The sequence below is a fragment of the Lactobacillus sp. ESL0237 genome, assembly GCF_003692985.1.
In the GTDB taxonomy this organism is placed as follows: Bacteria; Bacillota; Bacilli; order Lactobacillales; family Lactobacillaceae; genus Lactobacillus; species Lactobacillus bombicola.
In genome coordinates this window covers 230,686-288,356 of record NZ_REHE01000010.1, presented here as the reverse complement: position 1 = coordinate 288,356, position 57,671 = coordinate 230,686, and the positions used below count along the sequence as shown (strand labels likewise).

The window sequence follows — 57,671 nt, the reverse complement described above, 5'->3', positions numbered from 1 at the left end:
TGCTGCAGAGATACTGGCAAAGTCAACAGTACACAGCTCATCGCCTTGTTTAACTTTTGTATCTTTTACAATTCCATTTGTGAAATACTTACCATTTAAATCTACAGTATTAATACCAATATGGATTAAATATTGGCGACCATCTGAACAAGTTATACCATACGCATGCATAGATGGATAAGTAGCTGTTACTACACCAGCAATGGGGGCAATAACTTTTTGAGTGGTTAATATAGGCAAAAAGGCAGCACCTTTGCCGAGTGATTCAGAGGAAAAGACTTCATCATCGACATCTGCTAATGGAATTGTTTTGCCATCAACCGGGGCTACTAATTCCTGTTTAGCCCATGATTCTTGTTGTTGATTAGAATTACTGCTATAAGCAGCAGGCTGACTGTCTAATGTATCAGCGATTACTTGTTTATTATTATCAATGCTAGAATCATAGCCAAAGAAGTAAGTCAAAATTGCAGCAATAGCGAATGCCATAAAATATCCGATAACAAACTGGGCAAAGCCATGACCAAAATAAACAGGAAAACTAGGGACACTAGCAACAGCAACTGCGGTTGCTCTAGAACCTGCTGCACCAGCAATTGCACCGCCAATACCACCGCCAATCATTGCCATTAAAAAGGCACGCTTATATTTTACAGTAACGCCATAAATTGCAGGCTCAGAAATACCAAAGAAACCCATTAAAGTGGCTGATGAAGCAATTTTTTTCATATTAGAATCTTTAGTTCTCAAGAAAATCCCCAATGCCGCTCCAGATTGAGAAATAATACTTGGCCCAAAGACTGCTAAGATAGTATCAAAACCATATTTTTGAATATTTGAAAAAATAATTGGGAAAAGCCCCCAGTGAATACCAAAAACTACCATTGCTTGGGCAAAGAAACCAATGAACCCGCCTGCAACTACTTTGCTTAAACCATATAAATACATATAAAAACTAGCAATCCCATCGGCTAAAGCAGAGCCAATTGGTCCAAAAACAATAATTGTTAGAGGCACTAAAATAAGTAAAGATATTAATGGCTCAAAAATACTTTCGACTGATGTTGGAATAACCTTTTTTAACACTTTTTCTAAATAAGATAAGGTGAAAATGGCAAAAATAATTGGGAAAACACTACTTTTAAATGTTGCAATTTCAATTGGAAGATGCATAAATTGAATAGTTTTACCGTATAAGGCAGCAATATTAGGATAAACTAACGCTCCTCCAATTGTAATTGATACAAAAAGATTAGTTTTAAATTTTTGTGCACAGGTAATAGCTAATATCATTGGTAAAAAGTAATACAAACTATCACCAGCAGCGTTGAATATTTCGTAGGTGCCAGAGGTTGCACTCATCCACTTTAATGAAGTAAAAATGGACAGTAATCCCTTGATAATTCCAGAGCCAATTAAAACATACAAAATAGGAGTAAAGATACTTGAAACTAAATCAATTAGAGCATCAAAAATATTTTTGTGCTGTGGTTTAGTTTCCTCTGACTGCTTATTCATATGCAAAATGTCGCTCATTGCATTATAAATGTCAATTACTTTAGGTCCGAAGACAATTTGGTATTGTCCAGCTGCTTTAACAACTGAAATTACACTAGGTAATTTCTCAATTGTTGCGGTCTGAGCTTTCTGTATGTCTTTTAAGGTAAAACGTAGTCTAGTTGCACAGTGTGTACAAGTGATGACATTGTTTTCACCACCCAAATTTTTTAAAACTTGTTGAGCAATTTCTTGATTATTCATTTTTTCCTCTTTTCTGTTACTTATGATTTAAAATAATTCGTTGAATATGAATAGTTAAATATGATTGTTCACCAATTGAGAGATCAAAATTTTGCGTTTTTAAGATGTATTCTTTGATTTTTTGCATACATTTAAAAGCTTCTGGCATTTTTTGCGGTAATTCAGAGTAGAAAAAAACTGCTTCTGAGGTTTGTTTTTCTTTGCCTAAGATACGTTTAGTTAAAAATTTCAAATGAATAATGAAACGTGTATATTCTAAAGAATTTTTGTCATATTCAATATTGAAATAATATTTAACAATATTAAGCATATCGGTGACCATTTTAATCGAATCCCCAACATCAAAATTTTGTTCATTAGTTTTTAAATTGTCTGCAATATGAAAGGTCAGCAGTCTTGCTTCATCTACTGTTAAATCAACGTTAAATTCTTTGTTTATTTCCTGTAAAATTTTTAAAGACTGTTGATATATTTTTGGATAAATGTCCTTTACTTCCCATAAAAGGGATGTGTTGACACTCTCGTGGTTCCGATATCTGGAAACGGTAAAATAGATATGATCAGTCAAAGCAATATAAATATTGTCGTCAAATGTTTCATTTAATTTAATTGATAACTTTTTTACAATACGATCAGTAAAGTCTAAGTACTGTAGAGGAATTGTGCCAACAATACTAATTAATTTATTTTGCCGCTCAGCAGTACTTAATTTATACCTTTTTTCTAATCTTTCCTGATCAACTTTATCTCCTCTATTTTTCATAAAGCCAATACCCTTACCAGTCAAAATTTGATCAATACCGTCTTGACCAAAGGCAATAACAGCATTGTTATTCAATTTTTTCTTGATAATCATTTCAAACTCCTTTTGTCACAGTTATTTCCTCCGTAGATAAACAAAAAGGCCCACTAAACCGATTGATTTAGTAGGCCACGCCAGCTTTACCTGTAACTATCCCTATTCTTTTACATTAATCATTATAACCGCTTACAAAATATTAAGCAAATAAAATTTAATCACTTACAATGTTTGTACAAAGAGATAAGTGTATTTTTAAAAAAACTAATTAATTATAATTAAGTATGTATTATTTTTAAACATTTATACTTGCTATAGATTAATCTTGTATTTACTATTAAATAATACTGTTTTTATTATTTCTAAAATAAATTAGCTAATTACTAGTAGGGTATATAACGCTGACATTTAGGGCTATCAGAGACGCTATCAAAATATTTTCTTATCAGAACTTTTTGATGTAATTAATTTTAAAAGTAATATTCATACTTATTTGTTTGTGATAAAGGATGGGTCTTATTAAGTAGGTTATCATATCAAAAGGAATTAAATATCTTTCATTGATGGAAAATAAAAAAGGTTTGACAGAGATACTACTAGTTTGAACTGATTCTACCTTTGAATTAATCTATTTAAAATTTTATTATGAAAGCTAAATTTTTGAATTTGAAAAAGCAAGCGCCAAAAAAATTGTGTGACTTTGTTTAAAAATTAATTTAAGCAGTGATTTGGAACTTAAGCATATTAATTTGTTTTAGGAAAGAGTAAATAATAAAAAGCCAGCATTTAAAATGCTGGCTTTTTTAATTACTGAGAGAATGGACAGTAATACTTTAGGTCTTAATTTGGTTTTGCCCAGTTTGTCTACGGGGCTACTTAATAAAGTGGCTTTTCTGAATAGCAAAAATCAATCTGCATGGCGCCACTTGGCATCAGTCAAAATTCGAGCAATTAATAGACCAATTGGTAGGGCAATGATAATCATTAAAGCATTCATAATCCAATAAGCCCCGATATTAATATTAGTTATCCCAAAATTAAAGACTGCTTGATACATGTATAGGCCTGGAACCATAATTACAATTGCAGGTACAGTAATTGCAATTCTAGGAAAACCAACCTTGTCACGTACAAAACTGGCAAGTAAGCCGGCTAAAAGGGAACCAATAAAAGCAGCCATTGCGGCTGGTATATGGTTAAATTCAACTAAGCTTAACCTTAATGTGTTAGCGATTGCCCCGATTAAAGCGGCAACTAGCGCCATCGAAGGTTTAGAATTAAACATTACTGAGAAGCCAAATACGCCACAAAAACTGGCAAGTAGACGGAAAATAGTTAATAAAAATGGTGTTAAATTAAGTTTAGGCATTGTACCTGGTGCTAAATTGAGTAGCGTGGCCATTCCCCAACCAGCCATTGTAGCAATCATAATGACCAAGATAGCATAAGCCATCCTTTCTAATCCTGAGCGCATATCAAGTTTAGAGAGGTCTAATCCAGAAGTAATAAAGGGAAAGCCCGGAATAACATACAACATGGATCCAATATAGCCATAGGAGTGACTGGCATCCCAAAGCCAAATTTTCTGTCCTAACTTAAAGCAAATAAAATAAACTGCACAAGAAATGGCTACCCCGGTAGCAATTTTGGCTACTAAGGTGATATGATGTTCACCCATTAAGCCTCGAATATAGTTACCAATTAGTGCCCCTAGAAAAGTACAGCTCATTTCTGGTAGTCCACCACCAAGTAAGAAAATGAAGCTAGCACAGGCTATGCCAGCACTTAAAGCTGCAATATACAGGGGGTAGCTACGTGTATGCTGCTCAATTTTTTTAAGATTATAATCAACTTCACCAATAGTTAAGTAATCATTGTCCCGCTCGAACCGTCTAACAAAATCTTCAAGTGCGTTTAGTTTGTTCATATTGACATTGGTTGAAGCTAGTGCCAATGTTTGTGAATAAGATAGGTTATCAGTATCAAAACAAGTATATTCAATTGTCACTAATCCAATATCAGCCGAGCAGGTAATGTCTAATGCGCGTGCAATTGAATTCATTGAGTCACGAACGCGCCAGGCTCCTGTACCACATTCTAAAAGCATCCCCCCAATTCTGCCAACTAACGAACTTTTTTCAACTAGAGTAATATCTTTGATTAGTGTATCATCAGCGCTTTTATAAAAATCTTTCCAATGGATTTTCATATGATGCTTTGCTGATAAATGATGTTGCATATCATTGACTGCCATAATAACTGGGACTTACCTTTCTTAAAAAGTTATATTTATTCTACCACAACTACCAAAAGAGGATTTTAGACTCATTTTGCATAAAAATGAATTATTTTGAGCGAAAATGATTGCTTTTAATGGTTGAACCGCCTAAAATAACCAGAGAGGTGAAGCGGATGCTAACGCAGGAGCGACAAAAATTAATTGAAAACTACGTTAATCAATATGAACTGTGTCATGTCAGTGATTTGTGTAAAATGACTGCAACATCAGAATCTACAATTCGCCGTGATCTAATTCAAATGGAGCATGAAGGGCGAATTAAGCGCGTTCATGGTGGGGCGCAATCCATTAATAATTTTGCTCATGACGTTTCGCAACATATTCGCTTCACAATGAATCACGAACAAAAGATTAGCATTGCTCATTACGCAGTTACCCATTATGTGCATGAAGGAGACTATATTTTTCTAGATGCGGGGACAACTGCCTATGAAATGGTTCCTTTCTTGGCTGAAGTTGGTCAAATTACGCTGATTACTAATGGTTTAGAAACGGCTTTGAGTGCTCTTACTCATAATATTAAGACCATACTTTTGGGAGGCAGAATTAAAGATGATACCCATGCTGTGGTTGGACAAGCGGCACTTGAACAGCTAGAAAATATGAATTTTGCAGCAAGTTTTATCGGTACCAACGGTATAGACCATGCTGGTGGTTTAACTACACCAGATCCTGATGAAGCGAATATCAAAAAAAGAGCGCAATTACGTTCAGATTGTACTTATGTTCTAGCTGATTCGTCTAAAATTGGTGAGCGTAGTTTTGCAATTTTTGGTAATGTAAAGGATGTTACTGTGATTACAAATGTGCTTCAAGCACAACAAAAAGGTTTATTACCTACTAAGATTAATTTAAGGGAGGCCAATTAATGATTTATACAGTCACTGTTAATCCAGCACTTGATTATGTGATTCAATTAGAAAAGGTAAACGGTGGTGAGGTCAATCGAAGCAATAACTGTTCATTTTTAGCGGGAGGTAAAGGGATTAATGTTTCCCAAATCCTAAATCAACTGAAAATTGATAATACAGCTTGGGGTTTTGTCGGTGGCTTTACTGGTAAAGAACTAGTGCAACAATTAAATCAACGCCGTATTGTTAATGACTTTGTGACAATTTCTGATGTTACTCGCGTTAATGTAAAAATTCATGCTGAACAAGAAACTGAAATTAATGCTGCTGGTCCTAAGATTACTGCACAAGAAATTACGGCTTTTAAAGATCGCTTAAGCGATTTAAAACAAGGTGATATTGTAGTTTTAAGTGGATCATTAGCACCAGGCTTACCTGTAGATTTTTATAAACAGTTACTGCCAACAATTAAAGCAGCCGGAGCAGAATTTGTTGTTGATACAACTGGAGCAGCTCTTTTAGATACTTTAGAATATAAGCCATTGGTCATTAAACCTAATCATCATGAATTAGCCGATTTGTTTAACACTAGTTTTAATTCTGATGAAGAGATGTTGACTTGCGCTCATAAATTACTTGAGATGGGTGCACAAAATGTAATGGTGTCAATGGCTGGTAAAGGTGGCTATTTGATTACTCATGATCATTTTTATCATGCTAAAGGAGCAGTTGGTACCGCTATTAATTCTGTTGGTGCCGGCGATTCAATGATTGCTGGCTTTGTTGGAACCTATGTACAAACAGGGGATCCAGCAGAAAGCTTTCGAATTGGAATGGCCTGTGGTGCAGCAACAGCATTTACTAAAGATATTGCAGTTAAAAGTCAAATTGATGCTGTTTTACCACAAATTAAAGTAGAACAGATTTCGTAATGAGGAAAGATTGAAATGAAAATAAGAGATATTTTAGCTCCAGAATCAGTGATTATGTCACTGAAGGCGACTAACAAAGAAGATGCTATTCAAGAAATGGCTGATTTGGAAGTTGAAACTGGAATTGTTAATAATGAAGCTGATTTTATTGCGTCAATTTGGGCACGAGAAAATGAATCAACTACTGGAATTGGTGACGGAATTGCAATGCCACATGCTCGTAATGAGTCAATTAATAGGGCACGCGTACTTTTTGCTAAAAGTGAGCAAGGAATTGACTACAATTCGCTTGATGGTCAACCAGTTTACCTCTTCTTTATGATTGCTGCCCCTGCTGGCGCTGACAATACCCATCTTGAAGCTTTAGCCAAATTATCAAGTTTACTAATTAATCCAGATTTAGTAAGTGCTTTGAAGAAGGCCGAGACACCTGAAGAAGTTATTGCTTTATTCGAAGAAGCGGAAGAAAAAACCGATGCGGCTAAGAAAGCTGAAAATGAAAAACCAGCTAGTGATACTGATCAGCCTTTAATCGTTGGTGTTACGGCATGTATCAATGGTATCGCGCACACATACATGGCTCAAGAAGCTTTAATTAAAGCTGGTAAAAAGCGTGGTGTTGAGGTACGGATTGAGACTAATGGTTCTGAAGGAGTTAAAGATAAGTTAACTGCAGCTGAAATCAGTCGTGCCAAGGGTGTAGTGATTGCTTCTGATAAAAAAGTTGATATGCCCCGCTTTGATGGTAAGCCTTTAGTTAATCGTCCTGTTGTTGATGGTATCAATAAACCAGATGAAATGATTGATAATATTTTAAATGATAAAGCCAGCGTTTATCATTCTGATGGTCAAGTATCAGCTGAAGAAGATAACACCAAGCAAAGCTTCTGGGGTTCAGTATATAAGAACTTGATGAACGGCGTTTCTCATATGCTACCATTTGTCATTGGCGGTGGTATATTGATGGCTATTTCATTCATTATCGAAAACTATGCTGGTGGACCAAAATCGCCAGCCTTCATCTTTTTGAATAATGCTGGTAATATGGCCTTTGCCTTTATGGTACCTATTTTATCGGGTTATATTGCTGAATCAATCGGTGACTTACCTGCTTTAATGCCGGGATTTGTTGGTGGATTTATGGCAACAGTTTATAGTGGTGCATATGGTGGAGCATATGTGGCTAATGTGGTAACTAATGCAAAATCACCAGCTGGATTTTTGGGTGGACTTGCCTCCGGATTTATTGCTGGATATTTAGTAGTTGGCTTAAAGAAACTATTTGCCAAGCTACCTAAATCTCTAGAAGGTATGAAGCCAATGCTAATTTACCCAATTTTAGGTTTGTTATTGATTGCGCTTATCATGTACTACATTGTTAATCCAATTTTTAGTTCAATTAACTTTGCAATTACTAATTTCCTAAATCAAATGGGGACAGGTAATTTAGTAGTACTAACAACTATTTTAGCAGCGATGATGTCAATCGATATGGGTGGACCTTTCAATAAAGCAGCTTATGTATTTGCGTCTGGTGCTTTTGCTAATGATCCTCATTCAACAGTTGCAGCAGTGATGATGGCTGCTGTAATGGTTGGTGGAATGGTACCCGCTTTTGCGACAGCTATCGGGACTACTTTCTTTAAGGATAAGTTTACTGAAGATGAACGTCGTGCAGGTATTACTAACTGGATTTTAGGTTTCTCATTTATTACTGAAGGAGCAATTCCGTTTGCTGCAGCTGATGCTAAGCATGTTATTCCTTCATGTATTGTTGGGTCAGCAGTAGGTGGAGCTTTAGTTGGTTTTTGGCGGATTGGTGTGCCAGCACCTCATGGTGGTTTATGGGTATCGCCGCTAGCTAACCATATTTTACTTTACTTTGTAGCGACTATTGTAGGTTCAATTGTAGCTGGTGTGATTTTAGGATTGTGGAAGAAGAATATCAATCATAATAATTAACAACATAATATTTAATAAAAAATCTCAATCATTTGGATTGAGTTTTTTTATTTGCTGTTTATAACCTAAAATGAGCAATTAAAAATGTTTTGTATATTGTAAAATTAGTATTATGGCATAATAGAGTTAAAATTGGAGTCGTCGAACATAAGTTAAAGAAGTGAGCATAATTTGTTTAATCTATTTATTTTATTGTCAGAGCGATTAGGTCTTATTATGGTTCTGGCATTCATGCTTGTAAATATGCGTTTTTTTAGGAATCTAATTGAAAAAAGAACGCTTAAATCGCAAATATGGTTATTTATAATTTTTTCAATCTTTGTAATTATTTCAAATTTGACGGGGGTAGAGATTTCGAATTCGAAAGAAATTGTAACACCACTTATTATTACTAAAATGTCTCAATCTGATTCGATTGCTAATACAAGAATGTTAGTAATTACTACAGCTAGTTTGACCGGTGGACCTTATGTTGGAATGTTGGTTGGATTAGTGGGTGGCTTACATAGGGTAATTTTTGGTGGCTTTTCTGATTATTTTTATATTGTTAGTTCAATCTTAATTGGATTCTTAATTGGTTTCTTGGGAGATCGTGTTAAAAAAAACAATTTGTACCCGTCTACACTCTGGACAGTAGTTTTAGCATTGCTAGCTGAATTAATTCAGATGGTCTTTATTTTCGTATTTCGTGGTTTTGGATTGGTTAAATTGATTTTTGTTCCGATGATATTGCTTAACTCAATTGGCTCTTACTTGTTTATTGAGATTTTGCAGACTTATTTATCTAATGAAAGACAATTACGAGCGGTTCAAACTAAAGATGTTTTGGAATTAACTAACAAGACACTACCTTATTTTCGCAATGGACTCGATCTTGATTCGGCTAAACACGTTTGTCAAATAATTAAAGAATATACTCATTTTGATGCAGTCGGCTTGACCGATCAAAGAAATGTTTTAGCTCATATTGGCATGGGAGAAGATCACCATATTTCGGGAGAGCCAGTGCTTACTGATATGTCTAAATATGTAATTTCAACTGGAAAGGAGAAGGTGGCGTATTCCAAAAAAGACATTGGCTGCCCTCACAACAATTGCCCCCTGACTTCAGCAATTGTTTGTCCATTAAGAGTTAATGATGCAACAATTGGAGCATTAAAGCTCTACTTACGTGAAGGACGGGAAATGACGGTTGTTGAGGAAAATTTGGTTCGGGGATTAGCGATGATTTTTTCTGGACAATTGGCAATTGGAATTGCTGAACAACAGACCAGCCTAGTTAAGGAGGCTGAAATAAGAGCACTTCAGCTCCAAATTAACCCACACTTTTTATTTAATGCGATTAATACCATTGGGGCATTGATGCGGGTAAATGTTGATAAAGCGCATGAAGCATTAATGCAATTAAGTACCTATTTTCGACTCAGTCTTAAAAATGGTCAAAAAAAAGAAATTTCATTAGAACAAGAAAAAAAATATGTTGAAGCATATACAGGAATTGAGACACTCCGCTTCCCTAATAAGTTTTCAATTAATTATCAAATCAAAGTACCGGCTGATACCTTGCTACCACCATTTTGTTTACAAATTTTTATTGAAAATGCCATTAGGCATGCTTTTAAGGGGAGAAAGACCGGAAATAAAATTATGGTTGGTTTGACAAAAAGGGGACAATCTTTGGAAATCAAGGTTAGTGATAATGGAAATGGAATCGATTCAAAAGTTCTTGCTCGTTTAGGACAAGAAGTAATTGATGAATCACGTGGAAGTGGGACCGCACTTTATAATTTAAATCGACGACTGCAAGGGTTATACGGAACGAGTAGCAAACTTAAAATTGTAACTAGTTCTGCTGGTTCAACTTTCAGCATGAAAATACCAATGAAACAAAGTAAAAATATTGAGAAGATAGCAGGAGATTAAGTTGAAAATTTTAGTTGTAGATGATGAACCGTTAGCACGAACGGAATTATTATATTTAATTAAAAAGAGTCCGAGTTTAAAAAATCCCCCAGTAACACTTTATCAAGCAGAAGATATTAAAGAAGCTCAAGGAATTTTGCTAAAGTATCCAATTGATTTATTGTTTTTAGATATTTCATTAAATGATGAAAATGGCTTTGAACTTGCAGAAGAATTGAAGCAGTTAGCTCACGCACCACTAATTATTTTTGCCACTGCATATGATGACTATGCGGTTAAGGCTTTTGATATAGGGGCGTTTGACTACATACTCAAGCCATTTGAGCAAAAGAGAATTGACCGTGCTTTAAAAAAAGCTACTGCAAATTTAACAACTAAATTTCAGAAGACATCAAGTACTGAAAGTGAAGTTCTGATTGTTGAACTTGATGATCGAAATGTGGTAATTAAAAAAGCAAATATAGTTGCTGCTACAGTTAATAACGGAGTATTAACGATTACCACTGTCAAACAAAAGTTTGAAACAAGGAAAACTTTGGCCTGGCTAAAGCAGCATTTAACTGATGTAACATTTGTCCAAGTTCATCGTAACGCTATCGTAAATATCGGAGATATTAAAGAAATTCAGCCGTGGTTTAATCATACCTTATTACTTTTGATGAATAATGGTGTCAAAATTCAAGTAGGTCGATCTTATCGAAAAGAATTAAAAAGAAGGTTAGACATGTAAGGACATAAAATTCACCTTAAGCACCTTGTGAAATCGCTTTTAGGTAATTCGTGGTTTATTTTTTGCAGTTCATCCAATAACCAGATACAATTTTCTCTATTTAGCTTATGGTATTACTTGAAAGCAAGTTGTGAGAGAAAGGGAATAGTTTTTATGGAAGAAAAGAAAGTGAAGTCAGCACCAATTTTGGTTCAGATGTTTATTTATGCCGCAATCTTATTTGTGTCACAAATGATTTCAGATTTGATGCCGAGGTCATTTCCGGTACCAACACCAGTGATTGGATTGATTCTACTTTATGTGTTATTAACTACTAAAGTGATTAAGATAGAATGGGTTGACTCTTTTGGCAGTGTCCTAATTTCTTTAATTGGTTTTATGTTTGTTCCATCAGGAATTTCATTAGCGGCTAACTTAAAAATTATGAAAGCACAAGGAATACAGTTAATAATTGTAATTGTAGCAGCTACAATTATTTTGTTAGTGGTTATTGCATATACAACCAGATTTTTTAGTTGGCTTATTAATAAAATAACCGAGAGCCAGGTAAATATACAGCATAAAAAGAAAATAGGAGATGTTAAGTAATGAAATTTATAACTAATCCGTTATTTGGAGTTTTCCTATCATTGATTGTTTTCTTGATTGGTCAATGGCTATTCAAAAAGTCTAACGGCTTCTTTCTTTTCCAGCCTCTATTTGTGGGGATGATTTTAGGAATTGCTGTTTTAGTAGTTCTAGCAAAATTCTTCAATACAACTACAGCAATAGTTTATACTCAAGCCTATAAACCCGGTGGAGATATCATTTTTTGGTTTATTACCCCAGCAACAATTGCTTTCGCTGTCCCTTTGTACAAACGTAACGATGTTGTTAAGAAAAACTGGCTAGTAATTTTACTTGGCTTAGTTGTTGGTACATTTATTTCGATGATATTAATTACGCTTGTTTCTAAAGCAGTTGGTCTTGATAATGTAGGCATTAAGTCAATGCTTAGCCAATCAGCTACCACTGCAGTAGCAATGCCGTTAACTAAGGCAATTGGTGGTAATACTTCAGTAACTGCAATGGCTTGCATTATCAATGCAGTTGTTATTTATGCCCTTGGTAAGCAACTAGTGAGATGGTTTAATCTCAATGAAGATCCTTTAGGTGCAGGCTTAGGATTAGGAACATCTGGTCACACAGTTGGTTCGGCTTTTGCCTTAGAACTGGGATCTGTTCAAGGAGCGATGGCATCCGTTGCTGTTGTTGCAACTGCTTTAGTTGATAATTTGTTAGTTCCAGTCTTTAGTCATATGATTGGATTATAGTTGTTAAAAATTTGTATTATGTTTACTTACACTGGAAACGTACGGGGTATCAAGTACGTTTTTTATTTTATAAAATTTAATTTAATTTATCATGATAAAGAGACAAATTACTGAAATACAATATTAATTGGCTTGTTAGCAATGTTTAAAATGCGTCACTTAAATAGTGGCGCATTTTTAGTGTATAATAGTTATTAATAGTAAGTGGCTATTAAATTTTGTTAGATTTGCTGGTCGCGTTATTTAAAAATATTATAAAAAGGAACGACAATAATAATGAATTTTAAATTTAAAAAATTATTTACTTTAACCACTTTGCTAGGGCTTATAGTATTAACTTTGACTGCTTGTACGCAAACGCCAAAGAAAAATACCAAAATGACAATTGTGACAACAACTAATGTTTATGCAGATATTGCCAAAAATGTAGTTGGCAAATACGGTACGGCAGAAGCGATTATTAAAAATCCGAATTCCGATCCGCATGACTTTGAACCAACAACAAATGATGCTAAGAAATTGGCAAGTGCAGATATAATAGTCGCAAACGGTTTAGGATATGATAGTTGGATGAATAAGCTAGCTTCTTCAGTTGATAAAAAGCCGGTTCTAGTCGGTGAAGAATTATTAGGATTAAAGAAAGGAGCTAATCCGCATATTTGGTTTGATTTGGCGATGCCCAAAAAATATGTCGATGATTTAGTTCAGCGATTAAGTAAGAAAGATCCTACGCATGCAAGTTATTATCGTAAAAATGGGCAAGCATACTTGGCTAAAATCAAAGATATTCAACAAAATGTTAATCAACTTGAGCAACATCATTCGCAGCCTGTCTATGTCAGTGAACCAGTATTTGATTATGCACTCCAAGCTGGTAATTTTAAAATAGCAAATCAAGATTTTGAAAAAGCAATTCAAAATAATACTGATCCTAGTCCAGCAACTATTCAGCAAATGACTGCCGGTATTAAGAAACACAAAATTGCTTTCTTTGTAGTTAACTCACAAACGTCTAGTACAACAGTAAATAACTTTGTGCGTCTAGCACAAAAGGAAAAAATTCCCGTTTTAAAAGTACGAGAAACCATTCCAGTTAAAACTACCTATCTTGATTGGATGACGGATAATTATCATAGCTTAGCTAAAATTGCTAAACAATAGTTATACGAGGAAAGAGAAAATGAAAAAAATTATTGCAGTTTTAGCGTTAGCAACAGGGTTAATTGTTGGTAGCACAGAAACTATGGCTAAGCCAATTACTGTTAAAGCTGATAAAATCAATGATCTGGCTAAGCAGAATACATATAGTGGTTTGACTTATCTTTATAAAATGTTGCAGCAAGAAGGTATACCGTATAACTGCTTTTATGCTGATAATCCCCTCTATTATCGTAAGGGTAAGCCAGAAGGGGTGGTAATTCATGAAACTGCGACGCCTAATGCAAGTGCTCATGATGAAGCAATTTATTTCAATCGTGAATGGATGAATATGTACTCATATGTTCATGCTTTTGTTGATCATAATGGGGTAATTCAGATGATGACACCTAATTATGGCGTTTGGGGAGCAGGTCCTAATGCTAATAATCGCTTCTTTCAAGTAGAATTATGTCAAGAAAATAATATTAATGATTTTGCGAAAAGCATAAATAATGATGCAATTTATGTGGCACAAATAATGCATAGGTATAATATTACGCCAACTAATGCAGTCCATGATGGCAATGGAACAGTATGGTCACATAGTGCCGTCTCTAAGTTCTTGGGGGGAACAGATCATGGTGATCCTGATGGCTATTTTGCTAAATGGGGCTATTCAATGGATAGTTTCTTTGATTTAATTAAATATTATTATGATCAATTAGACAATACAGGTGCCAATACTGGAACTGGTAGTAGCAATAGTGGAGCTGGCAATACTCCTAGCGACAATGGCAATAATAACACTGGACAGACCCCTAATGATAATAATGGTACAGATAATAATTCAACTGATAAAGTATTACCTAAACCAGTTGGTACCAAGATTTTGTTGCATGATGCCCTAATTTATGATGGTAATGGTCGGGCAACAACTGAGCCCTTGAAAAAAGCTGGTGCTAAGTTGACAATTTATGGTGATAAGATTATTAAAGGGCGGAAATTTTTACAAATTGACCTTAACAAGTATGTTGTTGCTAGCAATGTTGAGGGGAGTTTAAGACATTTAACCCATAATGCTTTTGTTTATGATGGTAATGGTTATCGCGTTAAGGTTGGAAAATTACTTCGTGGAATTGATTTGCGCACGTATGGTGGTGCAGTAAAAATCCAAAGTAGTAAATATTATCCAATTGGTTTAAATCAATTTGTTAAAGTTGGTAATTTTAAATAATTAAGTAAGGAGTGCAAATTGGCTGATATTTTGGAAGTAAGTCATTTATCTATGAAATTTGATAAAAAGACGATTTTTTCGGATTTAAGTTTTAAACTGAAACAGGGTTCTATGACTGCACTCTTAGGTCCAAATGGGACAGGAAAAACAACTTTAATCAATATTTTAATGAATATGTTAGTGCCTACATCTGGTAGTTTTGCGTTTGCGAAGACGGTCAGTTTAGGGTATGTACCGCAATTTCGTAATATTGATGCAGAGTATCCGCTGTCAATTGAAGCCTTTGTTGGTTTAAATTCTGCCATTTTTAAAACCAAGAAAACTAAGTCTGCTATTAAAAAGCAACTAGAAGAGACGAATTTATACAAAATTCGCCATACAAGAATGGGCGAGGCATCTGGAGGGCAAAAGCAACGGGCTTATTTAGCTCAAGCGCTTCTAGATAACCCTAATATGATTATTTTAGATGAAGCAACAGCTAGTCTGGATCCTTTAGCTAAAGATGAATTAATGCAACTAATTAAGCATCTTAATGAAAAGCATAAGATAACTGTTTTATTTGTGACGCATGATGTGCCGTTGGCCCGTAAATATATGCAAGATTACCTTTACTTAAATAATCGCCAAATCGAGCAAGGTAAAATAAGCCAATTTGAGGAGGCGTATGAATAATGTTTGCATTTGACTTTATGCGTAATGCTTTTTTAGCGAGTACTTTTATTGCAATAACTTGTGGTACGGTAGGCGTCTATGTTGTTTCACGTAATTTTAGTTTTCTGGCACATACGCTATCGGAAATTGGCTTTGCTGGAGCAGCTTTTGCAGTTTGGCTGGGAATAAGTCCACTTTGGGGGATGTTATTGTTTACCTTGCTTGGATCAATTAGTGTGGGTGAATTATCACTGCGAAGTGAGCAAAAAGAATCATCAATTAGTGCAATTTCTGCTTTGTTTATTGGCTTAGGTGTTTTATTTTTAGCGATTTCTGGTAGTAACAGCAATTATGCGACTAACATTTTATTTGGTAGTATTATTGGTGTTGATAAGCAAGGAGTTTTACAACTGATTATATTATCAGTAATTGTTCTAATGTTAATCTTTGGAATGCAAAAATCGTTAAATTTTGATTCCTTTGACCATATTGGTGCAGTCGCACACGGCATAAAAACTGGAATAGTTAGCTTAGTATTTTTAGTAGCTTTAGCCATGTCTGTTTCTATTGGTGCGCAAATAGTTGGTTCGCTTTTGGTGTTTATTTTATTGACTTTACCACCAGCCACAGCCAATTATCTTGGTAAAACTGTTCCCAGTATGATTGCTTGGTCAGTCTTCTTTGCCCTAATTGGAGTCTGGCTAGGATTATATCTGGGTTTTATTACTAATTTACCAGTAACCTTTTTTATTGCTGTAATTGAAGTAGCTATTTACTTAGTAATTTACTTTATTAATATGTTTAGACATAATTTGTGATTTAAAGTAGCGATGTTATTATTAATTACCTATATTGTGAAAAAATAAGCAATGATAAGACCATTATTAAAGCTAATTTTATTTTATTTCACTAACTCTAGAAAGCTCTTTCATGTATAATAGTATTTAGATAGTTATACATGTAAAGGAGTTTTTTTTATGACAGCTTATTATAATGATTTTCCCCAAAGTGACCGTGATGAATATATAAAGATGATTAACCTTGACGAACTTGAGGAACGGGCCAAAAAAGTAATGCCAGAAGGGGCGTACTACTACATTGCATCAGGTTCAGAAAATGAATGGACATGGCGAAATAATACCGTTGCTTTTAATCATTTTCAGATTGTTCCGCGCGCTTTGACTAATATGGCAGATCCGCAGCTTGATACCGATTTTATGGGAATGAAGTTGAAGACACCAATAATGATTTCACCGATTGCATGTCATGGAATTGCACATCAAGATGCGGAAGTGGCTACTCAAAAAGGAGCAGCCGCAGCAGGAGCATTGTTTAGTTCGAGTACCTATGCTAATAAGAGTGTAGAAGACATTGCTGCAGCTGCTCCTGAGGCACCACGCTTTTTTCAGCTTTATTTAAGTAAAGATTGGAATTTTAATCAAATGGTCTTTGATGCAATTAAAAAAGCAGGCTATCAAGGTATCTTTTTAACTGTAGATGCGCTAGTTTCTGGCTTTCGTGAAGCTAATCTACGCACACAATTCGCCTTTCCAGTTCCCCTAGACTTTTTCACTCGCTATCAAGGTACAAAAGGAGAGGGGCAAACTGTTGCTCAAATGTATGCCTCTTCTGCCCAAAAGATAGGTCCTGAAGATGTTAAGCGGATTAAGGAAATGTCCGGGTTGCCAGTCTTCATTAAGGGAGTTGTCTGTGCTGAAGATGCCTATTTAGCAATGGGAGCTGGTGCTGATGGAATTGTTGTTACCAACCATGGCGGTCGTGAAATTGATGGTGGACCAGCAACAATTGATATGCTACCTGAAATTGCTAAGGCGGTTGACCATCGTGTACCAATTGTTTTTGACTCGGGTGTTCGCCGCGGTTCACATGTTTTTAAAGCATTAGCACTAGGAGCAGATTTAGTCGGAATTGGGCGACCATATCTTTATGGTTTGGCTTTAGGTGGAGCTAAAGGAGTGCAATCAGTAATTGAGCAATTAAATAAGGAACTTTTGATTGATATGCAATTGACGGGTTGTAATACTGTTGCTGATATTCAGCATGCTAAAATCACTAATATTAATTATACGGCTGATAATTTAAGCTCAAATACAGACCCTGAAAGAATCAAGCCTTATCCTGTAACTAAGGAAAACCAACTTAAAGCTGGCGGCATGGATACTGTTTCAGGTGCATCTCATTCATAATTAATTGTTTTTGCCTGTTGATGGGCTTTGTTTAATTTTGAAAAAGATTACTATTGTAAAAATTGATAAAAACCCCGAAGTTGTCTTAACTTCGGAGTTTTTATTATAATCAAATTTAGGAGACTTACTAAAATATTGAAATTTAAATTGTAATTCTATAAAATAAATTAAATTATAATTATGTTTATTTATTTTTGTTATCAATTAACTAAAATAATCTAATTAAATTATTATATTTTTTGTGGCAGGTTCTTTGGATGACTGCTATCTATGTCGAATTTTGAATTAGTCGTTGTGCTTTTATTTTTTGATTATTATAATTATTTTTATTACATACACGGAGGGAAAACAATGAAAAAAGCATGGAAATGGCTTGAAAGTATTCTATTGTTAATGATACTACTAGCCATAATCCCGCAAAATGTTGGTGCTGCTAGTAAAACAGGACCCAAGGTGACAGATAATTATTTACAAAAAGTCAAACAAAAAGGCGAACTGATAATGGGGACTAGTCCTGATTTTCCTCCATATGAATTTGTTAAAAATATTAATGGCAAGTCGAAAGTTGAGGGAATCGATGTTGAAATCGGAAAAAAGGTGGCGCGCGATTTAGGTGTTAAGCTAGTTGTCCGAACAATGGACTTTGATTCATTACTGGTAGCATTAGAAACCGGCAAAATTGATATGGTTATTTCCGGTATGGATGCAACGCCAAAACGGGCACAAAGTGTAGACTTCAGTCATGCATATTACAAAAGTGGCCAGGATCTTTTAATCAGAACTTCCGACAAGAATAAATATCATGATTATCACTCATTTGCCAGCAAGGCAATTGGTGCACAAACCGGTAGTTTACAGGCCACGCTTATTAAAGAGCAGGCTAAAAAAGTTACATTAAAAACAATGGATAAAGATAGTGATTTGATTTTAGGTTTGCAAACTAAAAAGTTTGATGCGGTTGCTGTTGATACCGCTACTGCCGGTGCTTTTGCGAAGAATACTTCTGGTATTACTGCTATTCCATCAGGCTTTAAGGTTGATTCGGCTGGCTCAGCAATTGCTTTTCATAAAGGGGCAAAGAGCTTAGTAAATGCAGCTAATAAGTCGATAGCAGAAATTAAACAAAAAGACCTGATTAATCAGGTTTATTTACCCAAAGCTGGTAGATATTTGACCAATGGTAAAAACCAAAAGGCTGCTAAGGCCTCTAATTCAATGTGGGCATATAAGGATTTCTTTATAGCTGGTGTGGGGTATACTTTATTTATTTCAGCAATTTCGGTTTTCTTCGGCTTCTTACTTGGCGCAATCTTAGCGCTAATGCGGTTAAGCCATAATCAATTTGCTCATACAATTGCTACGGCTTATATTGAATTTGTCCGAGGAACGCCATTAATGGTACAGTTGCTTTTTATTTATTTTGGGTTAGGGCTAATTATTAATATTCCAGCACTATTATCAGGAATTATTGCTGTTGCTCTTAATTCAGCTGCTTATGTGGCTGAAGTAATTCGTTCGGGGGTTAGTTCAATTGCCAAAGGACAAACAGAGGCTTCACGTTCATTAGGGCTTTCTCGCTCAGCAACAATGCGCTATGTGATTATGCCTCAAGCAATGAAAAATATTTGGCCAGCACTTGGTAATGAATTTGTTTCCCTTATTAAAGAAAGTTCAATTGTATCGGTCATTGGAGTTAAAGACTTAATTTATCAATCAAGAATTGTTCAGGCGGATACTTATCGAGGTGTTATGCCCTTAGTCATCACGATGATTTTATACTTTATTATTACTTTTAGTTTATCCAGTTTAATGAAAGTATTTGAAAGGAAAATGAAACATGACTAATGAGACAGTGATTAAAGTTGAACATTTAAAAAAATCGTTTGGTCAAAATGACATTTTAAAGGATATTAATGCTGAGGTTCGGGATGGTCAGGTTATTTGTTTAGTTGGACCATCTGGTGCTGGTAAAAGTACCTTTTTACGTTGTATTAACTTGTTGGATCAGCCAACTGCGGGGAAAGTTTTATTTAAAAACAAAGAATTAACAGCTTTAAGTGAAAATCAACTTGACACTTTACGTGAAAAAATGGGTATGGTTTTTCAACAGTTTAATTTATTTCCCCATATGAATATTATTGAAAATATTAAGTTAGCTCCGATGAAAGTTAAGCATGTTAGTGATAAAGAGGCTACAGCAAAGGGAATTGAGCTCTTAAAACAAGTGGGACTGGAAGATAAGGCTGATACTTTTCCGGCCAGTCTTTCTGGAGGGCAACAACAGCGAGTTGCTATTGCGCGGGCCTTAGCAATGGGACCAGAAGTAATGTTATTTGATGAACCTACATCTGCACTTGATCCTGAGATGGTTGGTGAAGTTCTTAAAGTAATGCAGGATTTAGCTAAAAAAGGGATGACAATGGTTGTTGTAACGCATGAGATGGGTTTTGCCAAAAATGTGGCTGATGAAATTTGGTTTATGGCAGATGGTTATATCCAAGAAAAAGCGAAACCAGAAGAATTTTTCTCACACCCAAAAACACAAAGGGCTCAAGACTTTTTGGCGAAGGTATTAGAAACGTAAGAGAGGGAAAATGGTGGATGAGAAGCGTGCAATAAAGATTTTGACTGATTTATTAGCAATTGATTCGGCGAACGATCATGAAAGCTTAGTGGCAGACTATATAGCAGCTTTATTTGCTAATTACCCAGTCCAAATTGAGCGTATTACTTATAAACCTGGTCGGGATAATTTAGTTGTTACACTAGGCAATAAGGGACCGTTATTAGGCTTTTCTGGTCATGAAGATGTTGTAGATGCTGGGAATCAAACCAATTGGCAATTTCCACCGTTCACACCAACGCTTTATAATGGAAAAATTTATGGTCGTGGAGCCAGTGATATGAAATCAGGGTTAGCTGCAATGATTGTATCAATGCTTGACTTGCTTGAGAGTGGTAAAAAGTTACCTGGTCGAATTCGTCTTTTGGCTTCAGTTGGTGAGGAAACTGGTGAATATGGGGCTGCGCAACTAACCAAGAAAGGTTATGTTCAAGACTTGGACGGACTTATTATTGGTGAGCCATCCAATTTTAATATTCGAGTAACGCATAAAGGGATAATCGATTATTATGTGTCTTCAAGTGGAAAATGCGTACATTCCTCTATCCCACAAGAAGGTAAAAATGCTATTATGCCACTAATTCAGTTTACACAACAAGCGCAATCTTTAATGGATAGTCACCAAGAAAAAGATCCTATTTTAGGTTCTTTGACACATGTGATTAGTCAGATTCAGGGTGGTAATCAAATTAATTCTGTGCCAGATCAGGCTTGGCTTTCTGGTAATATTCGGACAACTCCGAAATATCCGAATGATCAAATTTGTGGTGAGTTAGAACAGATAATTGCAAAATTAAATTCTCAAGGAGCAAAGCTTTCAATTCGTTATAGTTATCCTGAAGTACCCCTACCAGATCAATCTAATAGTCAATTAGCCAGATTAGCGCAAGAAGTCGTTCAGCAAGAATTTGGTAAAGATTGCGAATTTACAGCAGGAACAGGTGCGACTGATGCCTCTGAATATATTCAAGCTGGCAATTTTCCTGTAATTATTTTAGGGCCAGCGGAAGGTAAAACTGATCATCAACCCAACGAATTTATTAAAATAGAGGACTACTTATTAGGATGTAAATTGTATCAGGTATTAGCTTGGCGCTTTTGGCAAGAATATATTTAATTATAAGAATGCGATAACTAAAAAGCACTTTCGTTAGAAAGTGCTTTTTATATAAATATTATTTGAAATTATTATTCACAATAGTTTCAAATTCTTCAAGTCGCTTAGCAAAGGTAGCAAAGGCTTCTTCTAAATAATCAGGCTTAGTCATATCAACACCTGCAGCTTGCATAATTGCTACGGGGTAATTACTAGAACCCGATTTTAAAAAGTTGATATAAGCTTCTTTTTGTTGCACTGTGCCATAAACAATCTTATTGGCCAAAGCAGTGGCTGCTGCAAATCCGGTTGCATATTGATAGACGTAAAAATTATAGTAGAAGTGTGGTATACGAGCCCATTCTTTATCAATAGCGCTACCAGCTTCAACTGCATCGCCATAGTAGCGCTGGTTAAGTTTACCATAGGCGCTATTAAGAAAATCAGCAGTTAATGGTTCACCTTGGGCATCCATTTGATGAATGTATTGCTCAAATTCAGCAAATTGCGTCTGCCGATACAGTGTCCCTTTGAATGAATCAAGATAGTAATTAAGTACGAAGGCTCGCGTCAAAGGATCGGTAATATTTTGAAGAAAGTACTCAGTCAAAATATTTTCATTAGTGGTTGAAGCAATTTCTGCGACAAAAATGGGATAATCACCATAGACGTAGGGTTGATTTTGTCTTGTAAACATACTGTGAACTGAATGTCCGGTTTCATGAACTAATGTATAAAGAGAGTCGACATTATCGGCCCAATTTAACAGCTCATACGCGTCAGTATCATAAGACCCACCTGAATAAGCTCCCGTAGTCTTATGTTGCGATTCAACCACATCAATAACGCGATTATTAAATAGATAGTCTACTTGACGTAAATAATCATTGCCAAGAGGAATTAATGCCTTTTTAGCCTCAGCTTTAGCTTGCTCAAAAGTATATGTCAGGGAAGGTTTACCCGTTAAAGGTACATACATGTCCCACATTTGTAAATCATCAAGGTTAAGGATTTTTTTACGTAAGTTAACGTAGCGGTGCAATAAATTTAGATGCTTGTCCACGGCTTTAATTAGAGTGTCATAAACAACTGAAGGTATATTATTCTCAGCTAACGCACTTTTTTGGGCGGAACCATAATGATGAACCTTGGCAATATAGTTATGCTTTTTAACAACTCCGGCAAGGGTTGAGGCCAGTGAATTTTGAAATTGCTCATAAGTAGTGTACATTGATTCAAAGGCACCTTGGCGAACAGTACGGTTTTGGGATTGAATTAAAACAGAGTATAACCCATCAGATAGTTGTACCATTTCTTGCTGATCATTTTCGACATAACCATATTCCAGATCAGAATTAGTTAATACATTATAGGTGTTTTCAGAAGTTTCTAGGGCATCACCGGCAGCGGCAATAAGCTTTTCTTCTTCAAAAGTTAGTGTATGGGGCTTAAGTTGGACGATTTGTTCTAATAAGTGGTCGTATTCGCTAAGGCGTGGTTCTTCTTGTTTGAACGCAGTCAGCTTTTCTTGAGAAAGATTTAAAATTGCGGGATTAATGAAGGCAGTTGCGGCTGCAAAGTCACTGGCAATCGCTTGAGCACGAGCAACGTAATTTAAGTAATGTGCGTTAGTTGTATCAACATCACTTGACATTGTAGCGTAAACATAGATTTTTTCTAGTTGGCGCTGAACTAGTAATATTTTAGTTAAACCAGCATAAAGATTATGACCGGAATTAGTAAAATTAACTTGTACATCGTTTAAAGTAGATATTTCTTTTTTTATCTGATTATATGCATCCTCCCAAGCATTATCGGATTGATAAACGCGGGTTAAGTCCCAAGTAAGATTGACAGGTACATCTTTTCTTTTCGGAATGGTCATTAAAGTTTCTCCTTTATATATGTTTGATAATAATTATGCCAAAAAGCAAAAAATAAGATATTATTAATTATATTTGTTAATATTCTAATTCAACTTTGAAAGTGATACAAATAAACATGGACAAATCATGAAGGGATTAAATAAAAGTAATGAATCCAAATTCAAAACGTAGAGAAGACTATCGTAGAAGGAGAGCGTCTACGAATCTTTATCGTAATCAAGTTTTTGCTAAACCCAAAGTGACCAACAAAGGTAATATATTTGCTAGAATTTGTGGTATTATTGCGGTTTTTGGGATTTGTTGCAGTCTAGCATGGGCTGCGCATATGTACTTTACCTTGCATAGTGCAATTGATGGTGAAAGTGGTAATTTTGCTACTTCAGCGCGGATTGCCAATAAGCAACCAATTTCAATTTTAATTCTAGGAGTCGATCAAGGTATTGAAGGCCGTCATGATCGAGGAAATTCAGATACTTTAATCTTGGCAACAGCTAATCCAGATAAGAGTAAGGCAACGATGACCTCAATTCCGCGTGATACATTAGCGAATATTTTAGGCGATCCTGGTGATAAATATAATATTTTTCGGGTAAATTCTGCTTATGGTGTTGGAGGGAGTTCCGCTTCAATGCGCACGGTATCAGCACTTCTGAATGTCCCTATTTATTATTATGTGGAAGTTAATATGCAGGCGCTTAAAAATCTGGTGAATGCAGTTGGTGGGGTAGATGTTAACGTACCATTTAAGTTTTCTTATGATTGGTGTGATTTCCATAAAGGTAAGCAGCATTTAAATGGACGTCATGCGGTAGCTTATGTGCGGATGCGGCATGATGATCCGCGGGGTGATTATGGCCGACAAATGCGGCAACGGCAAGTAATTACGGCCGTCGTTAATAAAGCAATTTCAGTAGACTCTGTAGCTAATTATCGCAAACTAGTCAAAATTTTTACCAAATATGTGAAAACTAATCTGACCTTTAATGACATGCTAGCGTTGGCCTTAAATTATCGCAATTGTTCCCAAAATCTTGATAGTAATTATATTCAAGGCCATGATGCTTGGATAAATGGTTCATCAATTCAAGTGGCTCCAACCAGTGAACTGCAAAAAGCTTCCAATAAACTACGTACTAACTTAAATCTGACAAAAGAAGTCTTGGATAATGATGAAACGCGATTGAACACCATGAATGAACAAAATAATAATATTAAATGGAAAGATCCCAATCCATTTACTAATTATCAAATTTATCATTCAGTTATTTCGAGTGAAGAAGATAATAAATCTCAAAGTAGCGCTGATACAAGTGTAAATGTTAATGCAATCGATAAATAGAATTTTTTGAGTAAAAAGTAGAAAGGATAAAAATGAAAAAACAATCAATTTTCCCCATAATTTATGGCTTGATTTCTGCTTTAATTGCCTTTATCGCTGTTTTTTTTATTGCTCAGCATTCTTTTAACTGGGGAGTATCTCTTTCAATTTTAGGAGCTAGTTTTTTTGCAATTATTTTTTTCATTTTGTCATGGTTTCGTGGACATGCCTCAGTTGAAATTAAGCGCATAGCTAGTGAATTTAACTTATCAGATGAAGATTTAGCTCAAATTACTGGAATGAAAAAAACGGATTTCCCCATCTATAATAATAAGTTACAGTTGATTTTACCTAAACATTATTGGCCTAGGGTTTTAGATGCGCTACAAAAGTATGAACGGGAAAGAAAATCACTTTAAGCTAAATCGTAGTAAGGTTATTAAAAAATTCACTTGCTACTATTGCTTTTTATAAAATGTATAGTAAACTACATATTTGTGAGGTAAAAATGAAAAAAGAAATTGGGTCAAAGATTAAAGTTGCAAATACCTTAATTGAACGCGAGCTTAATAATCAAATGAGTAGTATATTTGGTAATTATCGTCTTACTGGTGTCCAAAGTATGATTTTAGTTGTTCTTTATGAGGCAGATAATGAACCTATAATTCAAAAAGAATTAGCTGACAAGTTTGTGTTAAGTCATCCAACTATTCGTAGTGTTGTTAGACGCTTAGAAAATGCTGGATTGGTTCAAACCGGTTTTTTAGCCAGTGATCATCGGCAGGTGACTTTGAATTTAACCCTCAAGGGAAGGGACCTAATGCGGGCAAAAATTGATAAAATATATGCTGTAATGAATGAAGTTAATCATAAAATCAGCACGCATCTAACTGAAAGTGAGAGCAATAAGTTGGTTAATATATTAGATGTTATCATAAATAATTTAAAATAATTATTTATCAAAAGTGTAGTTTGCTACACTAAAGAGGGAATTATGAAACAAAATTTTAAAAAAATATCAAAAAGTAGTCGTAATTCAATGATGATTGTGCTTTTATTTGGTTCATTTGTAGCATTATTAGCTGAAACTTTCCTTAATAATGCAATACCTACAATCATGAATTCATTAAATGTTAGTCAAACAACAGCTCAGTGGTTAACTACTGCATATTTGTTAGTTGTTGGTCTAATGATACCTATTTCTGCTTGGATTTTTGAATCATTTCAATTGAAAAGTAATTATTTAACAATGATGTCAATTTTTTTAATTGGTTCGTTAATTTGTTTAATAGCTCCAAACTTTGAATGTTTATTGTTGGGACGTTTGATTGAGGCGGTAGCCGCTGGTAGTTTAATGCCATTTACGCAAAATGTAATTTTACTTTTGTTTCCTAAAGAGCAACGCGGAATGGCAATGGGAATTACGGGTTTAGTAATTGGGTTTGGTCCAGCAATTGGTCCAACCATTTCTGGTTTGATTCTAAAATATTTTAGTTGGCGTATGTTGTTTTTGACATTAAGTATTGCTAGCCTACTAGTCATGGTTGCGGCAATTTCGGTAGTGAAAAATATTACCATTCCAAAAAGTAGAGCAACGGATTTTGTTTCTTTTGTTGAATCAATAATTGGATTTGGGTTGACACTGTATACTCTCTCAGAGGTTGGTAATACTGGTAAGGTTACACCAATATTATTAGTATTATTCGGCTTAGGCATAGTTATACTTGCTTTATTTGTCCATCGTCAATTAAATTTAGTACAACCATTATTAGATGTTCGAGTGTTTAAAAATTGGCAATTCGATTTATGTACCTTGTTAAGTACATGTAGCAATATTGCAATGGTAGCCGTGGAACTCTTATTGCCACTATATTTGCAAACCATACGAGCTGAAAGTGCCTTAACTTCTGGATTGGTTCTTATGCCAGGAGCAATTATAATGATGATTTGCAATCCTATTGCTGGTAGTTTATATGATAAATTAGGAGTTAAAAAAATTTCATTATTTGGTTTCACAATGCTTATTTTAGGAACCCTACCAATGCTTTTTTTCAATGCGCAAACTAATCTATTAAATATTAGCATATGTTATGCAATCAGGATGATAGGAATTTCATTTACGATGATGAATACTTTTACTGCTGGAATTAATCTAGTAAAACCAAATTTGACAGCACATGCTAATGCTGCTGCTTCTACCTTACGTCAAATTGGGGGTTCATTTGGGACAGCAATTGCTATGCTAATAGTATCACTTACTGCTAATAGCTCAACTAATAAGACAGTGGCACTTGCTAATGGATTTCATGCAGCATTTATTTTGCTAACTTGCCTAGCTTTTGTAGGAATGGCGTGTTCGCTTTTTTTACCGCAAAACAAGAAGTACTAATAAAAGTTTCCTAGAAATTGTCTAATCTTTTATCAAAAACAAGCTAAAAAATCGACTTTATTATATACTAAAGCAAGTGTGTTTTTAATTGAGGGAGATGGACGATGAGCTTGTTGACAGTTAGTAATTTAGGCCAGCACTTTGTAGATAAGACACTATATGAAAATGCCAATTTTGTGTTAAACAAAGAGGATCATTTGGGCGTTACTGGTCAAAACGGGGTTGGTAAATCAACCTTAATTAAAATTTTAACCGGCGAAATTTTACCAGATGAAGGGCAGGTTAAATGGCAGAATCGGGTGAGTGTAGGTTATCTTGATCAATATGCTAAATTGACGCCTGGGGTCACAATTCGGGCTTTTTTGCAGACAGCTTTTACGGCACTTTATCAAAAAGAAAACGAATTAAATGATTTATATGTTCAGTATGGAGAAAGCGGTGATAATAACCTGCTAGAAAGAGCAGGTAAAGTACAAACTTATCTAGAAGAACATAATTTTTATGGCATTGACACTGAAATAGAACGCGTTGCCTCGGGTCTAGGCTTAGCTGAATTAGGTTATGACCATGATGTATCTGAATTATCGGGTGGACAACGTTCGAAGATCATTTTGGCTAAATTACTACTACAAGCCCCGGATGTTTTAGTCTTAGATGAACCAACTAATTATTTAGATGTTTCACATATTGACTGGTTGGTGAATTACTTGAATGAATTTGCAGGTGCTTTTATTGTAGTCAGTCATGATTATGATTTTTTGGGACGCATTGCTAACTGCATTATTGATATTGATTTAGGTACTATTACTCGCTATACGGGAACGCTAAAGCAAGCTATGAAGCAAAAGGCAGCGAATCGAGAAACTTATCTGAAAGCTTACACTAATCAGCAACGCAAGATTGCTAAGACTGCGGCTTATATTCGCAAAAATAAGGCTGGAACAAGAGCTAAAAGTGCTAAGTCACGAGAAAGGCAATTAGCTAAGCTAGAAGTTCTTAATCCACCTAAGGGTAATCGGCACGTCCAATTTGAATTTCCTTATGTGGCCACCGCGGCTAATTTGCTTTTACAAACACAAGATTTAGTAATTGGTTATGATCGACCGCTTGTAAAACAGGCTTTTAACTTTTCGCTTGGTGGCAATGAAAAAGTAGCAATTACTGGCTTTAATGGCATTGGTAAATCAACTTTGCTAAAAACTTTGTTAGGGAAGTTACCTGCGATTTCAGGGCATTTTGAAATTTCAGTAGCTACTAAAATAGCTTATTTTAAGCAAGATTTAACTTGGCCAAACAATAATATGACGCCACTACAATATTTACAAGAAGAATTTGAACAGCAAAAACCTAAAGAATTACGTGGTGCTTTAGCTAGGCTAGGCGTAACTGCTCAGCAGGCAATGAACCCATTGAAAAAATTATCTGGTGGGGAACAAGAAAAAGTCAAATTAGCTAAGATGCAGTTTGAACCGGCTAATTTACTTTTCTTAGATGAGCCAACAAATCATTTAGATCGTGATGCAAAAGATGCCTTGAGACAAGCTATTATTAGGTTTTCTGGTGCTGTAATTATTGTCAGCCATGAACGTGACTTTTTCCAAGGCGACTGGATTGATAAGACAATTGATATTGAAACGATGAATAAACTTTGAGGGGAAAATGGGCAACGAAAATGAAAAACTTTTTTATCAGGATTTATTGGATACTTGCTTAAAAGTAGGCGAACTGATGATTGAAGGCGGCAGTGAAATGTATCGTGTCGAGGATACAATGATTAGGATTGCCAAAAGTGCAGGTGAAACTGATCCCCGCGTTTTTATTGTTCCAACTGGAATTTTTATGAGTTTAGATCGTGGTAATTATTGTCAAACAATCCAAATTCATGAACGTAATATTAATCTTGAACTAGTCGATCGGATTAATTCATTATCCCGTTCCTTTGCAAATCAAGAGCTTACTTTAAAGCAGGTACGACAGGAAGTTAATAAAATTGCCCAAGGTGGCTATCCCACTTTTCCTTTATGGTTGCAAGTACTTAGTGCTGCAATTGCAAGTGCTACATTAATGGTAATGTTTATGGATAATTATGATTGGATTGATTTCCCAGCAGCTGCAGTTGTTGGTGCACTTGGTTTTATTTCTTTTTATTATTTTAAGCACTATACTAAAATTAAATTTTTATCAGAATTAGTGGCAGCTATTGTTATGACAGCTGTTGCTGTAGGGTTAGTCCATTTGTTTCCACAGATGATAATAGATAATATTTTAACAGGGGCGATAATGCCATTAGTACCTGGACTTGCACTGACTAATGCTTTGCGTGATCTTTTTAAAGGAGATTTACTTTCGGGAATGGTTAAGATATGTGAGGCAGGGATAACCGCTTTTGCTTTGGGTGGTGGCGTCGGCATTGTTTTGAAATTTTTGGGAGCGTAAAATGCCTTTCTGGTTAGAAATAGTTATTAATATTATTTTTGCTTACCTTACTTCTCTTGGCTTTGCAATTATTAACAATGTGCCTAGAAGAGTGCTCAATCTAGCAGGAATTAGTGGGATTATTTGTTGGTTAATTTATTGGCTAGCGATGCAAGCTAACATGGGCCGCTTGCTGGCAAATTTATTCGGCTCGTTTGCCGTGGGTATTTTAGGAATTATTTTTGCGCGGAAGAAAAAATGTCCAGCAACTGTTTTTTATATTCCAGCAATTGTGCCACTAGTTCCAGGAGTGCCAGCCTATCAGGCAGTGCGTGAATTGACAGCTGGCAATCTTAATGGTGCCAGTGATGCAATTTTGCGGGTAATTATTGTGACAGGGGCGATAGCCTTAGGAATGTTGTTATCTAATATGTGTGTCGAAATCTTTTTTAGAATAAAAAAGATTTACAAATAAGTAAATGTTGCCTATAATAATCTTTGCGAGTCGACAAAGCGCAATTGCGCCTTTTAGATAAGAGGACACCCGCCTTTAATGGCAGACACGGGAAGTGTTGGTGATTGACTAACCTGATGTGAACAGAAGTGGTCACCTATTTTAACAATAGGCCTTAAGTAAAAAGAGCAGTTTCTTAAGTGAATCTGCTCTTTTTTAGTTGATATATAAAGCTTGTTTGCCTTGTTGATTAAAGCTTCTTTCTAAACTAGGCCAAGACACAGGCTTATTTTGATAGCCAAATGGATCGTTAACATAGACGATTTGTTTATCCTTGTTATAGCCTGTAATTACACAGGCATGAGAGGAAGGTGTTACATGGACAGGCCCCTGGGCCGTTACCCAAGTTTGCATGTCAGTAACACGGTTAAAATTAGTAGTCGTGATAATTAATACAGGATGTCCTTGTGAAACTAACCGCAGAACTTGAATGAAATCATGACCGGTAAAATTGACTATGCGATTTGTATATATCTGACCAACTTGTTCTAAGGGTTCATTATAAACGCACCAGCCAGCATTGGCTTGACTCATGTAGCCGACAAAGCCAACATGTGGGTTGCCGCGGTAGCGTCCATCTTGGGAGAAGGAAGATACATGTTTGATTTTTTCGGATAAATCTAATTTGGAGACTTTAATGTCATAATAGCGTAAAAGCATCGCTAATGACGTGACTTCACACCCGTTGGGTAAATCGGGATATTGATTTTCGAGCGGAACCATTAATTTTTGTTCTGATTTAATTGTTAACCAATCATATTTGTCTTTGATTTGATTAAAATTGTGTCCAATAAAAACTATCCCTAGGCTAATAAGGGTAAGTGCGAGGTATGTTAAATATTTAGTAAGCTGTTTTTTTCTATTCATGAAGCTATTTATAGCATGAAAGTAGCAGAAGCGCAAAATTAGAAGAATTAATTTAATAAATATTAGAAAATATTATTTTGCTCTAGTTAGAGATAATATAAAAACGCCAGGATAAATTCCTGACGTTTTTGTATTAATTAAAATTAATTAGTGGTGACTTGCACCTGAAAATGCATCCATAGTATGATCTTCACCTTTAACAGCCATACCTTCAGTATCCATACCTGGGCAATAGACTTCATCCATTGGAATACCCTTTTCTTCGGCAAAAGCCTTGGTTAAGGTTTCCATATCCATTAAGTGATATTTTTTATCAGGATCTTTTGGATCAACAATTTGAATTTGGGCCATCATACCAGCATCTTCGTGTTCAATGATATGGCAATGGTACATGAAGACACCAGTATTTTGGAAGTAAACCTTCAGCCGAACCGTTTCTTGTGGCGCAACTTCAACAGTATCCTTGTATACACCTTGTTCGTTTGGATAAGGTGCTTCGCCATTACGTGAGACAACTAAGAAGTGCGCTCCATGAATATGGAAGGGGTGTAGCATCCCATGAGTGGTATCATTGGTATTAGTTACATCCCAGTACTCAGCATTCATTAATTCCTGCTTTAAATCAATTCTTTGCATTGAGAATAACTTACCATTGATCATGTTATGGTTGTCCATTGTAACATGGGGAACGGGTGAGTTAGGATTAACAACTGGATCATATGGCTTGAACAAGGTGTCAGGAATTACGCTATCATCTTTTTCATAGCTGTGAATTCTAAACTCAACTAACTTAAAGTCATCAGTGTAAAGATTAACCACATCGCCTTCTTTATAGTCGCTAAAATCAACAACTACTTGTTGGCGCTCGCCTGGCCCGATTAAAACTTTAGTCATTTTAACTGGATGCTCTAAGAATGAGTCATCACCACCAATTTGGGTCATTACTAAGTTATCACTAAAGTGTAAGCGCCATTCACGACGGTTAGACCCACCTAAGAAAATTAAACGAACTTTCTGAGTAGTGACATCAACATAAGGGCGGACCACACCGTTAATAACAGGTGTATCTCCGAAGATACCCATTGCATTATAATCAGCTTTATAGTCAAATTGATTATCTTCATGGAAGATACGATCCTGCAAGATAATTGGAAATTCATCTTTGCCGTAGGTTTTAGGAATTGGCAACTGAGCTTCGTTAGCATCAGTAACGACCACACCCATAGCTAGTCCCATCCAAACTTGTGAAGCAGTTGATGGACATGGATGAGCATGTAGCCAAGTGAGTGCTGCAGGTTGGTTAACGACAAAGTCAATATGTTTTTCTTCACCTGGATATACAGGGGAGTGACAAGCACCATCATTACCAGGACCAGATACTTCCATACCATGCCAGTGGTAGGTGGTTAACTCTGGGAGACTATTTTTCAATGTTACGTGAACATGTTGCCCCTTAGTCAATACCATTGTTTTACCAAGAACTGGGAAGTTATAGCCCCAAGTATGGGTTTTTTTACCAGGTAAAAATTGGAAATCACCTTCTTGAGATTCAATGGTATACCAAACATCATTGTACTCTTGTTTATCTGGTTCCAAAACTGGTGGAACAATTAATGGTTGTGCTTCAACACCTTCTGGAATATGAAGTTCTTTGTAGCCCATACCATGATTTTTATCAAAATCTTTTGAATTATAAAAATAATCTGTGTAAACTTTATCTGACATGTTTGTCTACCTTTCAATTAAAAAATTTAGCTAAATTTTTTGATATATACTAAATTTACTCTTTGTGAAAACGCTTGTAAAGCATGGGGCTTTATATTTTTTCAGCTGTTTTATTATATGCAACTTTTAAGTAATAGTAAACGGAAAAGTGTTATTTTTTTAGCCTGATAGCCCTGTGTCAATACTACAAATAGCATAATATGAATTTAGAAAAGGTTGAAAAAAATTATATTTTTTAAAAAAATGTTTTTTAAAAATAATCTTAAAAGCAATCAAAAAAAATTGTTTTTGAACTAAAATTTGAGTATCGTATATAGGACTAATATAGAAATAAAGGAATTTGTAATTTGAAAATTAACTTAACAGATTTAACTGAAAAAATTGAGCAAGAGGACTATTTACAGGATTTAGAGACGGTTAAATATGCCGATATTAGTAAATCCAAGAGTAAAATAAAAATTATTGCTTCTAAAATGATTAAAGAAACGGTAGCTGCTATTAAGCACGATTCATTGAGTCGTATTGCAGTTGAAGTAACTGGACAGCGACCAGTGACATTTGCTTTAGAAATTAATATTATCAATTTGCCATATAGTAATTACAAAAAAATTGCCAACTTTTTTGAAGAGGATAAGTCTTATCCAGTTTTTGTTTATTTTGAAACTAAGTCGGAATTTTTAAACGTATCGGGTTTTAGGATTGACCAATTAGCCACTGAAAAAGAAATGCAGGAAACTGAACCTGAGCTAATTGAGCGATTAACAGACTTGATGGTCGAAAAGATTAAACAAGTTAGAGAATATAAAAAACCGGCTACGGCCGTTAAGAAAACGATTAAGACAAGTAAAAGTAAGGCAGAAAATAAAGCTAAGAAGATTGATTGAGCAGTTACAAGTTTGATTGAGATGACTATCCAAAAGCAATTTTTTACAATATAATTAAGATATTACGGGAGGTCGATCATGTTTAGCTGGAATTTACTTGGTGTTTTACTATGGGTAATCATTATTCTGTATTTATTTTTTGTGGTTCAAAATATTCGTAAGCGCCATATTACGATGATTATAAAAAAACACCAGCAATTCAGCTGGTTAAATTTAGCTATTGATTTTTTAGAAGTAGCCATTTTGTTGGTAGGTGCGTTATGGCTTTTCGGAAGGACTGTATTAGACAATCCTGATTTAGAAGATACTAGTAAAATTGCTGCAACCGTTATTTATGAGCCATTAATCATGAATACTGGCTCAGGTAATTCTAGTTATGTTGTGATTGACTCTAAAAAGAAAAGAATTGGTACACAGACTTATACTTATTATCGTAATGGCAAGCAAGCTAAAGTTTCAAGTGATTTTGCAACTGTAGTTTACGGTAAAAGTCCGTTAGACATTAACGCAGCTAAAATTCCTTATAGTGAACAGGAATTGCGCAAAATGGATCAAAAATTTCAGCATGCTTATGTTGCTATTTATACAGCAAAATATAAGAAAGATTGGCAAAATGGAATTGGCTTGCATGCGGGTCATGTAGCAACTAGATATTATTTAATCAGAATTCCCGATGCTTCGTTTATTAAGCAAAAATAATTTTAACAAAATGATGGTTAATTAGACCATCATTTTTGTATTGTTACTTTTTTAGACAGACTAATAAGTTACCCTCAATAAAGGCTAAAATAAAACTGGCAGTTAAAAAGTCAAGTACATTGCCAGAGGAAAATGCAGCCAAAAGGACGAAAGCACTAGCAACAAGCAGTGAACTGATTAAGTAAGTACGAGTTGACTTATTTAGGCACCATCTATAAGCTGCATAAAATAAAATTAATAAATAAGGGCCGACAAACAAGAGCATTCCAATCCAACCTAAAGAATAGATTTGAGCTACAAAGTCGCGCTCCAGATTAAAAATATTGTTCTCACGCACATAAGAAATGCCAAGGAACTTATCCCAATGGTTATTATTAGTTTTAACAACTTGTTTAAGCATGGCTTGCTCAATATGGCGATTTCCCATGCGATTTTGACCTGGTTCGCGCATAATTGCTAACCAAAATTCAGGGTCAGATTGATACGGATAACTTTTAAAAACAAATTTGGGATTAAGAGCATATGCTTGATAATTGTGTTGGATAAATTCACATAAAAATTCTGCTCGCTTTTTGCCAGTGGGATATTTTTTTAATCCTTGATTTAATTTGTGATTTTCAATTGTTAAATCATGGTCAGATTGTTTTGCTAAATAAATTTCATAATTGTAACGTTGTACAGCTGGACCAATAGCTGTTAGCCCCAGTGAACTTAAACCAATAAAAATAGCAATTAATAAGGCCCAATTACCGTTTTTGACATCTTTAATCACATATTTATGAAATAAGAATAAAAGTAAACAAATGCTAAGTCCACCAATTAGACCAATGGCAGCTACCTTAGTACCAATTTCAACCATAGCTAAGGCATGAATGCTAGTCAGAAAAACAGTGTGCCAACTGCAAGAGGTAAACATATAGTAGAGCATTAAAGGTAATAACATGAACAGTACTGCCGAAATCATATTGGTAAAATTAAAGAAGCCTTTTGATGCAATATGTGAATAACCAATATTTTGGTTAGTAAACCAGGAAAGGATATTAGCACTGATTGTGCCTGTTTCGTAAGATTTCAAGGAAATCACAAATAGATTAGAGATTACGATTGTACCAGAAAAAAGACCGGAAATACCTTCAATTACTTGTTGCAATTGCTTTTGTGTAAATTTTACTTCTTTGGTTAAATATAAAACAATTAAAGGTAAAACCATTCTAATTAAATAAAAAATTTCGCTACTAGTCGAATAGCCATAATCACTTAAACTTATGCTAATGAAATCACGGACGTGATATAAGTGCAACGCAGAATAAATCATTAATAGTAGCAAATAAACTAATAGCAGTTTTTCTTTTGTCAATTTTTGCCAAGACCTTTTTTGGCTAAAAAAAAGGGCGATTAATGTACCGACTACCAAAATGCGAATAATGGTTGGTAAGGTAAAGGGGAAAATATTAGCTAATTGTCCATGATAAAACCAATAAAGATCTAAAAAAGGTTGGCTTAAGATAAACCAAAATAAAATAGTTCTTGTTTTTTCTTTCACTTTTTTTCTCCATAATTATTATTTTGCTTAAAGTAAAATAGTTAAAAAAAGAGTAGTGGGGTAAGCACTACTTTTATAAAGTATATCTATTTATTTTTGTCAATGGGATTTTCGATGTTATTGAGGTCACTTTTAGCAATTTTTTCAATCTTAACGTCACTTTTAGCTAAAGCTTGAATTTCTTTAATTTTACGCTTGGGTGCACTCTTGAGATTTTTAAAATTAACAACAATTTTTTTGTTGAGGTCACTAACTGCCGTTTTATCAGCTTTATCGTAGTCGATAATTGATAACAGGGCAGAATTTTCATAAATTTTTTCAACCTTACCCAAAAAGGGTTTAGTAAGTTCTTCTTCAGATTTTGCACTTAAAATATCATCTAATTTTATATCTGTCTTTTTCATGATGAGTTTTACTTCCTCTCTTACCCATGTTTAATTATAATAGAAAGATACTAATATAAAAATAAACTGTTTTCAAGTAGAGGGAGCCTGGATTATGCGAAAATTAATTTTAATAGCTGGCCCGAGTGGTGCAGGAAAAACAACGATTTCAGAATATCTGCTAGAAAAATTCTGCATTCCACGGGTGGTTACGCACACAACTAGGCCCAAACGTCCAGAAGAAATTGTAAATCAATCTTATCATTTTGAAACTAATACTAGTTTTGAAAAATTACATTTTTTTGAGCATACTAGATATGGATCTTACCAATATGGCTCAAGTAGAGAAGCTCTTGATAAAGCTTGGGAAAAAAGTGAGATAGTATCTCTGATTGTGGATATAAGCGGAGTCGAAGCGTATATTAATGCAATCAGAGGGCAGGTATATTTTTTGTATGTAACTGCAAGTACTAAGAAAGAATTACAGCAGCGACTATTAAGACGGGGCGACAATTTAGCTAAAATTAAAGAAAGACTTAGTGGTAGTGAATTAAACCCCTTACCACAAAATTTGCAAAAAGATGCTCATATTTTAGTTAATGATAATTGGATTGAAACAGAAAGAAAATTGACAGCAATCATCCGTCATTTACAAGGCTAAATGAGTAAATGTTTCAAAAGGAGTTTTTTTAACAACTAAATCTTATAGTTTTGTAGCTCATTTGACATGTATATGTAATATTTAATGGTTAAGATAGAGAAAGTTGATTTAGAAGTTATGAAATATTTGTTTGAGAAAAGGAACTAATTTTGAAATACGGACGTAAGTACTTAATTAAATTAATTGCATTAATAGTATTATTTTTTACAGGCTTGACCACTGCGACAGCAGTAAATGCGACTACTGATGATGTTAGTGCCAGCACAATAACCAAGAGTCGCAATAAAATAGCGAAGCTTGCTAAAAAACAAGTGGGTAAGAGTTATGTATTTGGCGCTACTGGTCCGTCTGCCTTTGATTGCTCGGGGCTAGTTCAATATGTCTACAAAAAGGCGGGCAATACTGTTTTACCTAGAACAACATATTCACAGGTAAGTTTAGGCAGAAAAGTTTCAATGAAGAAACTAAAAAAGGGAGACTTACTTTTCTGGGGTTCAACAGTTGCTCCATACCATGTAGCTATTTATGTAGGTGACAATCAGTTTGTTCATGCGGCCACTCCTGACCAAGGTGTCAGACAACAACCACTCAGTACTTACTTTTATCCTTCCGCTGCAAAACGAGTACTGGAATAATTAAAGTTCTTAGTTCAACGATATTTCTAAAAAATAAATAAAACAAAAACTCTCAGGGAAAATTTAGCTTCTGAGGGCTTTTTTACTTACTGGTATCATGTTTGTAATTGTTTTGTAATATTTTGCGAGTAAAATTACCATCAATAAGACGAGGTAGAGCTAAAATTATTTTGTTTATCGACTTTACTTAAAGTATAGGGGGAATCTGATTTTGAAGGTTAAGAGTAATTTAATAAAATTTACTACTGCTGCAGTTTTGACTATTACAGGAATTAGTATTACTAATGCTACTAATGTTAAAACAACTGCGACTCAGGTTGAAGCTGCAACCAAAAAAGTCAAGATTAACTATATTCCTGGTTATAGTGTAAATGTTTGGGATAACTATGAGAACCCTGATTTTACCGGCAAGAGACTTAAGCACGGGAAGACTGTAAATGTCATCAGTGATGCAGTCGATGCGGCTGGACAAACCTGGTACCAAATTGGGGAAAACCAGTGGATTCAGGCATGCTATACTAAAAAATTAAAGAAAAAAGTTGGTAAAGGAATCGCAACAGCTTATGTACAGGCTTCTTCGCAAGGGGAAAGGGTTGCTGATTTAGCTAAAGCTGCAGTTGGTAAGGCATACGTGTGGGGAAGTAATGGCCCTGACGCGTTTGACTGCTCTGGTTTAGCGCAATATGTTTATAGTAAGGCTGGCAAGGAAATTAGTCGTACAACCTATTCTCAAGTTAAACAAGGTAAGCAAGTTTCAATGCAAAATCTAAAGCCAGGTGATCTTTTATTTTGGGGTTCAGCAAGTGCTCCATATCATGTGGCAATTTATGTTGGTAATAATCAGTTTGTTCATGCGGCAACTCCTACACAAGGCGTTGTTAAAGAAAATTTAAGTTCTTACTTCTATCCTTCAGTTGCTAAGCGCGTGCTTGACTAAAAATAAAATAATAAAAAAACACTTAAAATAATTTTTTAAGTGTTTTTTAGTGCTAATTCAAAAATTAGATAACATGATCTCTAAAATTTTTGTTATCATTTAAGTAAGTAGACTTGATTAAATAGCTGAAGCAATTAAAATAAAGTCTAATGTTATTTTTTTAATCATTTTCATGCTATTAAAGGAGAATTGACTTGAATGAAGCGTAATTTTTGGAAAATGGGACTGGCAACTACACTAACTATGGCTGGAGTAACTGTAGTTGCACCACTTAAGTCGGTCAATGCTACAACTATGAAAGCCCCAATTAAACGTGTTCAAATTAATTATTTACCTGGTAAGGGCGTAAAAATTTGGACTAATTATGAAGGTGGACAATTAATTACTTTTCGTGCCAAAAATAATAGTAAATGGAATGTTGCAGAAATAGCAATCGATCGTAAAGATCGTCTGTGGTATAAAATTGGCGAAAATGAGTGGATTGAAGCACGTTATACGATAGATCTTGAAAAAGAAAAGCCAAATAATAAAAAACAATTACATCTACTGACAGATAAAGTAAGTAAAGGAATCAAAAACCATAAAAAAACAAAAGGACAAAAAGTTGAGCAGCAGTTAGTGGTACCTACCAACAAGCCAAAAAATAATCGTGGGCTAAATACACAGAACATGGTCAATGCAGCGCAACGAATACAAGCAGTAGTTGATATGGCTAAAGCTAAAGTCGGCAAAGGTTATGTGTGGGGTGGTAACGGTCCGAATAATTTTGATTGTTCTGGGTTAGTCCAGTATATTTATAATCAAGTTGGTGGAGTTAAGTTACCCCGTGTTACAACAGATCAAGTAAAAGTTGGCAGTACAGTTTCAATGGATAAGCTTAAGCCAGGAGATTTACTTTATTGGGGTGCGGTCAATGCCCCATATCATATAGGTATATATATAGGTAATAATCAATTTATTCATGCCGCAACCCCTGAGCAAGGAGTAGTTCAACAAGTGCTTAGTTCATATTTTTATCCATGTGTGGCTAAGCGGGTAATTTTTTAATTGCCTAAAAATTACTAAATTTAGTTATCTTAAAATTGAATATGTAATTTATCGTTTAAATAGAATGTCTGTCTTAATTTAGACTGTTTTCTAAATCTCTAGCGAGTAAAGAAGAACCAATTACTGCTTAAATAGGAATTGGTTCTTCTGTGTAAAATTTTAAATTATATATTTTTTAAATTGTAAACTTTTATCTGGTGTTAAACGAGCATGTAAGTGGACCCCATCAGATTGGTACTCTTCGTCAATTATTTGTGTTTGCTCGTGAAGCTGGGCCAATATTTTACCAGCAGTTAAGGGTATAAGTAATTCTACTTTTTGGTATGCTGCAAAGAGATGTTGAGTAATTAATTGAGCTAAGACAGTAATAGAAGCTTGACTAGTGGCGGCATATAAAAGATTATCCCCTTCAATTTGTGGATAGTCACGTTCAGTTTTATCTGCTTTATTATAAGCAGTAATCATAGGTGTATCTTTTATACCAATCTCGGCTAAGACCGCTTGTGTAGTATGAATCGTTTGTAGCATGTTGGGATCAGTGGCATCGACAACGTTGATTAAGAGATCAGCATCCTTTACTTCCTGCAATGTTGCCTTAAAGGACTCAATTAAATTATGTGGTAATTTTGAGATAAATCCCACTGTATCTGAAAGAATAAAACTAAAATTATTATTTAATTGAATTCGGCGTACGCTAGTGTCTAAAGTTGCAAAAAGCATATTTTTAACAAAAACTTGCTTAGCTTCATTTTCTTGGGAAAATTTTGTAAGTAAACCGTTCATTGTAGTAGATTTACCTGCATTAGTGTAGCCGACTAATGCCACTTTAGGAATTTGGTTTTGATTACGGCGTTTAGCCTTTATCGCTTCTTGCTTTGTAACATGCTCTAGTTCGCGCTTAATAGCCGCAATCTGTTTACCAATAGTTCTTCTATTTAATTCTAATTTGGATTCACCTGCACCACGATTGGCCAAACTACCACCACGTTGTTGATCTAAATTGTTTTCTGATGGATGCAATCGGGGCAATTCGTATTGTAGCTGAGCCAGTTTAACTTGCAATTGAGCTTGTTTAGTCCGCGCCCTACTCGCAAAAATTTCAAGTATCAGTTCTGTCCGGTCAATGACCCGCAATTTTGTTAATTTTTCTAAATTACGGATTTGCATAGGTGACAGTTCATCATTTAGTATTAACACTTGTGCTTTCAAACCATGGGCTATGTTTTTAATTTCATTAATTTTTCCAATACCTAAATAAGTACTTGTGACTACTTGAGTAGCATTTTGGCGTACTTGACCAACCACATCTAAATTGGCAGCTGTGGCTAAATTAGCGAGCTCAGTCATATAATAATCAAAATTGGGATCATTTAAATTGACGCCAGCGAGAAATGTTTTGATTGGTTGAGGGATATTATTAATCATTTAAGCCTCTTATCCTTTCTTTAAAAATTTAATTGGTAATTGCATCGCTATTGTTCAACTTAAATTAGCCACATGATTACATCTTCTTTCTATAAATTATTTTAATTGTAATACAAAAGGCTAGGTTTACCAAAATGGAATATTTGGTTGTTATTATTAATTTTGATTAATAAAGTCTCTTTTGTAATCGCTAAAAATCATGATAAATAAAGCACATCTTTAGTGATGTGTTTTATTTATTTAAAACTAGTTAGTAACTCTCTTTAGCGTGATTTTAACCTTTAACGTGCACATAAGCATAATTTAATTGGTGCAGTAATTGCACTGGAATTTAATGGTAACAGTTACTTATATAATAACTATGTAAGTGCTTAAATTATAAAATAAAGAAAGGAGTGAATAAATGAAAATTTTAGAACCAGACTTGGTTTTTGCCCATGTAAAAGCAACTAGTAGTGATGAAATTATTCATTATTTAGCACAGAAACTAGAAAATAAGGGTAAAGTTAAGATTTCTTTTGAACAAGCAGTTAAAGAGCGAGAGCTACTTCACCCTACTGGCCTGCCTAGCGGTGAAATCGCAGTAGCAATCCCCCATACAGATGTTGATTATGTTAATGAAGCAGCTATTACATTTGCTACTTTGGCTCAACCGATAGAATTTCATAATATGGCAATAACAGATGAGATTTTAAGGGTTCAAATTGTAGTAATGTTGGCATTAAAAAATCCACATAGTCAAGTAGAAATGTTACAAAAATTAATGGCCTTGTTTCAAGATCAAAAACTATTAAAACAACTTAAGGGCATCACTAGTAATCAAAAACTGTATCAGGTCATTTCTGAACATATTTAGATAAAATTTATTTTGGGAGGAATTATTGTGAAACCGATAATTGATTTCATTATGTATATTGTTGGCTTAGGTCCAACTGTTTTAATTCCAATTATTATGCTGATTTTTGGCCTATGTGTCCGTGTACCATTTACTAAAGCACTCCGAGGTGGATTAATGGTCGGAATCGGTTTTATTGGATTAAACGCAACTGTTTCAATTTTAACTGATGTTATGAATCCAGCAATTAAGAATATGATTCAAGTTATGCATTTGAATTTACAAGTAATTGATGTTGGTTGGCCATCAGCATCAGCGATTGCCTATGGTACGGCAGTAGGTGTAAGTATGATTCCGCTAGGAATTGCAATTAACGTTTTAATGTTAGTAACTAAGACCACATCAACGATTGATGTTGATATTTGGGACTTTTGGCATTTTGCCTTTAGTGGCTCATTAGTTTATGCCTTAACTAAAGATATTGTGCTCAGTTTATTTTTAGCCAGTGTAAATATGATTGTCATTATGGTTACTGCGGATAGAACTGCGCCGCTTTCAGAGAAATATTTAGGATTACCAGGAATTTCAATTCCACATGCTTATGCAGGTTCATTTGTACCTATTGCGGTTATTCTTAACTGGGTGATGGATAAGATTCCTGGTGTTAATAAGATTCATATGGATGCTAAAGATTTTAATAAAAAGTTTGGCTCGTGGGGTGAGCCGACGCTCCTAGGATTTGCTATTGGGATTATTATTGGAATTTTGGCATATGGGTTTATTCCAGGCATCACTGTGGCTACGAAGCTAGGGAAGATAATGCTGATGGGAGTTACTTTGTCTGCAGTAATGATCATTACGCCCAAAATGGCTGCTTTACTTTTGCAGGGAGTAGTTCCAGTTTCCGATGCAATTCAATCTTTTATTCAAAAAAAGTTTTCTGGCAAAAGAAAAATTTATATCGGAATGGATACTGCTGTGGGAATTGGTAGTCCTGTTGTGTTAGCTTGTGCTACTTTGATGATTCCGGTAGCATTATTATTTGCTTTTATTTTACCAGGTAATAAATTCTTACCCACAATTGGTTTAGTCGGCTTTGTCTTTATGTTTCCATTAATTGTTTCAATCACTCATGGTGATTTCTTTAGGTCATTTATTATTGGTGCAGTTAATGTGGTTTTAGGATTATGGATAGGCACGGATTTGGCACCATTGGTTACTAGCAGCGCAAGGGCAGCTCATTTTACTATTCCTAAAGGATCATCCTTAATTTCAAGTATTGATTATGGCTCTAATCCATATCCGTGGCTAATTGTGCAAGTAGCTCCATATAAGTTAATTGCATATGCAGTTGGGTTGCTTTTGATTATTGGCCTTTGTTGGTGGAATAGAACAAAGATTATTGCAGAAGAAAAGCGTAGAGAAGTTGCTATTCAAGATAAAAAGTAAAATTAAGGAGAATATATTATGAAAAAAATTTTAGTTGCCTGTGGAGCTGGGGTAGTTACAAGTACGTCGGCAATGAATAAGTTACAAGAAGAATTAGCTAATCGAGGAATTTCTGCAGCTGAATATACTTTAGGTCAGTCTTCTGTGGCCCAAGTCGAATCATTGGCTAATGACTACGACCTAGTGATTACCACAACTCAATATGATAATGAGGCTATCCATACACCAGTAATTAATGGCTTACCATTGTTAACAAATATTGGTGTTGAAAATGTCATCGATGAAGTAGTTAACAAATTGGGTCTTTAGTTTTATTTTGTCAAATTGCTAAGATACTAAAATTTGAAGGGTGATTAACATGATGACAAGCAATTCTGCCAGTTCCGTTAAGGCAAAAAGGCTATTAAATTATTTGGTTAAATCCCCTAGTTTTGTAAGTTTAAAAGAAATTTTAGAAACTTTTAGTATTTCGCGGCGAACAGCTTTTAATTGGTTAAAATTAATTAATCAAACTTTGCGTCAAAATAATTTAGACGAAATCATTAACGTTCCTAAATATGGTTATAAAATTACTAATCAGACAAAAAAGAAATTGTTGGCTGATACGGGGATAATAGAGACCATATCTAGGTATAGTCAAATTAAAAGTGTCAACGCCGCTGATCGACAAATAATGATTGTTTTGATGCTAATCGGGGAAAACAAATATTGCTCAATTAATGTATTGGCAAGAAAATTTTCCTGCTCACGTAATACAATCATTAAGGATTTTAAAGCACTTAATGAGCGTTTTCCGCAACTCGAAATCGCTAGTTCTAGATTCGGGCATCGAATTATTAGTGATGAGTCGACAATACGAAGAGTAATATACGAATTACTGCTTTATCAAAATAAGCTGGTTTTTAAGTTTATCAAACATTTGGATTTTTCAATTACTGAAGCTAAGACAATAATTAGTACTGCGCAAAAGCAGTTAGAAATGACTTTTTCGGAAAATTCTATTGAACAGTTAGCATATTTGTTAACTTTTACAAGATGGCGGATTGAGCATGGATTATGTGTTTCTAGCACAGCAGACTTAGAGTGGATAAAAATTAATACAACCAATGTTTTATTTACCTGTGAAAAAATATTACAATCACTAATTGGAAAAAAGTTGCCTAGAGGTGAAATAGTTTTTCTTAGTAAATTTATTTTGTGTTCACAAGCTACTAAAGTTAATTGTGTTAAGGCTGATTTATACCATAATTTAGATAGTATTGCCCAAGAAATTATTTTTCGTTATGAGCAATTAACAGAGCAAAAAATTTCTTATAAATTATTTACTCAAGTTTTATGTAACCATTTGTATGCCACCTTTTTCCGAGTGAAGTTTGATTTACCATTTTCTTCAAATGAAGTAGATGAAATCAAACGGCAGTATCCAGAATTGGTTAAATTTACGGCAGTTGCATGTGCACCACTTGAACAATTCTTACATAAAAAATTACCAAGCAATGAAGTTGCTTTAATATACTTGTATTTTGGATCAGTTAGCCATAAAAATTATCAAGATTTTTCAGATATGGACAAGTTGCAACGAGCAGCACTAGCAGATGTTTTAGTTGTTTGCTCTAGTGGAATAGGTACATCTGCTATGCTTTATCAAGAACTCAGTAAAATGTATCCATTGATAAAATTTTCTTTACCACTAGAAATTCGTGATTTACCGCAAATTTTTAAGCGGTCTTATCAAGCAAAATTAATTATTAGTACGGCTAATTTAACTGATACCGTATATCCTATTCCAGTTGTAAATGTTAGGGCTGTTTTGACCAAGCATGATCAAAGTGCGATTGAAAAATTATTACGCCAAAAAATCCCACGTAAAATTGAGCATAATGAAAGTGCTGTTAATAGTTTAGTCTCTATCATCAATGAGTATGCAGATGTTAAAGATGAAAATGGCTTAAGAATGAGCTTAGATCGCTTTATTTTTCCAAAAAATCAAAAATCTGTTCATTATAATTTACCAACTTTAAGTAACCTGTTATCTGCAAATCATATCAAGTTTTTACATAATAATGATGATTGGAATTGGCAGGACGTGCTGCATTTTGGATGTGAGATCTTAGAGCAAGACGGAATTATCGATGAATATTATTGCGAAAAGATTATACATTTAATTCAGCAATATGGACCGTATATGCTGATAGCTAATAATATCTTTTTAGCACATGCTGCACCTGATACTAGTAGTAAAAAAGCAGGTATAGTGTTAATTTTACTAGATCATCCTTTAGTAATAGAAGCTTGTCAACAAAAAGAAATCGTGACCTGTATGTTTGTCCTATCACCAGGAATGAAACGTGAACATGAGAAGGCTTTGGAACAACTAGTCGATATAGTTAGGGATAAGGAAAATGTTTTGCGCTTGCTTAAAGCTAAATCTATTCGAGAAGTACGACAAATTTTATTATGCTTTTAAATAAAATAGTAGTTAAAAAGTATTAATTTAGCTTACTGTTAATTGGACTAACAAATATTAAAAAGAATGCGGCCACGGAAATAAGGTGGTCGCTTTTGATTAGTTTGCATTAGTGAAAATAAAGTGTATAATTTAATCTTATAAGGTACCTAACCAAAATTAAAAACTAAGGAGACTGGTAGAAATGACGGAAACTTTAAGTTACCAAAATGATCAAAAAGTACAAAAAAATCGCTGGTGGATATTAGTAGCTGTAGGTCTTTTTACTTTTATGTCTACGCTTGACGGAACAATTGTCAATATTGCTTTGCCAGTAATTAGCAACGACTTACATATACCAATGAGTCAAGCAGAATGGGTTGCTTCACTTTATTTAATCGTTGTTTGTAGTTTTATTTTGTTTTTCGGTAAGTTAAGTGATCTTCACGGAAAAATTAAAATTTTTCGTTTTGGAGCAATTTTTTTTATTGCTGGATCTTTGCTGTCAGGAATTAAAGTAAGTCTATTATTCTTACTTGTAGCAAGAGCTCTCCAAGCAATCGGGGCTGCAATGACTATGGCCACTAATAATGGTATTATTACGGAGATCTTTCCTGCAACGGAACGCGGCAAAGCACTAGGAACAATAGGATCTTTTGTTGCTCTAGGATCAATTGCGGGTCCAGGCTTAGGCGGACTTATTTTAAGTAAGCTATCATGGTCATATATTTTTTGGCTGAATGTTCCGGTTGGGGTTGTTGCTGCACTAATAGGTGCAATTTACCTTCCTAAGGATATTACCTTCACTACTTCAAGCCTTGATAAAATGGGGTCATTTAGCTTTGCCTTGGGAATGATTACGTTGTTTGGGGGCATTTTCTTAGGACAACAATTTGGCTTTACGTCTTTACCAGTTTTAGCAATGCTATTAGTTGGTGTTATTAGCTTTATATGGTTTGTTTCAATTGAAAACCACGCTGAAAATCCATTATTACAATTTAAGTTGTTTAAAAATCCTGATTTTTCAGTAAGTTTATTATGTGCACTTTTAGTTTTTATTACTAACTTCTTTTTTAATGTAGTTACTCCATTTTATTTGGAGAATGCGCGTCATTTAGCGCCAAGTCAAACAGGCTATATTTTGATGATTTTACCAATAGTTCAATTTTTTGCGGCTCCAGTTGCTGGTGCACTTTCTGATAAAATGAATCCAAAATTGTTAACTTTCATTGGTCTAGTTCTTTTATTAGTTAGTCAAATTTGTTACTCACTATGTAATCTTAATTCCTCGATTTGGTTATTTGTTGGTAGCATTGCAATTATGGGACTAGGAAGTGGTATTTTTACTTCACCTAATAATTCATTAGTAATGAGTTCAGTTGAGCAAAAAGATTTAGGAATTGCTGGCAGTATTAATTCACTTTCACGAAATTTGGGGATGGTAATTGGAATATCGAGTGCAACTACTGTTCTTTTTGCAGCAATGAGTCATGCTAAGGGCGCACGAGTAACGGCCTATTTACCGAAACAACCCGAAATTTTTATTTATGGCATGCATGTTGTTTTCATTATTTCGATGATTATCTGTTTAGTAACTGTAATTTTAAGCGGTTGGCGTTTGTTTAGAAAAGATTAAATTAAAAATATTATATTTATTTAAAGCACTACAATTTGATGTTAATTTATCTCATGTTTTGAGATAATAGAGATTAATTGTGGTGTTTTTATTTGAAATATTATCTTGTGTTTTGATTAATTATTTGTATTTCTCAAACAGCAATAGTAACTATAAAATGTAAACTTATTAGTGATAAAAAAATTAGTGATTGCTTGGGAAATTATAAGCAAAAAAACACCCCTATTATAGGGGTGCTCTTTTTATTAACTTGTTCCAAAAACTGATTTTTATAATTCTCGGGAACAATGTTATTATAATATATTAGAACTGATTTTGCTAATATTTTATTCTATTTATATAAAATATTTTCTTTGATAATAATAATTTTTTATTATTGTATCATTGTTATTTTGTCATAGTGAAGCTAGGGTACTCGTTTCCCATGATTGACATCAAGCCTAGTTAAGTGATATTTTTTTGTATGAGAAGAAAGTTTGGAGTAAGCTATGCAAATAATTGAAAGTTCGATTTTGCGTATTGCAATCGATGAAAAAAGGGCAAGGTTAGTTAATCTTATATCTCAAAATGATCAAATCGATTATTTTAAAGATGATGATCTGCAAAGGAACCTGATAGTTGATTTTACTGGCGAAAATCAAAATGAAAATTTAGCAGAACTTCTACCTTGGACAATTGTTGATAAAGGTGATTCAAGGATAAGTCTGGCTTTGATTGATGACAATTCAAGTTATAAGAAATTTCCTTATCATTTTGAGGTAATTTTAACTTATACTGTTGAAGGCAATCGGGTTGATATTAAATATTACTTGAAAAACAATTCCCATAAAACTATGCCATTTTCTTTGTCTTTAGCAGTTGATATACCTGCTGGTTGGGCAAAAGTAGAAAAGGTAAATGAAGTTATTTTAAGCAAGAATGCTGTTAAATTACAGTGTATCTCGTCTAGTCTTGCCTTAGCAGTAAAAAACAATCAAATTGTTGCTGCCATGAAACAAGCAGAATTAGAAAAAGATCATGGTGAAGAATTTGGTCTATCATTGTTATTAACGTAAACAATTTAATGTTTTTAATAAGATATCAGAGTCAAGCCGACAACGGCTTGTTTTTTTTGCTATAATATATCCATTGTATAATTAAATTGGGTAAGTAAAGAAATATGAATCACAATCATAATCATCCACGCAAAAGTCGGGTTGAAAGACATGCAAAGGATTACAAAAAAAGGCGATATGCCTTAATTTTACTCCTTAGCATCATTGTTTTTGTAATTGTAGCGTATTCGGCCTATCTCTATTTTCGAACTAAAAAGGCTGTTGATAGTACTTATGATAATAGTGCCCATGTGCAAATTAAGCATGGAGAATTTAATGGGAAGAATCGATTTGCAATTTTATTGATGGGTACGGATACCGGAGCTTTGGATCGAACTGATGAGGTGGGTAATACTGATACTATTATTGTTGCAGTAGTTAATCCAAAAAAGAAGCAATATACTTTAATGTCTGTACCACGAGATACAATGGCACAGATGATTGGTACACCAAACTTTCAGGTAGAAAAAATTAATGCTGCCTATTCGATTGGTGGCGCCAAAATGGCAATGGCTAGTGTTTCTAAGCTAATTAATGTGCCAATTAAATATTATGCTTTAGTTAATATGAAAGGAATCATGCGCTTAATACGTTATGTTGGTGGCATCAAATTGAAGCCACTGCTTAGCTTTGAGTATGGCGGATATGCTTTTAAGAAGGGACAGTTAACCCATATGGGTGGCGGTGGTGCTTTAGCATATTCGCGAATGAGGTATGATGACCCAGAAGGAGATTATGGTCGCCAGAAACGCCAACGACAAGTAATTACGACACTTATAGAAAAAACAGTTTCACCTAGTACTTTGACAAAGCTTGATTCAGTGTTAACTTCAGTTTCAGGTAATGTTAAAACAAATCTTCCTTTTGATGCTCTGCAGCAAATTGCACTTAACTATCGCAGTTCGACTAAGAAGGCGCAAAATGATTATCTTCATGGTCATAATGCCACAATTCACGATGCTTCTTATCAAGTCCAATCAACTGAGGAATTACAGCGAGTTTCGGATTGTTTGCGCCAGGAATTGGGTTTAAAGGCTAAATTGATTGATAATAATGAGACTTATCAGAACAAACGTAATAAAGAGCGCGGCTTTGACTTTAATGATCCTGAAAATCAAGTTTATACTATATTTCAGGATTATCAGGATCAAATACAGGAAGAAGGTGATAATTAATGATATTTATAGCATCATTAACACTTTCTTGCGTGTGTATAGGTTTAATATTAGTAATTTTAAGGCATAAACTCCGAGTGTTGGGGATAAGTACCTGAGTTTATTATAATCGAGCAGCAGTAGCTACAGTTAAGTTTAGCAAGTACTGCTTTGCTAGTTGATTTGCAAGTTACAAAGGCCATGTTTATACATAAACGATTATAAATAGTTGTAAAAAGTATAGATACTGGTTAATAACATCATTTTTAGTGAGGGATATATACTAGAAATATGAATAAAAATAAAAAGTCTTTAACAGTTGCACAGATTATTTGCTTACTGGTTGCAGCTCTTTTCATGTTGATCCAAATGTTCAACTTGAAGGGAATTGCTACTAGAACACACTATTCATTCATCCGTTTTATGCCTGATATGTTACATAATATGACTCTGATAATAGTGCCAATGATTTTTGGAGCAGTATATAGTAGAAAAAAATTGAGTGTAAGTGAAAGTTTTAAGTATTGGCTAATGGCTAGTGCAACGCTTATCATTTATTATGTCCTCTTTTTCTGCAAGTTACCTGGTCATTTTAATATGTGGCGCATATGGGGCATGTTATTTCCGATTATTGCAAGTACTTCAGTTTTGTTTGCGGGATTGTTTTTCAGTTTATTAGTTCAGTCACATTTGTACGATTTGTTACATAAATTAACAAGCAAGCAGAACTGGCTCATCTTAAGCTTGCTTACTATTTTTGGCTTTGCTCTTAGTGCAGGTAATCTTACATTTCAATATTCAATTTATGGTTTATACTTAATTCTCTTTTTTGCTTGGGGTATGTTTTTAGCTCAGGTGCCAATTAATGGTAAAGCATTAAGTTTAATAGTCACTGGTGGGTTAATATCACTGGTTGTTGTTTTGATAGGTGTACCTGGCTTTGATGCAGTCTATTGGTCACAAATTGTCGCTGGTAATGGCGGCGGTGATTGGAATCGTGAATTCCTGAACAATCCCTCATCACCATTTATGTTTTTAATGGTAGTGGCGATTTTCTTACTATTTAAGAAAGTTATTCTGACCTTTAATACTAAGCAAATGCGTTTATTTGTCCCATTAATTATACTCATGGATGCACCAATTTCGGCAAAATTTATGGGTTCTTTTCGGTTTACTGGTTCTTCAACTATTAATAAGTTATTGGTGATTATTGCCGTCTTAGTAATTATTGGTATATGGGATCTAATTCTTGAGCACTATTTGTTTCAGTTTAACCCCTTTAAGCGAGTAATTACTTATCTTGATCATGAATCTAATTTAGCAAAAATTTGTGAAAAACTGTGGTCTGTTTTTATTAAGTTTATTATCTCTAATCGAGTTAACTTATTGACCTGGGCTTGGTTTTATCTTCTGAGTTTTGGCTCATTTTTAATTGAATCAGATAATCTCAGAATTCAAATCAGTACCGCTAAGACAATTAATGCCATTGTTTACTTATTGGGGACGAGATTCTTCGCTATTGTTTTAACTACTATTTTACTTGATGCCCTATTTTCAGTATTTTATTTTGTAACTACACGGTATTGGACCTCAAATACATTAGTTAGTTTAATTGCAATTGGCTGGGCAGTAGCGAATAAGATTAAATTATTATTGCGTGGTGAACCAATCTACCCAACTGAAATAAGTGAAATTGTAAATTGGAAAACTTTGCTTCCAATGGTTGGTAAAACAACTGTAATTGTAATTTTACTTGCAATTTTACTTGTGATCTTACTTGATGTATTTTTAGAAATTAAGTTTCCGATTAAGAAAAGAGGCTCCTGGAAACGCCGCGGTATTTGGGCCTTAGTTAGTTTATTACTGTTTATGACCCCACTTCGTTTTAATCATGATGGTGGTGCAATCTACCACGTTAATCGAGGTTTTGATAATAAGCAAACATTCCGCAACCCTGAACGTGATATTCAAGTCAATGGTCCGGTATTAAATTTTCTAAATTATATTGATTTACAAATTATGGATCAACCGGATAATTATTCAGCCTCATCAATTAAGACTTTAAGTAATAAATATGCTAAGGTTGCAGATAGAATTAATAAAACGCGTAAGAATGATTTACATAAGCAGACAATTGTTTTTAACTTAAGTGAAAGTTTTGTGGATCCTAATACTTTCCCAACTATTAGATTTGACCACTCTGTTTCAAATCCAGTTAAGTTTATTGAATCAATGAAGTCTCGTTCTTCATATGGTACGATGCTTAGTGCTGGCTATGGTGGTGGTACAGCGAATATGGAATGGGAAACATTAACCGGTTTAAACATGGGAATGTTTAAATCAACTTTGACCCCATATGTCCAAATCGTACCTAATTTTGATTTTTATCCAACCATCGGTATGAATTTTGATTATAAATCTGCGGTCCACCCATTTATCGGTACGTATTATTCAAGAAGAGAGGATTACCACCGGTTTAAGTTTGATAAATTCGTCTATACTGGGTCTAAATATAAAGTTATTGGTCAAAAGAAATTAGGTAAGAGTGGTTATAATTCAGACTTTACTACCTATGCCAATGGCTTACACCAGATTAATTCACGTAGTGGTGGACAATTTATCAATTTGATATCGATTCAAAACCATATGCCGTATAATAATTGGTATCCTAATAATGAATACATTGGCAAAATTTCTGGCGAACTATTTAATACACCGGCTGTTCGTGAGCAAATGGCAACATATGTTAAAGGAACGCAATATACGGATAAGGCTGTAAAACAGTTTATTGGTGAAATTGATAAAATCAAAAAACCAATTACACTAGTCTTTTATGGAGATCATTATCCAAGTATTATTTCACAAAGTTACACTGCTAAATATCCAGTAGAGATGCATTCAACGCGTTACTTCATTTACTCAAACAAATATGCGCGTGCTCATGGTGCAAAGCTAAGATTACCGCGTAAGGCCAATAATTTTGTTAGCTCGAGTGACTTTATTGCTATGATGCTAGAGCAGACCGATTCAAAAGTTACTCCTTATCAAGCGTTGTTAACAGAAGTTCATAAAAAATTGCCAGCAATTACCATTAATTTTAAAGGGGACAAAGGATTTGAATTAATTGGTCGAAAGGGACAAGTAATTGATCCCAAGTATTTGACTAAAAAACAACAAGAATTACTTGCTGATTATGAGACAATTCAGTATGATATGACAGCTGGAAAAGCTTATGGATTAAAGATCAAGGGCTTTTACAAGTAAAAATAATTTTGTTGACATATTAAAAAAAAATTAGTATGATCACGTTATAATATTTAAGTAGCACTTTGATTCAGGGTTCAGAGAACTAGCATTTGGTGTGAGCTAGGCAGGTTGAAGGTTGCAAAATACAGATTTGGGTAGTTCCAATATCGACTTCAGTTAAGGCGCTATATTGAGCGTAAACGTGGGTGGTACCACGGCTAAGAAAAGTAATTTAGTCGTCCCTAGATTCTATTTTAGAATCTAGGGATTTTTTTTTGGAGGAAAAAGATGGCAAACTTTGACATTTTAGAAGATTTAAGATGGCGCGGGGCAATTAATCAACAAACGGATGAATCCGGCTTAACTAAATATTTGCAAGATCACGATGATTTTGCATTATATTGTGGTACAGATCCAACAGGTGATTCGCTCCACATTGGACATTTAATTCCGTTCATGATTCTTAAGAGGTTTCAACTGGCTGGTTACCATCCAGTAATTGTAATTGGAGGAGGAACAGGTTCAATTGGTGATCCGTCTGGACGTAAATCAGAACGGGTACTATTAAGCCCAGCGAAGCTTCATCAAAATGAAGTAGCTTTAACTAAGCAGATGGAAAAATTGTTTGGTACTGCTAATTTTGAAATTGTAAATAATTCAGAATGGTTAGATCAAATAAGTTTAATCGATTTCTTACGTGATTATGGAAAACATTTTCAGGTGAATAATATGCTGAGTAAAGATGTAGTCGCTAGCCGTTTGGAAAATGGTATTTCCTTTACGGAGTTTTCATACCAAATACTTCAAGCAATTGACTTTTATCGCCTGAATAAAGATCATAATGTGCAGATGCAAATTGGCGGAAGTGATCAGTGGGGTAACATCACAGCGGGCATCGATTTAATTCATAAATTGTCCGGTTCAGAGCAACCTGCATTTGGCTTGACTATACCGTTAATGCTGAAAGCCGATGGGACTAAATTTGGTAAATCAGCAGGTGGTGCTGTTTGGCTTGATCCAGAAAAGACCAGTCCGTATGAATTTTATCAATTTTGGCTTAATCAAGATGACCGTGATGTAGTTAAATATTTGAAATACTTTACATTTTTAAGCCATGAAGAAATTGAAGAACTAGAGGTACAAGTAGCAAAGGCGCCTTGGAAGAGAACAGCGCAAAAGGTATTAGCTAAAGAAGTAACAAAATTTGTTCATGGTGAAGCAGGATTAACGGAAGCAGAAACGATTACTACTGCCCTCTTTTCTGGTGAGATTAAAAACTTAACGGTTAAGCAAATTGAGCAAGGGCTTAAGCATGCTCCGATGGCTACAGCAACTTCTGAAAGCAAAAATATTATTGAGTTTTTAGTTGAGACTCAAATTGAATCTTCTAAGCGTCAAGCCCGCGAAGATGTTCAAAATGGAGCAATTTATATTAATGGTGAAAAAAAGCAGTCACTTGATTTCAGCGTAGATCCAAGTCAAGCATTTAACGGTAAATATGTAATCGTTCGTAAAGGAAAGAAAAAGTATACGTTAGTCAAAATTAAGGGTTAAAATTAAGTGAAATGGCTGTTATTAGCAGGCATTTTATTTATAGAAAGGAAAAAAATGCGAGCACGGGTTATCCTTTATTTGTCCAACGATAAAAGCTGTTTTATTAATTCACCGCATTAATAAGCGTGATTATTGGGTAGTACCAGGTGGTCGAGCACACAAGGGAGAAGCAGCCAGTGAAACGGCCCTTCGGGAACTTAAAGAAGAGCTAGGGATTAAGTTAGCAGCTCGAGATTTAACTCTGCTATATCAATTAGACCAAGACGAAAAACAAATTTTTTTTAAAGCGACAACCAAATTAATTAGGGCCCCATTAATCCAAGGTGAAGAAAGAAAGTGGTCAAGTAGTACTAACATCTATCATCCAGAATGGGTTAAGCTTAAAGATATAGCTAAGATTAATTTAATGCCACCACAAATAGCAGCAAGGCTAGCAACAGGCGATGATTAAAATTATAATAGCTCTGTAATTGACAAATTATAGTTATTTATTCATAATCATATTTAGTGATATAGCTTTATATTATTAAATATAATCTTAGGAGATAAGTATGAATAACCAAGCAATTCTAGTTACAACAACAGAGAAGATACCTGGTAAAGAATATGAAATCATTGGTGAAGTTTTTGGAGTAACAACTCAATCCAAAAATTTTTTGAAAGATTTTGGTGCAGGACTAAAGTCAATGGTTGGTGGAGAAATTCGTAGTTATACCAAAATGCTGGAAGAGTCACGTGAACAGGCAATGGTCAGATTACGTGAATCAGCACAAGAATTGGGAGCAGATGCGGTGGTAATGATGCGCTATGATTCAGGATCAATCGGTAATGACATGCAATCAGTTGTCGCCTATGGCACAGCAGTAAAATATATAGCACATAATGAATAATTAAGATAAAAAAGTATTCTCGTTCTATGTGAATACTTTTTTGTTACAATAAATATGCCGCTTTAGCTCAGCAGGTAGAGCACCACCGTGGTAAGGAGGAGGTCCCACAGTTCAAATCTGGGAAGCGGCTTAGTGATAAAGGAGTTGATTTTATGGATATAACTAAAGTAATCTGTTTTGTTAAAGAAAAATTGAAAAATGAAAAAACAGGTCATGATTTTTATCATGGTCAACGTGTAGCTCATTTGGCACGGCAACTTTATTTGCAAGATAACCCGACTGCTGACCTGGCTAGCCGAAAAATAGCTATTATTCAAGCAACAGGCTATTTACATGATACAATTGATGAAAAAATTTGTAGTAATCCAGCAACTGTACTCCAGCAAATAAAAGTTGTGTTGAAGCAGGTTAAGTTTACGGAATTAGAAATTCAAGATATTTTGTTTACAATGCAACATATGTCATTTTCTAAAAATATTGAACATCATTATCAGTTACCATTGTCTGGTAGATATGTTCAAGATGCAGATCGACTCGAAAGTCTGGGTGCTATGGGAATTGCACGTGCTTTTACCTATGGTGGATTGCATGGCATTGATATTTATAATCCTAATATCAAGCCAGAAAAGCTAATTAGTCATGACCAATATCGTAAGCATACTGAGACAACAATTAATCATTTTTACGAAAAATTATTTCAGCTTGAAGAGACAATGAATACTCTTGGTGGCAAAAAAGAAGCGCATAAACGCACTGAATTTATGCATAAGTTTGTCGATCAATTTATGGCTGAATGGAATGTTTAATAAATATTTTTAGTAAGTAAACTGAGATTTTAAATAAGAATCTCAGTTTTTGTTTACCGTAAAATAAAAATAAAAAAATTTAGTTGTTGCATACAAAAACCCTAATCGGCAACCTATGACACGTTTTATGCCAAAGCAAGAACATTGCTACATCAACACTTTATATTGTATAGTAACTTTGACATAGCCACTAAATGTTGATATTTTATTAATTGGAATATCAAGGAGGTCATAAAATGAAAATCAAAAAAATTATTTCTTTTACTACCATCGCATTATTTACTGGACTTGCATTGACTGCTTGTTCAGGTAAAAAACAGGGTGGGAATGGTAATTCTAGTGGAAGTGCAAAAAATTCAATTGCATTAATTACTGATCAAACGGGTGTTAATGATAATTCTTTTAGCCAGTCTGCTTGGCGCGGATTTAAAGCTTATGGCAAAGAGCATGGCTTAAAGCAAGGTCGCAATGGTTATCAATATTTTCAATCAAGCGGTTCAGCTGATTTTGAACCAAATCTAGATCAAGCAGCTAAGTCGGGCTACCAAACAATCTTTGGCATTGGCTATAGTTTGAAAGATGCGGTTAGTGCAGCAGCTAAAAAGTATCCTAAAAAGAATTTTGTTATCATTGATGAAGTAATTAAGGGACAAAAAAATGTGGCCTCGGCTAATTTTAGAAGTGAACAGGCAGCATATTTAGCAGGAGTAGTTGCAGCAACGCAAACTAAAACTAATACGATTGGTTTTATTGGTGGCACACATGGCGATATTATTGATCTATTTGATGCCGGATTCACCAAGGGTGTTCATGATCAAGCTAAAAAATTAAATAAAAAAATCACATTATTAAATCAATATGTTGGTGACTTTACTAGTGCTGACAAAGAAAAAGCTATTGCACAATCAATGTATGCCAAAAAGGCTGATATTATTTTTCATGCTTCTGGGATGGCCGGTAATGGTCTTTTTCAAGAAGCTAAATCAATCAACCAAAATCGTCCTGCCAATAAAAAAGTTTGGACGATTGGTGTAGATGTTGACCAGTCATACCTTGGCAATTATAAAGATAAAGACGGAAAGAAAAGTAATTGTGTTTTAACTTCTGTAATTACAGGAGTAAATGTTGCAACTCATGATATTGCTAATCGCGCATATAACGGTAAGTTCCCTAGCGGCAAGCAGCTAATTTATGGCTTAAATACTAATGGTGTATCGATTGAACGTGGGCAAATCAATAGTAAAGCTTGGGAATATTCACGTACAGCAAGGGAACAAATTATTAAAAATAAAATCAAGGTACCAATTCATCCAAATAAATAGTTCGTATTTTGATTGATAATTGTTTTTATATCTGCTGAAAAACGATAAATATTGAACTTAAACGTATTTTATAATAAAATAAAAGTTATAAAGTTCGTGTTTTTGGAGGATATAATAAACATGGGGAAAAAATTACGAAATTATTATCACTAGGGGTTGTGGCAACTTTTGCTATCTTACTTTTTACTGCTTGTACAGGCAAAAAACAAGGTTCAACTGGGCAGAGTAAAAAAGATAGTATTGCTCTGATTACAGATAGTAACGGAATTAGCGATCAATCCTTTAATGAAGCCGCATGGCAGGCTTCAAAGCTTACGGTAAAGAGCATAATTTACAAAAAGGGTCCGGATATCAATATTTCGAATCTAATAGTGCCACTGACTTTACTCC

51 protein-coding genes and 1 tRNA gene (2 of these 52 only partly in view) are annotated in these 57,671 nt (G+C 34.6%); 43 read left to right on the top strand and 9 right to left on the bottom strand.

Annotated elements, in window-relative coordinates; all coding sequences use genetic code 11:
- From F5ESL0237_RS06730 to F5ESL0237_RS06720, 3 genes are all read right to left on the bottom strand, one after another.
- Positions 1 to 1,761 carry the 5' portion of a beta-glucoside-specific PTS transporter subunit IIABC gene (locus F5ESL0237_RS06730; RefSeq protein ID WP_122024975.1) on the bottom strand. It extends 120 nt beyond the left edge of the window, so 1,761 of the gene's 1,881 nt are visible here — the first part of the coding sequence; the start codon lies at positions 1,759 to 1,761; its stop codon lies beyond the left edge, outside the window.
- Positions 1,762 to 1,777: 16 nt separating this feature from the next.
- Complete coding sequence (locus F5ESL0237_RS06725; protein ID WP_122024974.1) at positions 1,778 to 2,617, bottom strand: PRD domain-containing protein; 840 nt, start codon at positions 2,615 to 2,617, stop codon at positions 1,778 to 1,780.
- Between the two features lie 850 nt (positions 2,618 to 3,467).
- Complete coding sequence (locus F5ESL0237_RS06720; protein ID WP_122022250.1) at positions 3,468 to 4,814, bottom strand: threonine/serine exporter ThrE family protein; 1,347 nt, start codon at positions 4,812 to 4,814, stop codon at positions 3,468 to 3,470.
- Between the two features lie 158 nt (positions 4,815 to 4,972).
- Between F5ESL0237_RS06720 and F5ESL0237_RS06715 the strand changes: the two genes are divergently transcribed.
- The 15 genes from F5ESL0237_RS06715 (at position 4,973) to F5ESL0237_RS06645 (ending at position 21,542) form a co-directional block, all read left to right on the top strand.
- On the top strand, positions 4,973 to 5,728 hold the full coding sequence (locus F5ESL0237_RS06715; RefSeq protein ID WP_122024973.1) for a DeoR/GlpR family DNA-binding transcription regulator: 756 nt from the start codon (positions 4,973 to 4,975) through the stop codon (positions 5,726 to 5,728).
- Positions 5,728 to 6,642 (top strand): 1-phosphofructokinase, encoded by a 915-nt coding sequence (gene pfkB, locus F5ESL0237_RS06710; protein ID WP_122024972.1) that lies wholly within the window; start codon positions 5,728 to 5,730, stop codon positions 6,640 to 6,642. The genes F5ESL0237_RS06715 and pfkB overlap by 1 nt, the downstream gene beginning before the upstream one ends.
- A gap of 15 nt (positions 6,643 to 6,657) precedes the next feature.
- Positions 6,658 to 8,604 (top strand): fructose-specific PTS transporter subunit EIIC, encoded by a 1,947-nt coding sequence (locus F5ESL0237_RS06705; protein ID WP_122024971.1) that lies wholly within the window; start codon positions 6,658 to 6,660, stop codon positions 8,602 to 8,604.
- A 216-nt stretch (positions 8,605 to 8,820) separates the two neighbouring features.
- Positions 8,821 to 10,527: a LytS/YhcK type 5TM receptor domain-containing protein gene (locus F5ESL0237_RS06700; protein ID WP_199688783.1), complete on the top strand. Its 1,707-nt coding sequence runs from the start codon at positions 8,821 to 8,823 to the stop codon at positions 10,525 to 10,527.
- A 1-nt stretch (position 10,528) separates the two neighbouring features.
- Entirely contained in the window at positions 10,529 to 11,257 is a 729-nt protein-coding gene (locus tag F5ESL0237_RS06695) for a LytTR family transcriptional regulator DNA-binding domain-containing protein (RefSeq protein ID WP_122024969.1), read from the top strand.
- A 153-nt stretch (positions 11,258 to 11,410) separates the two neighbouring features.
- On the top strand, positions 11,411 to 11,845 hold the full coding sequence (locus F5ESL0237_RS06690; protein ID WP_122024968.1) for a CidA/LrgA family protein: 435 nt from the start codon (positions 11,411 to 11,413) through the stop codon (positions 11,843 to 11,845).
- A complete protein-coding gene (locus F5ESL0237_RS06685; RefSeq protein ID WP_122022244.1) occupies positions 11,845 to 12,570 on the top strand; it encodes an LrgB family protein in 726 nt (241 codons plus the stop codon). Before F5ESL0237_RS06690 ends, F5ESL0237_RS06685 begins: the two co-directional genes overlap by 1 nt.
- Positions 12,571 to 12,843: 273 nt before the next feature.
- Entirely contained in the window at positions 12,844 to 13,731 is an 888-nt protein-coding gene (locus tag F5ESL0237_RS06680) for a metal ABC transporter solute-binding protein, Zn/Mn family (protein WP_370448620.1), read from the top strand.
- A 19-nt stretch (positions 13,732 to 13,750) separates the two neighbouring features.
- A complete protein-coding gene (locus F5ESL0237_RS06675) occupies positions 13,751 to 14,944 on the top strand; it encodes an SLAP domain-containing protein (RefSeq protein WP_122024966.1) in 1,194 nt (397 codons plus the stop codon).
- Between the two features lie 51 nt (positions 14,945 to 14,995).
- Entirely contained in the window at positions 14,996 to 15,616 is a 621-nt protein-coding gene (locus F5ESL0237_RS06670; RefSeq protein WP_122025077.1) for a metal ABC transporter ATP-binding protein, read from the top strand.
- A complete protein-coding gene (locus F5ESL0237_RS06665; protein ID WP_122022241.1) occupies positions 15,616 to 16,413 on the top strand; it encodes a metal ABC transporter permease in 798 nt (265 codons plus the stop codon). Before F5ESL0237_RS06670 ends, F5ESL0237_RS06665 begins: the two co-directional genes overlap by 1 nt.
- A 159-nt stretch (positions 16,414 to 16,572) precedes the next feature.
- Positions 16,573 to 17,802 (top strand): lactate oxidase, encoded by a 1,230-nt coding sequence (locus F5ESL0237_RS06660; RefSeq protein WP_122024965.1) that lies wholly within the window; start codon positions 16,573 to 16,575, stop codon positions 17,800 to 17,802.
- A 351-nt stretch (positions 17,803 to 18,153) separates the two neighbouring features.
- The gene (locus F5ESL0237_RS06655; RefSeq protein WP_122024964.1) at positions 18,154 to 19,647 is read left to right on the top strand and encodes an ABC transporter substrate-binding protein/permease; all 1,494 of its coding nucleotides are present in this window, start codon (positions 18,154 to 18,156) and stop codon (positions 19,645 to 19,647) included.
- Positions 19,640 to 20,386, top strand: a complete 747-nt coding sequence (locus F5ESL0237_RS06650) for an amino acid ABC transporter ATP-binding protein (protein ID WP_122024963.1) — start codon at positions 19,640 to 19,642, stop codon at positions 20,384 to 20,386. Before F5ESL0237_RS06655 ends, F5ESL0237_RS06650 begins: the two co-directional genes overlap by 8 nt.
- 10 nt (positions 20,387 to 20,396) lie before the next feature.
- The gene (locus F5ESL0237_RS06645; protein ID WP_370448617.1) at positions 20,397 to 21,542 is read left to right on the top strand and encodes an ArgE/DapE family deacylase; all 1,146 of its coding nucleotides are present in this window, start codon (positions 20,397 to 20,399) and stop codon (positions 21,540 to 21,542) included.
- 58 nt (positions 21,543 to 21,600) lie between these two features.
- On the opposite strand, the gene pepF is transcribed toward F5ESL0237_RS06645, so the two are convergent.
- The gene (gene pepF / locus F5ESL0237_RS06640; protein WP_122024962.1) at positions 21,601 to 23,406 is read right to left on the bottom strand and encodes an oligoendopeptidase F; all 1,806 of its coding nucleotides are present in this window, start codon (positions 23,404 to 23,406) and stop codon (positions 21,601 to 21,603) included.
- Between the two features lie 149 nt (positions 23,407 to 23,555).
- On the opposite strand from pepF, the gene F5ESL0237_RS06635 reads away from it, so the two are divergent.
- From F5ESL0237_RS06635 to F5ESL0237_RS06605, 7 genes are all read left to right on the top strand, one after another.
- A complete protein-coding gene (locus F5ESL0237_RS06635; protein ID WP_122022236.1) occupies positions 23,556 to 24,746 on the top strand; it encodes an LCP family protein in 1,191 nt (396 codons plus the stop codon).
- Positions 24,747 to 24,778: 32 nt separating this feature from the next.
- A complete protein-coding gene (locus F5ESL0237_RS06630; protein WP_122024961.1) occupies positions 24,779 to 25,144 on the top strand; it encodes a hypothetical protein in 366 nt (121 codons plus the stop codon).
- Between the two features lie 89 nt (positions 25,145 to 25,233).
- Complete coding sequence (locus tag F5ESL0237_RS06625) at positions 25,234 to 25,677, top strand: MarR family winged helix-turn-helix transcriptional regulator (protein ID WP_158592434.1); 444 nt, start codon at positions 25,234 to 25,236, stop codon at positions 25,675 to 25,677.
- A 42-nt stretch (positions 25,678 to 25,719) separates the two neighbouring features.
- A complete protein-coding gene (locus tag F5ESL0237_RS06620) occupies positions 25,720 to 27,114 on the top strand; it encodes an MDR family MFS transporter (RefSeq protein WP_122024959.1) in 1,395 nt (464 codons plus the stop codon).
- A gap of 104 nt (positions 27,115 to 27,218) precedes the next feature.
- A complete protein-coding gene (locus tag F5ESL0237_RS06615) occupies positions 27,219 to 28,766 on the top strand; it encodes an ABC-F family ATP-binding cassette domain-containing protein (protein WP_122024958.1) in 1,548 nt (515 codons plus the stop codon).
- 7 nt (positions 28,767 to 28,773) lie between these two features.
- Positions 28,774 to 29,550 (top strand): threonine/serine exporter family protein, encoded by a 777-nt coding sequence (locus F5ESL0237_RS06610; RefSeq protein WP_122022231.1) that lies wholly within the window; start codon positions 28,774 to 28,776, stop codon positions 29,548 to 29,550.
- Position 29,551: 1 nt separating this feature from the next.
- A complete protein-coding gene (locus F5ESL0237_RS06605; RefSeq protein WP_122022230.1) occupies positions 29,552 to 30,004 on the top strand; it encodes a threonine/serine exporter family protein in 453 nt (150 codons plus the stop codon).
- 195 nt (positions 30,005 to 30,199) lie between these two features.
- Here the strand turns inward: F5ESL0237_RS06605 and F5ESL0237_RS06600 are convergent, their stop codons facing one another.
- Entirely contained in the window at positions 30,200 to 30,910 is a 711-nt protein-coding gene (locus tag F5ESL0237_RS06600; protein WP_122024957.1) for a C39 family peptidase, read from the bottom strand.
- A 147-nt stretch (positions 30,911 to 31,057) separates the two neighbouring features.
- Positions 31,058 to 32,635: a multicopper oxidase family protein gene (locus F5ESL0237_RS06595; RefSeq protein ID WP_122024956.1), complete on the bottom strand. Its 1,578-nt coding sequence runs from the start codon at positions 32,633 to 32,635 to the stop codon at positions 31,058 to 31,060.
- Positions 32,636 to 32,982: 347 nt separating this feature from the next.
- On the opposite strand from F5ESL0237_RS06595, the gene F5ESL0237_RS06590 reads away from it, so the two are divergent.
- On the top strand, positions 32,983 to 33,519 hold the full coding sequence (locus tag F5ESL0237_RS06590; protein WP_122022227.1) for a hypothetical protein: 537 nt from the start codon (positions 32,983 to 32,985) through the stop codon (positions 33,517 to 33,519).
- A 78-nt stretch (positions 33,520 to 33,597) separates the two neighbouring features.
- Positions 33,598 to 34,218 (top strand): LVIS_2131 family protein, encoded by a 621-nt coding sequence (locus F5ESL0237_RS06585; protein ID WP_122024955.1) that lies wholly within the window; start codon positions 33,598 to 33,600, stop codon positions 34,216 to 34,218.
- A gap of 43 nt (positions 34,219 to 34,261) precedes the next feature.
- On the opposite strand, the gene F5ESL0237_RS06580 is transcribed toward F5ESL0237_RS06585, so the two are convergent.
- Positions 34,262 to 35,761 (bottom strand): O-antigen ligase family protein, encoded by a 1,500-nt coding sequence (locus F5ESL0237_RS06580; protein ID WP_122024954.1) that lies wholly within the window; start codon positions 35,759 to 35,761, stop codon positions 34,262 to 34,264.
- An 86-nt stretch (positions 35,762 to 35,847) separates the two neighbouring features.
- Entirely contained in the window at positions 35,848 to 36,165 is a 318-nt protein-coding gene (locus F5ESL0237_RS06575; RefSeq protein ID WP_122022224.1) for a DUF2187 domain-containing protein, read from the bottom strand.
- 94 nt (positions 36,166 to 36,259) lie between these two features.
- Here F5ESL0237_RS06575 and F5ESL0237_RS06570 point away from each other — a divergent pair, with 94 nt between their 5' ends.
- The 4 genes from F5ESL0237_RS06570 (at position 36,260) to F5ESL0237_RS06555 (ending at position 39,424) form a co-directional block, all read left to right on the top strand.
- A complete protein-coding gene (locus F5ESL0237_RS06570; protein ID WP_122024953.1) occupies positions 36,260 to 36,805 on the top strand; it encodes a guanylate kinase in 546 nt (181 codons plus the stop codon).
- Between the two features lie 149 nt (positions 36,806 to 36,954).
- Positions 36,955 to 37,440, top strand: a complete 486-nt coding sequence (locus F5ESL0237_RS06565; RefSeq protein ID WP_122022222.1) for a C40 family peptidase — start codon at positions 36,955 to 36,957, stop codon at positions 37,438 to 37,440.
- A 211-nt stretch (positions 37,441 to 37,651) separates the two neighbouring features.
- On the top strand, positions 37,652 to 38,377 hold the full coding sequence (locus tag F5ESL0237_RS06560; protein WP_122024952.1) for a C40 family peptidase: 726 nt from the start codon (positions 37,652 to 37,654) through the stop codon (positions 38,375 to 38,377).
- A gap of 198 nt (positions 38,378 to 38,575) precedes the next feature.
- The gene (locus F5ESL0237_RS06555; protein WP_122022220.1) at positions 38,576 to 39,424 is read left to right on the top strand and encodes a C40 family peptidase; all 849 of its coding nucleotides are present in this window, start codon (positions 38,576 to 38,578) and stop codon (positions 39,422 to 39,424) included.
- 159 nt (positions 39,425 to 39,583) lie between these two features.
- Here the strand turns inward: F5ESL0237_RS06555 and hflX are convergent, their stop codons facing one another.
- A complete protein-coding gene (hflX, locus tag F5ESL0237_RS06550) occupies positions 39,584 to 40,849 on the bottom strand; it encodes a GTPase HflX (RefSeq protein ID WP_122024951.1) in 1,266 nt (421 codons plus the stop codon).
- A 403-nt stretch (positions 40,850 to 41,252) separates the two neighbouring features.
- Here hflX and F5ESL0237_RS06545 point away from each other — a divergent pair, with 403 nt between their 5' ends.
- The 15 genes from F5ESL0237_RS06545 to F5ESL0237_RS06475 all read left to right on the top strand — a co-directional run.
- A complete protein-coding gene (locus tag F5ESL0237_RS06545) occupies positions 41,253 to 41,705 on the top strand; it encodes a PTS sugar transporter subunit IIA (protein WP_122022218.1) in 453 nt (150 codons plus the stop codon).
- Positions 41,706 to 41,732: 27 nt separating this feature from the next.
- Positions 41,733 to 43,133: a PTS galactitol transporter subunit IIC gene (locus F5ESL0237_RS06540; protein ID WP_122022217.1), complete on the top strand. Its 1,401-nt coding sequence runs from the start codon at positions 41,733 to 41,735 to the stop codon at positions 43,131 to 43,133.
- An 18-nt stretch (positions 43,134 to 43,151) separates the two neighbouring features.
- On the top strand, positions 43,152 to 43,442 hold the full coding sequence (locus F5ESL0237_RS06535; protein ID WP_122022216.1) for a PTS sugar transporter subunit IIB: 291 nt from the start codon (positions 43,152 to 43,154) through the stop codon (positions 43,440 to 43,442).
- 49 nt (positions 43,443 to 43,491) lie between these two features.
- Positions 43,492 to 45,600, top strand: a complete 2,109-nt coding sequence (locus tag F5ESL0237_RS06530; protein ID WP_122024950.1) for a BglG family transcription antiterminator — start codon at positions 43,492 to 43,494, stop codon at positions 45,598 to 45,600.
- Positions 45,601 to 45,784: 184 nt separating this feature from the next.
- Positions 45,785 to 47,215, top strand: a complete 1,431-nt coding sequence (locus F5ESL0237_RS06525; protein WP_122024949.1) for an MFS transporter — start codon at positions 45,785 to 45,787, stop codon at positions 47,213 to 47,215.
- 488 nt (positions 47,216 to 47,703) lie between these two features.
- Entirely contained in the window at positions 47,704 to 48,270 is a 567-nt protein-coding gene (locus F5ESL0237_RS06520) for an aldose epimerase (protein WP_122022213.1), read from the top strand.
- 104 nt (positions 48,271 to 48,374) lie between these two features.
- Positions 48,375 to 49,484: an LCP family protein gene (locus F5ESL0237_RS06515; protein WP_122024948.1), complete on the top strand. Its 1,110-nt coding sequence runs from the start codon at positions 48,375 to 48,377 to the stop codon at positions 49,482 to 49,484.
- A gap of 270 nt (positions 49,485 to 49,754) precedes the next feature.
- Positions 49,755 to 52,727 (top strand): alkaline phosphatase family protein, encoded by a 2,973-nt coding sequence (locus tag F5ESL0237_RS06510; RefSeq protein ID WP_122024947.1) that lies wholly within the window; start codon positions 49,755 to 49,757, stop codon positions 52,725 to 52,727.
- A gap of 270 nt (positions 52,728 to 52,997) precedes the next feature.
- The gene (gene tyrS, locus F5ESL0237_RS06505; protein ID WP_122024946.1) at positions 52,998 to 54,263 is read left to right on the top strand and encodes a tyrosine--tRNA ligase; all 1,266 of its coding nucleotides are present in this window, start codon (positions 52,998 to 53,000) and stop codon (positions 54,261 to 54,263) included.
- A gap of 76 nt (positions 54,264 to 54,339) precedes the next feature.
- Positions 54,340 to 54,714: an NUDIX domain-containing protein gene (locus F5ESL0237_RS08640; protein ID WP_122025075.1), complete on the top strand. Its 375-nt coding sequence runs from the start codon at positions 54,340 to 54,342 to the stop codon at positions 54,712 to 54,714.
- Between the two features lie 100 nt (positions 54,715 to 54,814).
- A complete protein-coding gene (locus F5ESL0237_RS06495) occupies positions 54,815 to 55,153 on the top strand; it encodes a heavy metal-binding domain-containing protein (protein WP_199688777.1) in 339 nt (112 codons plus the stop codon).
- A gap of 56 nt (positions 55,154 to 55,209) precedes the next feature.
- Positions 55,210 to 55,283 (top strand) — tRNA-Thr (locus F5ESL0237_RS06490).
- Positions 55,284 to 55,305: 22 nt separating this feature from the next.
- The gene (locus F5ESL0237_RS06485; protein ID WP_122022208.1) at positions 55,306 to 55,959 is read left to right on the top strand and encodes an HD domain-containing protein; all 654 of its coding nucleotides are present in this window, start codon (positions 55,306 to 55,308) and stop codon (positions 55,957 to 55,959) included.
- Positions 55,960 to 56,195: 236 nt separating this feature from the next.
- The gene (locus F5ESL0237_RS06480) at positions 56,196 to 57,281 is read left to right on the top strand and encodes a BMP family protein (protein ID WP_122024945.1); all 1,086 of its coding nucleotides are present in this window, start codon (positions 56,196 to 56,198) and stop codon (positions 57,279 to 57,281) included.
- 158 nt (positions 57,282 to 57,439) lie between these two features.
- Positions 57,440 to 57,671 carry the 5' portion of a BMP family protein gene (locus F5ESL0237_RS06475; RefSeq protein WP_158592433.1) on the top strand. The gene runs 572 nt beyond the window's last position, so 232 of the gene's 804 nt are visible here — the first part of the coding sequence; it begins with the start codon at positions 57,440 to 57,442; its stop codon lies beyond the right edge, outside the window.

Coding starts and splice junctions, on each gene's coding strand:
- F5ESL0237_RS06725 (WP_122024974.1), bottom strand. CDS start 2,617: ATGATTATCAAGAAAAAATTGAATAACAATGCTGTTATTGCCTTTGGT.
- F5ESL0237_RS06720 (WP_122022250.1), bottom strand. CDS start 4,814: ATGGCAGTCAATGATATGCAACATCATTTATCAGCAAAGCATCATATG.
- F5ESL0237_RS06715 (WP_122024973.1), top strand. CDS start 4,973: ATGCTAACGCAGGAGCGACAAAAATTAATTGAAAACTACGTTAATCAA.
- pfkB (WP_122024972.1), top strand. CDS start 5,728: ATGATTTATACAGTCACTGTTAATCCAGCACTTGATTATGTGATTCAA.
- F5ESL0237_RS06705 (WP_122024971.1), top strand. CDS start 6,658: ATGAAAATAAGAGATATTTTAGCTCCAGAATCAGTGATTATGTCACTG.
- F5ESL0237_RS06700 (WP_199688783.1), top strand. CDS start 8,821: ATGGTTCTGGCATTCATGCTTGTAAATATGCGTTTTTTTAGGAATCTA.
- F5ESL0237_RS06690 (WP_122024968.1), top strand. CDS start 11,411: ATGGAAGAAAAGAAAGTGAAGTCAGCACCAATTTTGGTTCAGATGTTT.
- F5ESL0237_RS06685 (WP_122022244.1), top strand. CDS start 11,845: ATGAAATTTATAACTAATCCGTTATTTGGAGTTTTCCTATCATTGATT.
- F5ESL0237_RS06675 (WP_122024966.1), top strand. CDS start 13,751: ATGAAAAAAATTATTGCAGTTTTAGCGTTAGCAACAGGGTTAATTGTT.
- F5ESL0237_RS06670 (WP_122025077.1), top strand. CDS start 14,996: ATGAAATTTGATAAAAAGACGATTTTTTCGGATTTAAGTTTTAAACTG.
- F5ESL0237_RS06665 (WP_122022241.1), top strand. CDS start 15,616: ATGTTTGCATTTGACTTTATGCGTAATGCTTTTTTAGCGAGTACTTTT.
- F5ESL0237_RS06660 (WP_122024965.1), top strand. CDS start 16,573: ATGACAGCTTATTATAATGATTTTCCCCAAAGTGACCGTGATGAATAT.
- F5ESL0237_RS06655 (WP_122024964.1), top strand. CDS start 18,154: ATGAAAAAAGCATGGAAATGGCTTGAAAGTATTCTATTGTTAATGATA.
- F5ESL0237_RS06650 (WP_122024963.1), top strand. CDS start 19,640: ATGACTAATGAGACAGTGATTAAAGTTGAACATTTAAAAAAATCGTTT.
- F5ESL0237_RS06645 (WP_370448617.1), top strand. CDS start 20,397: ATGGTGGATGAGAAGCGTGCAATAAAGATTTTGACTGATTTATTAGCA.
- pepF (WP_122024962.1), bottom strand. CDS start 23,406: ATGACCATTCCGAAAAGAAAAGATGTACCTGTCAATCTTACTTGGGAC.
- F5ESL0237_RS06635 (WP_122022236.1), top strand. CDS start 23,556: ATGAATCCAAATTCAAAACGTAGAGAAGACTATCGTAGAAGGAGAGCG.
- F5ESL0237_RS06630 (WP_122024961.1), top strand. CDS start 24,779: ATGAAAAAACAATCAATTTTCCCCATAATTTATGGCTTGATTTCTGCT.
- F5ESL0237_RS06625 (WP_158592434.1), top strand. CDS start 25,234: ATGAAAAAAGAAATTGGGTCAAAGATTAAAGTTGCAAATACCTTAATT.
- F5ESL0237_RS06620 (WP_122024959.1), top strand. CDS start 25,720: ATGAAACAAAATTTTAAAAAAATATCAAAAAGTAGTCGTAATTCAATG.
- F5ESL0237_RS06615 (WP_122024958.1), top strand. CDS start 27,219: ATGAGCTTGTTGACAGTTAGTAATTTAGGCCAGCACTTTGTAGATAAG.
- F5ESL0237_RS06610 (WP_122022231.1), top strand. CDS start 28,774: ATGGGCAACGAAAATGAAAAACTTTTTTATCAGGATTTATTGGATACT.
- F5ESL0237_RS06605 (WP_122022230.1), top strand. CDS start 29,552: ATGCCTTTCTGGTTAGAAATAGTTATTAATATTATTTTTGCTTACCTT.
- F5ESL0237_RS06600 (WP_122024957.1), bottom strand. CDS start 30,910: ATGAATAGAAAAAAACAGCTTACTAAATATTTAACATACCTCGCACTT.
- F5ESL0237_RS06595 (WP_122024956.1), bottom strand. CDS start 32,635: ATGTCAGATAAAGTTTACACAGATTATTTTTATAATTCAAAAGATTTT.
- F5ESL0237_RS06585 (WP_122024955.1), top strand. CDS start 33,598: ATGTTTAGCTGGAATTTACTTGGTGTTTTACTATGGGTAATCATTATT.
- F5ESL0237_RS06575 (WP_122022224.1), bottom strand. CDS start 36,165: ATGAAAAAGACAGATATAAAATTAGATGATATTTTAAGTGCAAAATCT.
- F5ESL0237_RS06570 (WP_122024953.1), top strand. CDS start 36,260: ATGCGAAAATTAATTTTAATAGCTGGCCCGAGTGGTGCAGGAAAAACA.
- F5ESL0237_RS06555 (WP_122022220.1), top strand. CDS start 38,576: ATGAAGCGTAATTTTTGGAAAATGGGACTGGCAACTACACTAACTATG.
- hflX (WP_122024951.1), bottom strand. CDS start 40,849: ATGATTAATAATATCCCTCAACCAATCAAAACATTTCTCGCTGGCGTC.
- F5ESL0237_RS06545 (WP_122022218.1), top strand. CDS start 41,253: ATGAAAATTTTAGAACCAGACTTGGTTTTTGCCCATGTAAAAGCAACT.
- F5ESL0237_RS06535 (WP_122022216.1), top strand. CDS start 43,152: ATGAAAAAAATTTTAGTTGCCTGTGGAGCTGGGGTAGTTACAAGTACG.
- F5ESL0237_RS06530 (WP_122024950.1), top strand. CDS start 43,492: ATGATGACAAGCAATTCTGCCAGTTCCGTTAAGGCAAAAAGGCTATTA.
- F5ESL0237_RS06525 (WP_122024949.1), top strand. CDS start 45,785: ATGACGGAAACTTTAAGTTACCAAAATGATCAAAAAGTACAAAAAAAT.
- F5ESL0237_RS06520 (WP_122022213.1), top strand. CDS start 47,704: ATGCAAATAATTGAAAGTTCGATTTTGCGTATTGCAATCGATGAAAAA.
- F5ESL0237_RS06515 (WP_122024948.1), top strand. CDS start 48,375: ATGAATCACAATCATAATCATCCACGCAAAAGTCGGGTTGAAAGACAT.
- F5ESL0237_RS06510 (WP_122024947.1), top strand. CDS start 49,755: ATGAATAAAAATAAAAAGTCTTTAACAGTTGCACAGATTATTTGCTTA.
- tyrS (WP_122024946.1), top strand. CDS start 52,998: ATGGCAAACTTTGACATTTTAGAAGATTTAAGATGGCGCGGGGCAATT.
- F5ESL0237_RS06495 (WP_199688777.1), top strand. CDS start 54,815: ATGAATAACCAAGCAATTCTAGTTACAACAACAGAGAAGATACCTGGT.
- F5ESL0237_RS06485 (WP_122022208.1), top strand. CDS start 55,306: ATGGATATAACTAAAGTAATCTGTTTTGTTAAAGAAAAATTGAAAAAT.
- F5ESL0237_RS06480 (WP_122024945.1), top strand. CDS start 56,196: ATGAAAATCAAAAAAATTATTTCTTTTACTACCATCGCATTATTTACT.